This is a genomic window from Sinorhizobium meliloti (genome assembly GCF_017876815.1).
Classification (GTDB): Bacteria; Pseudomonadota; Alphaproteobacteria; order Rhizobiales; family Rhizobiaceae; genus Sinorhizobium; species Sinorhizobium meliloti.
Genome location: NZ_JAGIOS010000003.1, coordinates 800,277 through 857,947 on the forward strand (window position 1 = coordinate 800,277; position 57,671 = coordinate 857,947).

A 57,671-nucleotide genomic window follows, 5' to 3' on the forward strand; every position below is an offset into this window, starting at 1 on the left:
CCGGAACTGCCAGGTTGTTGATGATGTGCAGGATCGCCACGACCACGATGAAGGCCATGTAGTACCAGTTGGCGACGTAGATGTGCGGCTCCCTGCGGCGCGCCAGCGTTCGGATGTAGAGGACGAAATAGGTGACCCAGACGATGACGAGCCAGAAGTCGGCATACCATTCCGCCTCGGCATATTCCTTCGATTGCGTCACACCCATGAAATAGCCGGTCACTGCCAGGATGCAGAAGAGGTTGTAGCCGAACAGCACGAACCACGGACTGAGTTGATCTGCCAGCCGGGCGCGCGAGGTCCTCTGAACAACATGGAACGACGTTGCAATCAGGGCGTTGCCGCCGAACCCGAAAATGACCCCGGTTGTATGAGCGGGTCTGATCCGTCCGAAGCTCGCCCAGGCCGTGTCGAAATTGAGGCTCGGCCAAGCAAGCTGCGCCGCCGCCCAGACGCCGATGAACATGCCGAAGATCGCCCAGAACAGTGTGAACCAGACGCCGACCTTGATGGGATCGTCGTAGTAGCGCGAGATGCGCGACGGGTCCGGGGGAGGCCCAAACGAGCTGGACATGATGAGGTACAGCAATGCAAGGCTATAAAGGAGGACAACCGCTCCGTGTACTCCGAGCGGGTCGAACCGGCCGGCCGCCGCCATGGCAATACCGACAATAGCCAGGACGAGCAGTATTGCCGCGGCCAGGTCCCGTTCACGCCTCGTCAACTGTCCCATGAAGTTGCTCCCTCGTCATGAACGGCCCCTGACAACGATCATCTATTTCCCGAGGGAACAAATCAAGGCTTCAGCCGATCTTTTGCCGATACGCACCTAGACTTGTGGTTCGGTGCTCCGGGGCACGGCACATGGTTCCCCCCATCCGCGCGTGACGTGGTTAGGAGATCAGCCAACCGCAGTCTTCTGGGACGGGACTCACCGAAAGATGTGACTCCGTGGCGAAGCGCCGAAGAGGCGCGTGAGAGGGCTTCCGGGGCGAGGCCAAGTTTCGCCCGCAATTGGCTGAACCGTGCCGGCATGTCTCTAAGAGACCCGTTTCACGCCGGGTGGCTGCCATGTTCCTTTGCCCGCAGGAAGGATCGAGGGTGGCGTAGTCTTCGGCCAATATAGCCGCATCACCAGATAGATTGGGCCATCCGGGGCCGGAAGCCAATTTGCTTCCTTGCCCGCACCGGGGTTGTCTTTTTGAATGTACAGCGTCACCGAGCCGTCCGGCTCCGTCTTCATCCCCGGCAACATCGGAGAATTGATGAGGTAGCGATTGATCGGGTTCTTGACCAGGAACTGGCTCTTGCCGTCATACATCGTAACGGACCAGAACGCATTCACAGGCGGCAACTGGCCGGGTGGAAAGGTGAGTGTGTACTTGTGCTTGCTGCCGTCGAGCGGTTCCCCGGTCGCATCCGTTCTGGTGAAGGGGTACATGGCCTCTACTGCATCGTTGCCATAGAGGCCAGCCTTTGCAGCTCCGGCCCGCCTCAACCAATCGCCGTTGAAGAAGACCTCGTCGCCGAGAAGCGAGCTGACGTTCCAGCCGTTGATGGGTTTGTTTCCGCTGGCCAGCCATTTGTTGATTTTATCGTCACCCTGCTTCACGCCTATCAGCATCTCGGCTTTGTGTTCGAGCGATAGTTCCTTGAACTCGAAGGTCTTGCCCGGGCCGATGCCAATCTTCGCAAGTTTCGCGCGAATAGCATTGTCCCTTAAGGTCTCGGGAACGAATTGCAGGGCCGCGTCGAGATATTGGAAGAAGTTGTCCTTGATCCCGGCGGTGGTGGCTGGAACGAACGCGATCTCCGGCGCGGCGGTCGGGGCGGGTTGCTTCAGGAATGCGGAAAGCGGCTGCGCCTTGTAGCCGGCCTGCACCTTTTCCACGTTCGGCATGTCTTCTACGTTGATAAGCTGGGTCCGAAAGTTGGCGAATACGAACGGGGTGGTCGATCGGAAGACCTGCTTGATGCCCTTGGGCTTCTCGCCTTTCCAGTCGGGTCCGACAACGAGATAGGAGCCTGGCTCGGTCCCGGTGGCGCGAGAGCCGATATATCCGAAATTGTAGGTGTTGCCGTCAATGAGCTGAACCGAGTAATAGCGCTCCTTGTCGACCGCCGGCACCGAGACCACCACCGGTTCAACGCGCAAGTCCAAGCCAGCACCCCCGGTTCACCCTGTTCGTATCCCGTGACGACCGGGCTCTTGCCTTCTCGCGCAGGGTCTGGGGCGACATTCCCCGGCTCGGTTCGATCGACCCCGAGGCCGACCCCTACAAGCAGGAATTGGCGAACAACGAGATCACCGTCATCGATCTTACCAAGATCAAGGCAGGCGACGGCATGCATCACGGCAAGTTCGCCGAGTCCCCGGAAGTCGTCCGGCTCATTGGGGCTCGCATCTCCGAAGGTCAGCCACTGACCGACAGCCGGATCGGTCTCGGAGACCATCTCATTGCGGGCACGACGGGAGCCGCCGCAGCAGCTGGCAGCGCTGCCGGCCTGATCCTCGCTGCTCCGGTCGCCGCCATCGATCCGCATACCAGGGGCAACTACGCCAACCACGTCGGCGCGGCGATGGGACGGTCGGATGGCAAGCAGAAGATCGCCGTGACAGACTGCGTTTCGAGACAGTCGGCTGAGCGCGATCCGGCGTGCGCGCCGCAAAACTGACTGGTTTCGTCGCGGGAAGTCGATTTGGATCCTGCGAATTCGGGGCCGACAGTTCCTGTCGACATGGCCTTTATCAACCAAAAACAGCATAACCTCGATAGCCGAGGAATCTGATCGTATGGGGAAGTCAACCTTCGCGGAGCTTGAAGAGCTTAAAACCGTTCACAGCAAGAGCGATATCAGCGCCCTCAAGGTCCGGCTTCGCGAACTCAATATCGAAATCGTTGATCTGGAAAATCAGGCCGATCCGGCAACAAGATAATCTTGACAACGACAGCATATTTACTGTGCTGGCGAACTGCATTCGCTAGGCCAGGAAGAGGGGGCAAGTGATTTTGGACACGCACAATCCTAACCTGGCGGTTGGGGCGGTTGCCGAGCAGGTACTTTACGTGACTTTGGACAAAGCGGCTGGCTACAAGTTTACTTATGAATCCGGGTCTATCGAAAATCCGCGTATCAATGACGCTATCGTGAAGATTCTTGAGGGTTCAAAGCCGGCGTTTGTGCAACGCCGCCTTGCGTACCAGATTAAATAGCTCTCCGCTTGAATCATGCTGTCGTGGCCGAGTCCGCAGATTGCGGTCTTTGCGCCATCCCAAGCGGTTTGCGGTCACCGCTAGCGGCGCGGACGACGTTCTTTGCTGATGGGGCTATTCAACAAGCGTTGCACTTCCGCCTCGACGCGGTTGAGCGAAAGCCCTGCCACGCCAAACCTCTCATAGAGCGACGTCAACAACGGGAGCATGCATTCGGCCAATCGGCTCTCGATATCGTTGGCAGAAAAGTTTGCCTCCAGCACGGCTTCATCGCTTCGTGCCGCATGACCTTCGACAAGCAGATCACTCAGCGGGTTAGCCCAGGAGCGCAACACGCGACCGCGCAGGCCCGTGAACATGACGCGGAAATGAACCGTCACGGCTGTATCGGCATCTTTGCGAAGGAGCGACGCAAGCTTTTCCGCGTGCAACAGAACCTCACCCATCCGCCATAGGGGAAGCGTCGTGTCGAGGATCGTTCCGGCGGGGAACGTCTCCGCACCATCTTCCTGATAACCGCGGATCAGGAACATGCGCCCCGAAGGGGCCGCACGCCAGAAATCGCAATGCGCAGGATCATTGAACCCGCGCTCGACTTCCTCGCCTTGCGGAGCAAGCCAACATTCAATCAGTCCATCAACTTCACGCGGCTGAATAGCCTCGCGTGTCGGAAGCCAGAACGGCGGCCAGCCCGTTTTCCGAACTACGGCCTTTTCAAGAATGCGTTCAAAGGCGGTCAGCTCCGACATCTTGAGATCGCCCTCAAGCCAGTAGTCGAACCGATACCAGCCATTTGGAAACCGCGCAGGCGAATCCTGGGGGAGCGGAGCAACCAGATTACGCCAACGCTCAAATGCATCGCGCACGAACCGGGCTTGCGTGTCCCCCTCGGTAGGCTCATCCACCAAACCAACGACGCGCAGGATGTCGAGGGCTTTCGCCAGTGTCAGGGTCGTTTCACCACGCTCGAACGCAGCCATTGTCGGATGGCTGACACCCGCCAAAGCCGAATGATGTTTTTGTGTAAGACCTTCCGCCTTGCGACGGCGCAAGGTTTCTTCCACGTACCGTTGCCACGCAAGCGGAGCTATGTTTCCAGTATTCTCAGGCATGAGTTGTCCACGATCTCCTTGAATCTATGCACGAAGCCATCCGCCGGCTCCGCGTCGGGCGGACGGATAATGGATGCAGCCTTCTCCACCTGCCGCTTTAGCTGTTTGAATGTCTGGTCGATGGCCCTGTCCGGCAGGCCGATCTCCTTGCCGAAGGCGCGGAAAATTGCCTGGTTGGCCGCTTCCAGATGGATTTTCTCACCGCCGATTGACAGCGCCAATGTTTGGTCGAACCCGTCATAAAATGCGGTGTTCACCACATCGTAGGCGGGGGATAGCCGTAAGCCCGTCGGCGTTTCCAGAAGGGAGAAGTTTTTCAGGTGGGCATCGCAATTCCCGATCAGGGTGAAGACAATCAGGCGATTGAAAAACCGCAACAGGTCGATTGGCGCGCGCGATGAGTGCTGACGAATGATCGCGGCAATATCCTCGTAGGCCGCATCATACTTGCCTGCGTAGTCCTGTCCCTTGGGCTTGCTGAGGATCTGCGCACAGTCTTCGAGGCGCAGTTTCTCGCCGTTCGGTCTCCGGTCGAAGCGGGTAACAATGAGCGCCGTTTCGTCAACAACCGCGGTGAGCGAGGCCGTGAACCCGGTCACTTCCCTTTCGCCAAGGACGGCGGCGGTCCACCGCAGGCTCAGGAGTTCATTTCGAACGAGGTTGTCTATTCGGTCGGAATTGAATTTAGCGATATAGAGCGCTGATCCCGTCGCACTCGCGGGAACAAACCTGTTTTCATCGTCCTTGGTGACAAGCAGTTTCTTCTGCACACCTGAAACCGTGCGTCCGGGACTGACGGTGGCTTCGGTGATTTCCGGGAGCTGTGCGGCATCGTCCGGCGGCCGGATGCTGACGGCCCCGATACAGTCTGCACCGTAACGAAGGAGCAGCCCAAGGTCGTCTTCTTCGACGATATGTGCCGAACGTGCCTGTTGTTCGCGTAACCATCCTTCCGGGCCGAGGTGCTGGAAAAACGGATGCAGGCCGACCTTCCATTCATGTTCGCGTTGCGTGGAGGGGAAGCAGCACGCGATATTGCCTTTATTCCAGTCTGAATGATAGGCGAAGCGCGTTCCGCCGTTGGCCGTTTCGACCAACGTGCCCGCGGTTTCATCCTTGAACAAAATATTTGCGCTTCTCAGTGCCATTAAGTTATGCCTTCGCTCTCTACCTCGTACGCGCCCGCTGGGGGGCGCTTACGAAGCCATACATCCATCATGGTGTGCTGATTTGTAAGAAAATCAAGGTATAACTCGATTTCATGCATTTCGCGCCAAACTAACAATCTTTAGCTTTATATCCGTCCGATCCGCGCCAGCCACAGCTCGCCTGCGAAACTATAACTCGAATCTAGCGTAAAAATCCATTCGCGGAAGGCCGTTTTGTCCGAGGACATCGATGAACTTCGTCTTCGGCGGGCTGGCTTCCTGTGCCAGCATCGTCAGGTTGGCCTGAGACGGGCGAAGAGGGCGAGATTGTAGGCGACCACCGAGGACGAGACGTAGGTCTCGAAGTGGTGGAGCCCGCGCCAGGTGCAGTGGGCCAGGCCATAGGTCCGCTTCAGGCCGGAAATGCCGGCTTCGATGCCGGCCCGGAAGTTTCTGAGCTTGCGATACACCCAGCGGCTCCTGACCATATCTTTGATCCGGAGGCGGCCGCTCTTCTTATGGAAGGCCATATCGCGCATACCCCAGGCCTTGGCCTGGGGTATGTTTTCACGGCTCGCATAGCCGCCGTCGGCGCCCGCCTGCCGCGGCGCCTCGCCATAGAAGGATGTGGCGCTCCAGTAAGGGCAAAAGCCGCTCGCTGTCGGCCGGAGAATCAGTCCGCTCCTGCCGGTGGTCAGATTGATCTTGCGCTTGAGTTTGACTTGCTAGAATCCGGGGGTTGGGGGTCGGTGCGTGATGTCCGGAACCTCCCCGTCCGTCGTCGGTTCCTCCTTCCCTAGCAGGAGAAACAACATGGCGAACGACGAACTGAGCGCCGGCTTCACCGGGAAGCCGACCGAACCGCCCACGGGTGTCCGAAAGATAGCTAAGGTAGCCAGCGGCGCAGTTGGCCGCGAAGCGAACGCTGTCGTGGTAGGGGCCGCAGATCACCCATGCACTGCAACAGGATTGGCGCTCACAGTCGGCGCCATTGCCTTCGCGGTCGGTTATACTATGGGTCGATCGTCAAGCGAAAAGGGCCGAAGTTACTGGCGATAGAGGCCGCGCAATGCACAAAATCGCGCGCCGGTGGCGCGCTGCTGGTGTAGACGCAAGTTGTGGCGGCGCTTGCCACGCATCCGCCGAAGGCGACTGGATGCGCAACTCACCCCGCCATGAGCGGGGTTTTTTCACAGTTTCAGATCAGTACGCCTTTTAGCTATGCGTTCCGCTCGACCAACTGACCTTCGGGCCCCTCGTCTTTCCCGCGTCACCTTGGATCTCGTCGTGGTTGGAACGGGTCACTCTTCCGCGCAGTCGGCAACGAGGCAAACAGCATTCACGGGATACACCGACATCAGCATGTTTTCCCAGGCAATGGCCGCCCTGGCGGCTTGACAGGCTCGCTCAACGACATTTCAACGGCACCGCCGCTTTTCTACGCCGGATGACGACTTAACCTGCGCTGCAGCGCACAACATTTCATCGTGATTTGCTAATGTTGCTTTTTTGAGCAGGCGCCTGAACCACCCATTACTTATTAGATTCAAAGGGATATCGTGACCGCCCAAAACTGGCATGGGCCTTGCTTTTTATCATTGCTTTGATCAACGGCGATTGAAGCGAGCTCAGGCGCCGATAGCGCCTGCCAAAGACACCGACGTCGCAAGGTCCTTGCCTCCATGGGTTTCCTTCCCAACCCAGGAGCGCAATGCCCAAGCGGCGTTTTTTTGTCGGCTTTCGACCGGCCACCACATTGAGGGAACGTGCGCATGACCAAGACTTTGTTCGGCGGCCTGACCCGCCGCAGCGTGCTGAAGACCACCGCGACGGCCGCCATGGTCGGCGCAGCGAGAACGCTTTTGCCCTCCGGGGCCTTCGCCCAGGGCGCCGGTCCCGAGACCGCGAAGGCCACCCTCGGCTTCATCGCGCTGACCGATTCAGCCCCGCTGATCATCGCCAAAGAGAAGGGTTTGTTCGACAAGTACGGCATGACCGAGGTCGAGGTGGTGAAGCAGGCCTCCTGGGGCACGACCCGCGACAATCTGGTGCTCGGCTCGGCCGGCGCCGGTATCGACGGCGCCCATATCCTGACTCCGATGCCCTATCTCATCTCGACTGGCAAGGTGACGCAGAACAACCAGCCACTGCCGATGGCGATCCTCGCCCGCCTCAATCTCGACGCGCAGGCGATCTCGGTCGGTGCAGCCTATGCCGATCTGAAGGTCGGCATCGACGCCTCGGTGCTGAAAGATGCCTTCGCCAAGAAGAAGGCCGGTGGCGAGGCCGCCAAGGTCGCCATGACCTTCCCGGGCGGTACACACGACCTTTGGATCCGCTATTGGCTCGCCGCCGCCGGCATCGACCCGGACAAGGATGTCGAGACCATCGTCGTCCCGCCGCCGCAGATGGTCGCCAACATGAAGGTCGGCACCATGGACTGTTTCTGCGTCGGCGAACCCTGGAACGAGCAACTCGTCAACCAGAAGATCGGCTACACCGCTGTCAACACCGCCGAGATCTGGGCCGAGCATCCGGAGAAGTCCTTCGCCATGCGCGCCGACTGGGTCGAGAAGAACCCGCGCGCCGTCAAGGCGCTGGTCATGGCCATCGAGGAAGCCGCGCAGTGGTGCGACGATATGGCGAACAAGGACGAACTCGCCAAGATCGTCGGCAAGCGCAGCTGGTTCAACGTGCCGCCAAAGGACATCGTCGATCGGCTGAAAGGTGAATACGACTACGGCAACGGCAAGATCGTGGAGAACAGCCCCCACTTCATGAAATTCTGGCGCGAACACGCGTCCTACCCGTTCCAGAGCCATGACGCCTGGTTCCTCACCGAGAATATCCGCTGGGGCAAGCTTGCATCGGATACGGACATCAAGGGGCTGATCGCCAAGGTCAACCGTGAGGACATCTGGCGCGAAGCGGCAAAGGACCTCGGCATCTCCGACATCCCCGCCTCCACTTCGCGCGGGCCGGAGACCTTCTTCGACGGCAAGGTCTTCGATCCCGCAAATCCCGAAACGTACCTGAAGAGCCTGGCAATCAGCCGCATCGCCTGATGCCGCATCGGCAGCCGGGTCCCTTCCCGGCCGCCTTCGATTAACCCCCTAGGAGAACGGCATGTCCGTCACCAATCTCAAGCTCAAACCCCAGGCGACTCCGCAGACCTCCGCTCAGGTCATCGCTCTCGGGCAGACGGCGAGCCGCGGCATCGATGGCCGTCTGTCGCGCTTTGTCACCCAGACGGTCACCAACCTCTTGCCGCTGCTCGTCACACTGACGTTCTTCACCCTTGCCTGGCAGCTCATCTGCTCGTCGCCTGAATCGAGCCTTCCGGCCCCGTCGCGTGTCCTCGAGGAAAGCTGGGAACTGATCGCACATCCCTTCTACATCGGTCAGGGTGTCGATCAGGGTCTGTTCTGGCACGTGTTCGCCAGCCTGCAGCGCGTCGCGCTGGGCTACGCGATGGCTGCGGCGGTCGGCGTCGCGCTTGGGACGCTCGTCGGCCAGAGCGTGCTCGCGATGCGCGGCCTCGATCCGATCTTCCAGGTGCTTCGCACCGTGCCGCCGCTCGCCTGGCTGCCGCTTTCACTCGCCGCCTTCCAGGATGGCACCCCTTCGGCAATCTTCGTCATCTTCATCACGGCGATCTGGCCGATCATCATCAACACCGCGGTCGGCATCCGCAACATTCCGCAGGATTACCAAAACGTCGCCAAGGTGCTGCGACTGAACGGCTTCGAATATTTCGGCAAGATCATGCTGCCGGCCGCTGCCCCCTACATCTTCACCGGTCTTAGGATCGGCATCGGTCTCTCCTGGCTGGCGATCGTGGCGGCCGAGATGCTGATCGGCGGCGTCGGCATCGGCTTCTTCATCTGGGATGCGTGGAACTCGTCGCTGATCAGCGACATCATCGTGGCCCTCATCTATGTCGGCGTTGTCGGCTTTCTTCTCGACCGCCTCATCGCACTCATCGGCCGCGCCGTCACCCGCGGCACTGCAAACGCTTAGAGAGGGAAGCCCGATGACCAAGAGCTATCTTTCACTTGAACTCCTGGACAAGAGCTTCGAACGCGGCGGAACGCGCACCGAGGTTCTCAAACAGGTCTCACTTACTGTCGACAAGGGTGAATTCATCTCGATCATAGGCCATTCTGGCTGCGGCAAGTCGACCCTGCTTAACATCGTCGGTGGGCTGACACAGGCGACGACCGGCGTCGTCCTCCTCGACGGCAAGGTCGTCGACGAACCTGGACCGGACCGCGCCGTCGTCTTCCAGAACCACTCGCTGCTGCCGTGGCTCACGGTCTACGAAAACGTCCGGCTGGCCGTCGACAAGGTGTTTTCGAGAACCCGCAACAAGCAGGAACGCCATGAATGGACGATGCGCAACCTCGAGCTAGTGCAGATGGCGCATGCCGCCGAGAAGCACCCCTCAGAGGTCTCCGGCGGCATGAAGCAGCGCGTCGGCATCGCCCGGGCGCTTGCCATGGAACCGAAGGTGCTGCTTCTCGACGAGCCCTTCGGGGCGCTCGACGCCCTGACCCGCGCGCATCTGCAGGACCAGGTCATGCAGATTCACGCGACGCTCGGCAATACGGTGCTGATGATCACGCATGACGTCGACGAAGCGGTCCTGCTTTCGGACCGCATCGTCATGATGACCAATGGACCCTCTGCACGAGTCGGTGAAATCCTCCACGTGCCGCTCGCGCGTCCGCGTCGTCGCATTGAGCTCGCCTCCGAGCGAACTTACCTGACATGTCGCGAGTCGGTGCTGAAGTTCCTCTACGAACGCCACCGCTTCGTCGAAGCTGCAGAGTGATTATTCCGAACGGAACTCGATCTCGGTAAAGGCTCTCACCAGCGGCCATCTTCTACAGCTTGCGGTATCTTAGTTGTGTCGTCCCCTGCCCTGCAACGATCAACAGCGCGCGGCGGTTTGGGTCAGTTTTGGGTGGCGAAGGCTTCCTTCCGGGCCCGATCGGACTGTTCCAGCCGCACCGCGTGCTTCGATGGAGCCATCAAAGGTGCGCTTGTCGGCGCAACCAAACCTGAGCCGCGCAGCCGCCAGACGTCGGCTCTTCCAGCTCGCCGACGGCTTCGTTCGCGGTTAGGGCCGAGCTTATCCCTCGCCTTGACCGGGTCCGAACCATGGGCCACTTACATCTTCCGCACCAGCGCCGGTGGAGGTACCTTTGGTCCTGCGAACAAGCACGCGATTAGCGAGAATCTGGTTCGTTCTGCGCTGGCAATTCTGTCTAACGACAAAGTCGGTCGAGTGTTTCGCGAAGGGCGGTCACGGCCACCTCGCGCTCACCGGTCGACATGAGTTCCGGCTCCGCCTCGATCCTCAGATGGGGCAGCTCGGTTCGAATGGAACTGCAGCCCGTGGTCAGATTCGCCTTGAAGTCGACGACGCGATAAGTCGCGACTGGATAGGCTATTCCCCTGATGCGGACACGGCCGGTCTCCTCGCAATGGATCAGGTCCTTCACCTGCGCGAAGGTCTCGTAGGAGATGAGCACTGAGCCGGGCGCGGCCTCCTCTTCAAGTCGGGCGGCGAGGTTCACGGCGCCGCCGATGATCGTATAGTCCATCCGGTCCTCGCTGCCGAAATTGCCGACCGTGCAGTAGTCAGTATGAATGCCGATCCGGCAGCGCAGTGGCATCTCTATACCGACGCTGCGCCAGGTTTCGCCGAGTTCACCCATCCGCTCCTGCATGGCGAGTGCCATCGAGACACAGGCGATCGCGTCCTCCCTAATGCCGCGTGTTTCGGGGTCGCCGAAGAACATTAATATGGCGTCGCCTACGTACTTATCGATCGTAGCCCCGAAGGACAGAGCAATCTTCGACATTTCCGTCAGATACTGATTGAGGAGCTGGGTCAGTTCCTCGGACTCCATCTTGTCGGTTGTTTCCGTGAATGCCGCAATGTCGGAGAAACAGATCGTCAGCTTCTTCCTCCGGCTTTCGATCCTAACGTCCTGTTTGCCGCTGAAGATCGAGTTATACACCTGCGGCGCGAGGTATTTGGCAAGCTTGGCGGAGAGCGCCTCGAGCGCAACTGATTTTTCGGAGAGGTCCTGCTCACGGCGCTTGAGCTCCGTGATGTCGGAATAGACCGCGACGGTGCCGCCGCCCGAAATCCGGCGTTCGCTGATCTGGATCCAGCGATCTGGACCGCGCTGCTGAAGGAGTGTTCCGGTCGGATTGCGATGTGCTTCGAGGCGCTCGGCGAGCCATTCTTGCTCCCGCCCGATCGCATCCTCTATCAAGCCACGCTCCGCTGCCGCGCGGATGATCGCCTCGAAATGGGTTCCGGAAACGACTGCGTCATCCATCCCCGGGTAAAGAATGTCGCGATATCGACTGTTGCAGACGAGAAGCCGATCTTCGCTGTCATAAAAGGCGAAGCCCTCCGATATGCTTTCAATCGCGTCGATAAGGCGCTGGCGGGCTTCAGCCACAGTGCGCAGGTTCTTCTCCTCGACCTCGATCGCCGTATCGCGGAATACGCGAAGAGCCTTGGCCATACGGCCGATCTCGTCGCCACGGGTCTGCGGTAACGGCACCCGAAGGTCGCCAGCGGCGATGGCAAGCATGCTATGGCTTAGGCCAGTAAGGCGTGCAAGAAGATTGCGGTCGACATAGAGCCAGACGATCAGGACCGAACTCAAGAGGCTCAGAAGGGCGGAGCCAAGCACGACCCCAGTACCATAGCGCCGAACCGTTGCGGCTTCCGAGCCCGCCTCGGCGATGTCGCCTTTGGCCGCCGCCACCAGGCGGTCCACGGCCAGAGTGAGCTTCCGCGACAGCTTATCGTTCTCCACCACTAACTTCTCGCCCTCTGCCACAACCGCGAGCTCTTCGTTACGCGCGTTCGGGATGCTTCTCTGGCCGTCGATCAGCGCCTCGAACTGGTCTACGAGCTGCTGAAAACGCTTGCGCAATTGCTCATCGAATTCGGGGGTCACCGACTCGAGCGTCTCGATCGAGCGCCGCAGGGGGAATGAAATCAGCGACAGGTCGCCTGGCGTCGGCGCGACAGCGGCCTGCAGAAGCGTGTCGTTGATTGCCGCGATCTCCCGCTGCGCGGTCTGCTGTGGGATGTAGGCGGCGATCGCTCGCGCCAGGTCTCTTGTGGCCGCGGCCTCTGCCTCTGGCGTCGTCACTGCATCGGCTGTGGCTGCCCGCCATCGCGGCACTTTGGAATTCATAACGAGAATACCGGGCGCGACGAGGCGCTGGCTAGCATTTGTCGTTGCCGACAGGCGACGCAGAAGTTCCTCCTTGCGTGCGACGGCAGCAAGGCGGACGGTGACGAGGTCGTCGAGAGCATGCAAGTTGCGCCTGAGCCCGACCACCGCGTCTTCGATCTCGCTGACCACCCCCGAGCTCAGTGTCGCTCCCTTTAGAGCCGCTAGTAGCTCTTCGAGTCGCGCCATCTCGCTGCCTATCGCGGCCGAGACCTCGCTGTGCCGGGCCCTACTGGTCGAAGCTAGGAAAGCCGGCGCGGTGGCGGCGACACGTTCAGCATGGCGGGAGAGTTCGAGGGACGCGAGCGCGGACGGGGCCCGGCGCTCCGTTACTCGTTCGAGCACCTGACTGAGCTCAAGAAAGGCATACAAGGCGCCTACGGTCGCAAGCACCGCAAAGGCGCTGATGCCGAAGAAAGCGAACAACAATCTGCCACGAACGCCGAGACGGTCAAACATCGCGGCACCCCCTAGCTTCCGGCTGAAGGCGGCCAACATGGTCCGCAAGGAACTCTTCTCATAAGGCGAGCTGCTGCGATCAGCGCCTACAGCGCCGTCGTGTCTTCGGACGCACCGATCTCGCCGTAGCTTCTTCAGTTGCTACATGTTTTTTACCCTTTGATCGGCTCCAATTAGGCAAACCTGCGGGTTACTCAACAGGCACGTACTCGCCACTTTTCCAAACATACCATACCCAGCTTTGGACTGTGAGATCGCCCTTCTTATCAAAGTCGATCCGGCCCAGCACCGTATCGAATTGGTCTTCGCGCAGCGCCGCTATCACCGCCTGAAGGTCAAGCGAGTTCGCCTTCGTGACCGCTTGAGCCCAGATCTCGGCAGCGCCGTAGCTGTGGAGCGTCCAGGAATCCGGCTCGAAGTTTTCAGCCCTAAAGCGCTCGACGACCTCCGCGGCCTCAGCATTTCGACGCGGGTCGGCGACAAAGGTGAAGAGCGTCCCCTCGGCGGCAGGGCCGGCAATAAGGCCAAATGCCTCGGTCGCGGTGTCGTCGCCCGAGATAAGCTGGACCGGGTAGGCGCGGTCGCGCGCGGCGCGGACCATAAGGGCTGCCTCCGTATGATAACCCCCAAGATAAAGCACCGCGATATGTGCCGTCTGCAACGCGGCGACCTCAACCGAGTAATCGTCCTTTCCGGGCGTGTAGCTTTGATAAACCGCTTCGGTCACGCCCCGCTTGTTGAGTTGCTTCTTCGTCTCGTCGGCAAGTCCCTTCCCATAGGTCGTGTTGTCGTGAAGGATCGCAATCTTGCTGTCGCCCCAGTGGTCCGCCAGATAGTTGCCGGCCTTGTGGCCCTGGGCATCGTCGCGACTGCAGACGCGGAAGACATTGGCGTGCCCTTGCTCAGTCAACATCGGATTGGTCGAGGACGGCGAAATCTGCAGAACGCCAGCGGCCGCATAGATCTTCGATGCAGGGATGGAGGCTCCGGAGCAGTAATGCCCGATGACGAAGACTGCACCGTCTGCGACCAGCTTCTCGGCGGCCGCAAGCGCCTGCCGAGGATCGCAGAAGTCGTCGGCCACGATCAGCCGAACCTGCTGGCCGAGCACACCGCCTGCGGCATTGATATTGGCAACGGCCATCTCCGCACCGCGCCTAAGCTGGGTGCCGGTCCAGGCGAGCTTACCGCTCATCGGGCCAGCGACGCCGATCAGGACTTCCGCCTCACTCTGGGATGCAAGCGCGAATGCAAGTGCAGCAGCGGCGAAAAGATGGCGCATGGAGGCCCCTCCCCGTTTGCATTTTACTCTTTACGGATGGGGACCGCCACCGTGCATGACGGCAGTGGTCAAGCGAAGTGGGTCGCAGGATCCGGCTCTTGGCCGATAAGCGTGCTCCAACGGCTTAAGGGCGGCGGCTCGGGTATGTGCGTTGTCGGCGCTTTCGGCACCGGCGCCGACAACGCGCCGGAGCTCCACGAGCAAACCGCTGTTCCAGGCGATACATTATGCGATCCTTCTGTAACGGGCGGTACATTCTATTTCCAAGTGCGACATGCCAATAAAAACAAAGGCTTCGCCTTGGAGATTTTTGGATGTCGCTTTGCTATTCGCAACTCACCCTTTCCGATCGACGACGTTTGCATCAGCTCGTGGAACGCAAAGTTCCTGTCGGTGAGATCGCCCGCCAACTCGGTCGGCATCGATCGACGATCTATCGTGAACTGAAGCGCAATACCTTTCATGATGCCGAGTTTCCGGAATACAGCGGCTATTACAGCGGTATCGCCAACGACATCTCGAAGGAGCGTCGGCGACGGCTGCGCAAGCTCAGCCGCCACCCGCAATTGCGCGAACTGGTCATCGAGCAGCTGAAGGCACTTTGGTCGCCGGAGCAGATCGCCGGCCGTCTGCTTGCCGATGGTGTGAGCGCCGTCCGCGTCTGCACCGAGACGATCTATCGCTTCATCTATAGCAAGGAAGATTATGCGCTGGAGCTCTATCAGCATCTGCCGGAAGGCCGTCGTAAGCGCCGCCCACGCCGCTCCCGCAAACCCCGTGACGGCTCGATCCCGTTGGACTGCAGGATCAGCCAACGCCCTGATTTCATTGCCGATCGCTCTCAGTTCGGCCACTGGGAGGGTGATCTCCTGATCTTCCGGCGCGACCTTGGTGAAGCCAATGTCACCTCGCTGGTCGAGCGCAAGAGCCGCTACACGGTGATGATCAAGAATGGCAGCCGTCACTCTCGTCCGCTCATCGACAAGATCATCGATGCCTTCTCACCGCTACCCGCCTTTGCCCGGCAGAGCTTCACCTTCGACCGTGGTACCGAGTTTCGCGGTTTCAAGGCTTTGGAAGATGGACTCGGCGCCAGGAGCTGGTTTTGCGATCCGAATTCACCGTGGCAGAAAGGCGCGGTCGAGAACACCAACAAGCGCATCCGTCGCTTTGTGCCGAGCGATACGGACCTGTCCGCCGTCAACCAGCCGCAACTGGTCGCCCTCGCCCACCATCTCAATTCACTGCCCAGGAAATGCCTTGGTTACCGCACGCCCGCCGAGGTCTTCATGGCCCATTTGCGCGATTGCGGGTAATCCCCTACCCTCCACCCGTCATTGTTGCACTTGGATTAGATTCTCCAGGCGTTGCGTCAATCCGAAGTGCGGCCCCACCGCGCGGGATGAGCGGAAGCGCTCCGGCGCATCGACGGCCGCCACAAACGTCAGCGCCACCAGGACGCCAACGCTGGGCGTCGTCATCAGCCGCTGTGCGTTCTCATCCTGGCGGGCGATGGCGCGCAGCTTGCGCTCAAAGCCTGCAAATTCATTCACAAGCGCGTGGCGCACCTTCAATAGTGCCGTCCCGATCGCCTCCAGGGTCGAATGGCCGGCAATCAGTTCGCGGATGCGCCCCGCGTAAGTGCGTCGCGTCGTCGCCCTGCCTTCAGGCCGAAGCCGCGCAGGATGCCCCGGAGGCTCATCTCGATATCGTGAAGCTTAGTATTCCAGTGATACGTCGATGCCGGCATAACTGCTTCATGGTCGTCTCTCCGTGCTGCTATGGAGCAGGCCACTCCTAACTCCGCGACAACCATCATTGTGAGGGACGACCACCGCGCCTTCAAACCTGGCGGGCCGGGTTCCGCCCGTTACACCATCTTTTCAGCGAGAAGCGTGACAATCCTCGCAACAATTCCTGCACACGCCTCGTGAAGAACTGAAGAACGGCTGCCTTCGACCCAAGGAGATCTCGCCGCCAGCATCTGCAATTTCCGGTGAATGGCGCAAGCCGGACATGTCACGTGACCAAATTTCCCGCGGCCAGTCTCCATTCGCCCCCGCTTTTGACTTCCCTGCATACCTCTGTGAGGCTTGCGGGCTCACGTGTATGAGCAACGGACACGCGCATGGAATCGACCATGGTCGCGTCAGCCCATTAGAGGGTGCCGGAAAGTGAGCAAACCGAGTTATCGCGACATCGCCCGCCATGCGGGCGTAGGGACCGCAACGGTCGAGCGTGTCCTGAACGGGCGCGGAGGTGTTCGCCCGGAACTGGTCGAGAAGGTGGTCGTTGCCGCGCGCGCACTGAACTACCCGCGCACGCTTCCCGACGCCCATCGAGGATTGCTGCGCATCGAAGTGCTGCTGGTCCGCCCCGAGACGACCTTCTATCGGCGGCTTTCCAAGGCGTTCGAAAGAATTGCCGACACCCTCGATCCTTTGGTGGTCGTACACCGCAGCTTCGCCGAAGAGATGAAGCCGGAAGAGATCGCAAGGCGGATCCTGTCCGCGGAGCTCACGCGCGCCGGTCTGATCCTTGCCGTACCCAGCAGTCCGGTGATCAGCGCGGCCGTGGAGGCGGTCGTCGAGAGAGGCCTGCCAGTCGTCCATGTCGTGACCCGAGCCTCCGTAGACAAGGGGGAGTTCGTCGGCATCGACAACTACGCGGCCGGGCGGACTGCGGCTCACTTCATCGCCCGCATGGCGCGGGCAGAGGGGCCGGCCGTTGGCCTATGCCATCCTATCTATCAGGTACACCGCGATCGCATCCGGGGGTTCTCCGACTACTTTCGCGACAACCCCGGTCCCATTGCCTTCAAATGGCTCGGCTTCACTCGCGACGAAGAACACTACAGCGCCGAAACCCTGTCCACTGCACTTGAAATCTATCCGAACCTGGTCGGTCTCTATAATGCGGGCGGCGCGAACTCCGCTCTGATCGATGTACTTCGGCGTCATCGGCGCGGCCGGGATGTACTGTTCGTCGGGCACGAAATGACCGAATATACGCGCGCCGCCCTGCGCGAGGGCATTATGGATGTCGTCTTGGATCAAGCGCCCGAGGCCCAGGCCCAGCGTGCGCTCGATCTGATCCTGCGTCGCATCGGCTTGACGGCGATCGAACCGGATTACGCCCCCATTCGCTTCATCACCATCACGCCCGAAGGCCTTTGATCTAATTAGATCAAAGAAGGTCTCGAAGCTTGGAAGGCCTCCTGCTAACTTCGCGGCAAGGAGGAGAGCCTGAGCTGCAAGAGCAGCGCACCGGATCACGGCGCGACTGCATCGCTCCTTCCACCGTAAAAATTCGAACGGGCGCGGGACCTTCAATCCACCGCCCGAAGGAGAGCGCTATGGACGATCTCAAATATGGAACGCGCAACAAGCGCGGTGACTGGGCGCCGAACCAGCCGGTCGAAACCGCCCCCCTATTCGCCTTTCCGCCGCGCCTCAAGGCAGTCCTAAAGTGGCTGCCGCACTACTTCTTTCCCTGGAACATGATCTTTGCGGCCTCGGCAGTGGCCTACTGGGCCTGGGTGATCCCGCCGGTGGAAAGGCTGCAGACACTCGGCATCGAGTGGATCGCGTGGCTTTACGTGGTGAACGCGATCTCGGTGTTTCTATTCTACGGCGCTTTCGAGCTGCATCTCTATGTCTTGAAACGGCAGGAAAACCGCTTCAAGTACAACGGCAGGTTCCCGGCCGATCAGAAAAGCAAGGCATTCTGGTTCGAAAGCCAGAACTTCGACAACATCCTGCGTACATTCCTCTCGGGCGTGACCATCTGGACCGCAGTCGAGGTCGCCATGCTGTGGGCCTATGCCAAGGGTTATGCGCCCTGGCTCGACTTTGCGGAAAATCCCTGGACGCTCGCGTTGGTCGCGCTGGTGGTTCCGATCATCCACGAGTTCCATTTCTTCTGCATTCACCGGTTCATCCACACCCCTTTGCTCTACAAGTGGGTGCATTCGGTCCATCACAATTCAGTCAACCCTTCGCCCTGGTCCTCGCTATCGATGCATCCGGTCGAGCATCTGCTCTATTTCGGAACGGCCTTCTATCACCTGATCCTGCCCTCCAATCCGGTGCTGATGCTCTATCAGCTTCATTACGCGGGCTTCGGGGCCATTCCCGGCCATGTCGGCTTCGACAAGGTGGAGATCGGCGAGGATAAACTGGTCGATAGCCACGCCTATGCTCACTACCTGCACCACAAGTATTTTGAGGTGAACTACGGCGATACCTTGATCCCGCTCGATAAGTGGTTCGGCACCTGGCACGACGGCTCCGCGGAGGGCGAGGCGCGGATGCAGGAACGCTACCGCAGGAGGAAGGAAAAACTCGCGGTCCGCAAGGCGCGCGTCGGAATCGGGGAGGCTGCCGAATGACCTGGGTTTCAGCCTGCAAGCTTGACGATATCGAACAGGAAGGGGCCATCCGCTTCGACCACGGCGGACGCACCTACGCGATCTATCGCGGGCCGGACGACAGCGTTTACTGCACCGCAGGGCTCTGCACGCACGAGGCGATCCATCTCGCGGACGGACTGGTCATGGATTTCGAGGTGGAATGTCCCAAGCATTCCGGCGCCTTCGATTATCGCACGGGCGAGGCCATCCGGCTTCCCGCCTGTGAGAACCTGAAAACCTATCCGGCGGAAGTGGTCGACGGAGAGGTGCGCGTGGCTCTGGCCTAGGCCACCAACATCAAGCTGGCCAGGTGGGCCTCCGGGATCGAAGTGGGTGGCCCGGCACCCGATGGGAGGATGAGATGAAAACGAGTTTTGTGGCGGCTGTCCTGGCCACCGCCCTGATGGCGGGTACCGCATCGGCCGAGACGATCGGCGTGTCGATGCAGAGCTTCGATAACAACTTTCAAACGCTGCTGCGCGAGGGGCTCGATGCAAGAGCTTCCAAGGTGAGCGGGGTCAACCTTCAGATCGAGGATGCTCAGACAGACATTTCCAAACAGCGCAGCCAGGTGGACAACTTCATCGCCTCGGGGGTGGACGCAATTATCATGACCTTGGCGGATACGTCAGCCGCCGCGGGCATAAGCGAGGATGCGAGCAAAGCAGGGATTCCACTCGTCTACCTCAATCTCGAGCCGGAAAATCTCGATCGGCTGCCTGAGAAGCAGGTCTATGTCGGTTCGAAGGAGACCGACTCGGGAAGGCTCGGTGCCGAGGCCGCCTGTGAGCTGTTGAAGAAAATTGGCAAGGTGAGCGATGCGCAGGCCTACATCTTGATGGGCGATTTGGCTCACCAGGCGTCGCGCGATCGCACCTCGTCGGTCAAGGAAACGCTGGTGCAAGGCGATTGCAAGGGCGTGACCATCGCCGACGAGCAGTCCGCCGCCTGGACGCGCACCAATGCGATGGACCTGACCACGAACTGGGTCACCGCCGGTCGCCCGATCGACGTGATCTTCGCCAACAATGACGAGATGGCGATCGGCGCGATCCAGGCGCTCAAGGCCGCAGGGATGTCGATGGACGATGTGATCGTCGTCGGCATCGATGCGACCCAGGATGCGCTTGCGGCAATGGCGGCGGGCGATCTGGACGTGACGGTATTCCAGAACGCCAAAGGACAGTCGGCAAGTGCCGTGGATGCTGCCGTCGCGCTCGCTCGGGGGAAAAGCGTCGACAGGGAGGTTTGGGTGCCCTTCGAACTCGTGACGCCCGAGAACATGGACCAGTACAGCCAGAAGAACTGATCCCCCTGACCGGCGCACCTGCCCTGTATGCGCCGGTTCATCTTCACTTGGAGAATGCGATGGACGGTATCTTCATCATTGGTGCCGGGGAATGCGGCACCCGAGCAGCATTCGCGCTGCGCGAAGCAGGCTATTCCGGATCGGTCACGCTGATCGGAGCCGAGCCCCATCTGCCCTATGAACGGCCGCCGCTTTCGAAGCCCATGAGCGGTGCGGTGCAGATGAAATTGATCTGCGCGAAGGAATCGCTGGAGGCGGCCGGCATCGACTATCTTCAGGGTGTGTCGGCCTCGAAGCTGGATGCCGGCGCCGGAATCCTTACCTTAAGCGACGGGCGGGTGTCGAGGTACGAGAAGCTGCTCCTCGCCACGGGCGCACGTCCGAGACGGCTCGCATGCCCAGGCGCGGAACTCGCGCTCGACTTCCGCACCCATGCCGACGCCGAGGCGATTTTCGCCAATATTGCGCCAGGGCGGAGCGTTGCGATCATCGGCGGCGGTTTGATCGGAATGGAGCTTGCGGCGGTGCTTCGCGGAAAAGAGGTCCCGGTCAGCGTGATCGAAGCCGCGCCGAAACCTCTGGGACGAGCCGTCCCTCCGCGCTTTGCCGAAAAGCTGCACGCCAGGCATGCGGCCGAAGGCGTGCGGTTCCATCTGGGCCGGGGTGTCATGGCACTCAGCGACGATGGGGTTGCTCTGACCGATGGGAGCATGGTGCCCGCCGATCTCGTCGTTAGCGCCATCGGCGTTTTGCCTGAAACCGCGCTGGCGGACACCGCAGGACTGGCCACGGGTAACGGAATCCTAACCGACGGGCGTCTCCGCACCAGTGCACCAAACGTTTTCGCCGCAGGTGATTGTGCGGCGGTGGCGCAACCAGGTGGCGGACACACTCGATTTGAAAGCTGGCGGAATGCGAGGACGCAGGCCGAGACCGTCGCCCGGAACATGGCCGGTGCCACCGAGACTTTTACCGCCATCCCGTGGTTCTGGTCCGATCAGTACGACCTTGGACTCCAAGTCGCAGGGCTCCCGCAGCCTGCGCAAAAGTGCGTCGTCCGTTCAGTCGCGACCGGCGAGCTTCAGTTCTACCTGGACGATGGGCGCCTTGTGGCTGCGGCGGGGCTTGGCATCGGCAATGGCTTGGCCAAGGACATCAAGCTGGCCGAGATGTTGATTGCCTCTGGAACGAAGCCGGAGCCCGCAGCATTGGCCGACCCAGGCTTGAACCTCAAGGCGCTGTTGAAGAGCGCACGGGCGGCAAAAGCTGCTGATTTTCCAGTCGCTCTGGGCCATGGAACGCCGGCACACGGACGGACACGAACGCAGTCTCGATGAAAACATCGCAGCGATTTCGGGGGCTGGGTTCGATGGGATCAGCGCTCATTATACCAATCGACACGATGTCGTGCGCCTCAACGAGGCCATCCGCGGCAGCGGCCTGAAGATCGAAGGCGTCTGCTTCCCGCATTCCGTCGAGGATCTGCGCCTACCGCTGGAGCTTGCCGCGGAATTCCCGGTAAGCCACATCAATCTTCAACCCGGCATCCGCTTCCGCCTGGTCGAGGACTGCCTGCCGCTGCTCGACGGGTGGATGCGGCTCGCCGAAGATGCGGGCATTCCGGTGTTCATCGAAACGCATCGCGACAGGATGACCACGGACCTGTTCTTCACGCTGGATCTGCTGGACCACAGGCCCGATCTGCCGCTTCTGGCCGATCTCTCGCATTTCCTGGTCGGCCGCGAATTTGCCGTGCCGGTCGATGCGGAAAATCACGCAATGATCCGGCGCATCCTGCGGAATGCTCAGGCTTTCCATGGTCGCGTCGCCTCGCGCGAGCAGGTGCAGATCGAGATCTCCTTTCCGCATCACCGTCCCTGGGTCGATCTCTTCTTGGAGTGGTGGAGCCACGGTTTTCGCAACTGGCGGTCCCGTGCGGCCGATGACGCCGAGCTCGTCTTCATCATCGGCATGATCGAGGCGTCGAAGGACATCACGCTGAACGAGATGGTTTTGCGTCTGGAAGAGGACCGATCCGTCTCTATCGGCCGCAGCACCCTCGACGTCTGGCTGCGCAAGCGCGGCTTCATATTCAAAAAAAGACCGCACATGCATTGGAGCAGGAGCGGCCAGACCTCCTGAAGCGGCGTCAGGACCGGTTCGATGCACAGCTTGATCTCGCGGATGGAGCGCCGACATCATCAATCGCATCGCCGAAAATCCCGCAAATGGGATCGACGAACTCCTTCCTTGGAACTGGTCCACCCAATCATAGTGTCCACTTAAATCCACAGTGGACACTATCCGGCTCCAGACCGAATGCTTCCCGCAGTCGATACTTTATGCGATCTTCGTGGCCGTCGAGGAGGCGCCTTGCAGCTCCACGCCACCAACGGGCCCGCTGCCGTGACCTCCGTTTGTCACCGTCGAGCAATCGACCAGCGTGCTGTCGGGAATGTCGGCCGCACTGCGCCCGTTTGGCCCAGGTGGCGTTGGGCGGGACGAAGTCATCGGTCTCGTGTCGCTGGTACTCTGGACGCTGACCGCCATCGTGACCATCAAATATGTGCTCGTTCTGCTTCGGGCCGACAACGAGGGTGAGGGTGGCACTTTGTCCCTGCTCGCCCTGTTGCTGAAGAAGGGCACCAAATATCCGGTCCTCATGTTTTTTGCCGGCGTTCTAGGCGCCGCCCTGTTCATCGGTGACGCGATGATCACCCCGGCGCTGTCGGTACTGTCGGCCGTTGAGGGTTTGAAGCTCGTCGCGCCGGCGCTTCACGACTACGTTCTGCCGATCTCCGTCGTGATAATCCTGCTGCTTTTTGCCGTCCAGTCACGCGGGACCGGTGCCGTTTCCGTCTTCTTCGGCCCGATCACGCTCGTTTGGTTTCTCGTGATGGCAGCTGCCGGCGTTGCGCATATAGGCGACGATCTGGCGATCCTTTCGGCTTTTAACCCGCTCAATGCGATCGGTTTTTTATGGAATGCCGGCCTCATCGGCTTTATCGTACTCGGCGCCATCTTCCTCACCGTGACCGGAGCTGAAGCGCTTTATGCCGATCTGGGCCATTTCGGTCGCCATTCCATCCAGGCAGCCTGGTTTGCGGTCGTCTTTCCCGCCCTCGCGTTGAACTATCTCGGGCAGGGCGCGCTGGTTTTGTCCCATCCCGATGCCATCTCCAATCCGTTTTTCCTGATGTTTCCAAGCTGGGCCTTGTTGCCGATGGTGATCCTTGCCACGGCCGCAACGATCATCGCCAGCCAGTCGGTGATCACCGGAGCCTTTTCGCTTATACGGCAAGCGATCCATCTCGGCTTCCTGCCCCGCTTCGAAATCTGCTACACCTCGGAAACGCAAACGGGTCAGATTTACCTGCCCTTGGTCAACACCATCCTTTTGACCGGTGTTCTCGCCCTCATGCTGATGTTCGGTAGCTCCGAAGCCCTTGCCCCCGCATACGGCGTATCCATTACGGGCGCGATGGTGATCGATACCATTCTCGCCTTCGAATTCGTTCGGCGCCAATGGGGCTGGCCCGCTTTGACAGCCATAGCTGTCCTGCTTCCCCTGTTCAGTCTCGAACTGGTCTTCCTCGGCGCCAATCTGTTGAAGGTTCACCACGGGGGCTACGTGCCCATCCTCATCGCCGGCACCTTGATCACGATGATGTGGACCTGGCGGAAGGGTGTCAGCGTGCTGCGCGAGAAGACCGCCCGTCAGGACATCCCGCTGAGCCAGTTCATGGCCATAGTCGAACGAAAGTCCGAGCATGCTCCTGTCCAAGTCCCCGGAACAGCGATCTTCCTGACCGCCACGCCCGACACGACGCCGGCAGTTCTGTTGCACAACATCAAGCACAATCACGTCCTTCATCAGCACAACGTCATCATGACCATCAAGACCGCCCGGGTCCCTTACGTGCCCGAGAAGGACCGCTACACAATTACAAAGCTGTCTGATCGGTTCAGCCTGCTGGAGCTGAGGTTCGGCTTCATGGACGATCAGAATGTCTCACGGGCGCTGGCGCGCTGTCGAAAGGAGGGTTTCAAGTTCGAGATCATGTCGACGTCCTTTTATCTCGGCCGGCGCAAGCTGATAGCCGACCCCCAGTCAGGGCTGCCCCAATGGCAAGACAAGCTCTTCATCGCCATGGCGGACTCGGCGATTGATCCAACCGAGTACTTTCATCTGCCAGCTAATCGAGTCGTCGAGCTGGGAGAGCAAGTCATTATCTAAGTGCGCACTCCGCGCTAGCAGCGGCATCACCGGGCATCAGCCGCGCGTAGCTAGATCTGGACCCAGTTTAAGGAACATTTCAACAAGCAAGCGGTTAAAAGAGAGTTCCTATTCAGACGGAAGTTCTCCGCTGAAACGTTGGCTTAGCGGACAATCGCACAAGTCGACCAACTGCAGCGCTCCTTTTCAATCCGGGAGCGCTGCCCTTCTTGGCGCCTCTTAGCTTTCGACAGATTCATGCGGAACATACCGTCGCCTGCGCGATAGACGGAGGGAAACCCGAATGGACCCGGTCAACGTCGCTGGCATCATGATTCTCCTTGGTATCGTTGCGATATTTGCCATGACCTGGCTCGCGGCCTTAGGAGTAAATCGGGACTGAGATGCAGTTAGATCAGCTGTTGAAATCCCAAGAAAGCCGTAGATCGCGATCACGAGCAGGACGAGGACCAGCAGTAGAATGATTATCCTCGATCCTCTCTTGGCCATTCCGAGGTGCAATAAGAGTCTACAACTAGGTTTGAATAGGACTGAAGTCTAACGCCAAAGAGCTTCTGCAATCTCGGCCGGTCTGACAACCTCCCTCGTCCACCCCTTTTAATTATCCGACAGTTTCGCGCCGCGGAGCCCGGCTGGGACTGGCGGCCGCCGCTGCCGGTCCAGCGTGGGTTGATCAACATTCCGCCCCTATCGATCCCTAACATTTCAGCGAATCACGTGAACCGCTTGCTTGCCTTATAGAGACGGCTCTCGGCCGTTACGAAGATGGAGCCGCTGCTCTTATGCTGTTTCGTAGGATGCACGGTGAGGCGGGTTAGCACTGTGCGACCCGCAGGCTTTAGCGGCTCGCCGTCCTTCTGCTCTGTTTAGAACTCGAAATCATACCTGGACGCCCTAACTTCCATTCTCGTCTTCAATGTTGAACATCATCGAGAGGTGAACGTGGCAGAGCGCAAGAAGCAGACAGTGGTGAGCTCTGGTATCTCTGGGCTAGACGAAATCCTCCGCGGCGGCTTGCCAGCATCAAATCTCTACATCGTCCAGGGCGCACCGGGGTCGGGCAAGACGACCGCGGCGCTGCAATTCCTCCGCGCTGGTGTCGCGCTGGGCGAGCCCTGCATTTATGTCAGCCTGTCTCAGACCAGAGCCGAGTTGGAGGCGATCGCGCGGTCGCACGGCTGGACCCTCGATGGAATCCGCGTGGAGGAACTTTCCGCTTCAGATTCGATAAACCGGGCCGCCGACCAGACCATCTTCCAGACGACTGAACTCCGTCTGGACGAGACGAGAAAAGCGATCGAAAGCGCAATCGAAGAGCATAAGCCGAGCCGATTGGTTTATGATTCCCTGTTGGAAATCCGGCTGATTACCGCCGATTCACCCCGATTCCGACGCGAGCTGATCGCCTTCAAAGCGTTCCTCGCCCAGCGCAACATCGTGGCACTGTTGCTCGACACGCAAACCTCCGAGACGGATCGAACGGGCGAAGAGGTCGACGGCATCGCCCACGGGGTCATTCGCCTGGACAAATCACTCGAAGAATATGGGGGCGTTCGCCGCCGCATTGAGGTGAGTAAGATGCGTGGCGTTCCCGTCGCCGATGGCTATCACGACATGGCGATCCGCGAGGGCGAAGGCGTCGTCGTGTTCCCGCGAATCGTACCGGGTGCGGCGGCGAGAACCGTCAAGCCGCAGCTGATCAAGTCGGGTGTCGATACTCTGGACGAAATGTTCGGCGGCGGGCAGGAATCGGGAACGACAACGCTCGTCATAGGCCAGGCGGGCACCGGTAAATCGACGATGGCGTCGCTCTATGCGACTGCAGCCCTCAAGCGCGGTGAAAGTGTTGGGCTCTTCCTGTTCGAGGAACGAATCGAGACATTCTTCCGGCGCTCCGAGGGGCTGGGAATGGCTCTGCGTCAGTTCCATGAGGATGGCCAGCTGATCCTCCGCGACTTCAATCCCAACGAGATCTCGCCGGGAGAGTTCGGCCAGATCGTCCAGCAATCGGTGAACAGTGAAAAGGTGAAGGTCGTCGTAATCGACAGCTTCACTGGATATTTGAATTCGCTGCCACATCGTGAGAAAGCGGTTCGCGACATACAGTCGCTCCTCAAATATCTCGCCCGGGCCGGCGTCCTCACGATTCTCATCGTCGCGCAACACGGTCTGCTCGGCCAGGGCGTAGGCATTGACGTCGATGTGAGCTTTCTGGGTGACACCGTGCTTCTGCTGCGAATTGCGGAACACGAGGGCAGGCTCCGGCGCAGCATCACGGTCGTGAAGAAGCGGCATGGCCCGCACGATCTCGATGTACGCGAATTGTTCATTCAAAGCTCGGGCGTCTCGGTGATCGCGTATAACCCGCTCCCGGAGGTGTGATCGCTCGTGGACGCGACCGACAGCCCTCTCGACTGGGTGTTGACGATGGCTCCTTATCGGCGCGACGCCGAGCATTTGGAAGCGCTCTTGGCCCAAAATGGCTTGCCCGTCCGGCGCGCGGAGGGCGTGGAAGAGCTGACGGCGCTGTTGGAACAGGGTCCAGGAGTTCTTGTCGCGACCCACGAGGCGCTTAATCCGGAGGTCCTGGAGGTGATCCGCCGGTATTTGATCGACCAGCCTGAGTGGTCTGAGATGCCCCTCGTCATCCTGCTGGATCGCGCAGTGCCTCAGGCCCGCGTCCGCGCCGAGCTGTCGGCAGCCTGGCCCCGCTCACGCCAGCTCTATTACCAGCGTCCTGTCACCACGCTGGAATTGCTAAGCGGTATCCAGTCGATTCTGCTGGCGCGTCTGCGTCAACGCGACATACGCGATCGCATCGAGCGCGAGATCGAACTGCGACGCGAGCTCAACCATCGAGTAAAGAACATCTTGGCCAGCATTTCCTCCATCTTCCAGATGACCCGGCGACGCGCTGTTTCACTCGATGAGTTCGCCGAAGATTTCGCGGGCCGGCTCGCGGCGCTTGCCAACGTACATTCGGCGGTCTTTCAGGCGGACGGTGAAGCGGTCGAATTCTCCAGCGTTGTTGAACTGACCTTCAGTCCATACCGAGTAAGAGGCACGGATCGCCTCGTCTTCACAGGTCCAACGGTCCTGCTGCGTCCGGATGCAGCGACCACGCTTGCGCTTTGCCTCCACGAGCTGGCGACCAACGCGCTCAAGTATGGTGCGCTCTCGACACCAGAAGGCCGGGTCAGCTTGCAATGGTCCGTTTCGCAAGAGGCCGATCTGCTGAGCCTTGAATGGGTCGAGAGTGGAGGTCCGTCAGTGTCGGAGCCGTCGAGGAGTGGATATGGAACGCGGTACATCCGCTCGGCGTTGTCTAGTCAGTTTGGCACGCCGCCGGTCATCCTGTTTCATCCGCAGGGATTGCGTTGCATCGTATCGGGCCCGCTTTCGCGCGTATCACCGAGGCAGCCGGAGGTATAGGAGATTAAGGTATGGCTCCTTCCGTGTCGCCGTTGCGGATATTCTATCTCGAAGACAACCCGCTGATCGTCTTTCACATTGAGGCGATGATCGAGGATCTGGGGTATGTCTTTACAGGCTCCGCCAGCAGCTTCGCCGACCTGGTTGGCAGGATAGAGACGATCGAGGTCGACGGGGTGCTGGTAGATATCGATCTGGCCGATGGGCGCACCGGCCCGGCTGCCGCAAAGTGGCTTCGCCAGCGCGGCATTCCAAGCATCTTTGTCACCGGACAGGAAGCGATCGCCGCTGAGTATCCGGAGACAGCGCTCGCAACGATAGGCAAACCGGTGTCGGAAAGCGAACTCGCCGAGAAACTAGAACTGTTTCGGCTCACCAGCTCCACCAGCAAGACGATCTAACAATTCATTGCCCTTTGGCTTGGGCGCCGCATCTCGCGATCAGTCGGCGGCGCCGCGGCATTCTGCTTCAGCCACTGCACCAAAATGGCCATCCGCAATCTGCTTGGGTCTGCACAGAAATTCCAACCGATCATCCCGGTCTTGCTTAAACTCCCTGGATGATCACCAGGAGGTACGACTCGAGGCGGGAAACTAGGCGCGACCTGGACGGTCTTCGACGTCTTTAGCGGGTTGTCGGCCATCCACCCCCACGATGAAAGGATGCTGGGAACTATCCGCATCGGAGGCGCACGAGCTGCTAGATCTGCTAAATTTGCAGACTGCCTTAAGTCCACGGCTTGAAATCGACGTCATGAACGCTCCTCCCAGGCTACTCGCCACAAAACAGCTTCCACTTCGTGGGGCGGAGCGCGATACAGGTGCGGTCGGCCGAGGACGCCAGCTCGGGCGGCAACTCAACCTCGATCGACGACTGTGTCTTGCCGAGATCCAATTCGAGGTGGCGCGTGCCCGCTACACGCCGACTCGCCGTGACACGCCCGGCGAGACAGCCACTGCCACCCTCAATGAGCTCGACGTCGTGCGGGCGGAAGAAGAGGGTTGCCTGCCCGTCCTGCTCGTTCGCGGCGCGAAGGCCGATTGGGCGACCCTCGAACCAGATCTCACCATTGGCAAGCGTGACGTTGAGACAATTGGACTGACCGATGAAGCCGTAGACGAAAGGCGAGACGGGGTGATCGTAGATCTCGTCGGGGGTGCCGACTTGCTCGATCGCGCCCTTGCTCATCACTACGACGCGGTCGGCAAGCTCGAGTGCCTCTTCCTGGTCATGGGTGACGAAGAGGGTCGTGTACCCGGTGCGGTCGTGGATTTCGCGGAGCCACCGGCGAAGTTCCTTGCGAACCTGCGCGTCGAGCGCGCCGAAGGGCTCGTCGAGCAGCAGCACGCTCGGTTCGACCGCCATAGCGCGGGCGAGCGCCACCCGCTGCCGCTGGCCCCCAGAAAGCTGGGCCGGATAGCGTTTTTCGAGCCCAGAGAGCTGCACCAAGTCGATGAGGTCGAGCGCACGACGGCGGATCTCTGCGGCGGGCGGCCGCCGGTTGGCGGGCCGTACCTTGAGCCCGAATGTGACATTGTCGAGCACCGTCATGTGGCGGAACAGGGCGTAGTGCTGGAAGACGAAGCCGATATTGCGCTCCTGGACGGTCCTCTTCGATGCGTCCTCGTCGCCGAAGAAGATCATGCCCTCGGTCGGGCTTTCGAGGCCAGCAATTAGCCTGAGCAGCGTCGTCTTTCCTGAACCCGACGGGCCGAGGAGCGCAATCAGCTCGCCGGAGAGGATGTCGAGTGTGACGTCGACGAGCGCCGGGAAGCGGCCGAATTCTTTGCGGAGGCTCTCGACCCGGACTTCCATCTCTGTGCGCCTTTCAATGTCTTCGACCAGCCGCAAATCGTCACTGTCGCAAAGGCCAAATACGGCGCCGCCGAGCGCTGACTATCGTCCGGGACTATAGATACGATCGAAGATACCGCCAGCGCCGAAGAACTTCGGCTGAGCTTCCTTCCATCCGCCGAACTCGTCAATGGTGACCAGTGTGAGATCGGCGAAGCGGTCGATGTCCTTCTGATCCGCTGCCTCGGGCTTGAACGGCCGATAGTAGTGTTTGGCGACGATCTTCTGCCCCACATCACTGTAGAGATAATTGAGGTAGGCTTCCGCCATCTTGCGCGTGCCCTTACGGTCGACATTGCCGTCGACAAGCGCCACCGGCGGCTCGGCTCTGATCGAAATCGAGGGCGTAACGATATCGAAGTTGTCGGGGCCGAGTTCTTCGAGCGCGAGGTAGGCTTCGTTTTCCCAGGCGAGCAGCACGTCGCCGAGACCGCGCTGGACGAAGGTGGTCATCGCTCCCCACGCGCCAGTGTCGAGAGCGAGAACATGCTTGAAGAGTTGCGCCACATATTCCTCCGCCTTGGCATCGTCGCCGTTGTTCGTCGCCCGCGCCCACGCCCAGGCCGCCAGGAAATTCCAGCGGGCGCCGCCCGAGGTCTTCGGGTTAGGCGTGATCACCTGGATGCCTTCCTTGGTCAGATCGCTCCAATCCCTGATGCCTTTCGGGTTACCCTTGCGGACGAGAAAGACGACCGTCGAGGTGTAGGGAGCGCTGTCGTTCTCAAGACGGGTTTTCCAATCAACAGGGATCTTGCCGGTGGCCTGCGCAATCGCGACGATGTCCGCTTCAAGCGCGAGCGTCACCACATCGGCGTTCAGGCCGTCGATCACCAAGCGCGCCTGCTTTCCGGAGCCGCCATGCGATGTCTGGATCGTCACCGTCTCGCCCGTATCCGCCTGCCATTTTTCGGCAAAGGCGGCGTTGAATTCCTTGTAGAGTTTCCGTGTCGAGTCATAGGACACGTTCAGGATCGTCGTGTCCGCCTGAGCGAGACCGATATAACCGAGCTGCAGCATTCCGACCAGAAGAGCTCGTTTCACGACTTCGGCAAGTCTATCGGTTCGCATATCAACCTCCTTGCTTAGCTGGATGAAACTACCCCCCGAACGCCAGACGGGAAAGCCGAGATGGAGGCGATTGTGCGGCGCCCGTGCGCAATGTGCCATACGTGATCGGCGCGCTCAAACTCGCTTTTCCTGCGCATGGAATTTGGCAAGCCGATTGAGCGACGAAGCGACCGATCCGGAAGGTGGAACCACCGGCATCCATCGTGCGATTATCGGATGGTGGCGCCTAGAGAACATGGTGCTGGAGCCGCTCTTCAAGCCGACTGATTGATTGAAAGGGTGCGATTGTCTTATCTGCAGCGACGCCTCAGGCCCATGGGGTAAGCCCCCGGGGTCTGTATCGAACTTGATTGCAGGGATAATCGGTTGAGGCGCGGCTATGTCCGGATGGTCGGAGAGCTTCACGATCGTCGGCTGGCTTGAGGCCATGATGGCGCGCCGTCTCTGCACGTCAGCTCCGGCCAGAAAGATTGCCGGAGCGGCCGGGGACCCTCATTCTTCACCCGAAGCGGCCCGGCAGGCGCGGGAACAGGTTGCCACCAACCGCAGCTTCACTGCTTTAAGTCTTGTCGACAGCGCCTTTAACTGCGTCCTTTAACTTTCCCTTGGCTTGCTGGGCACCGCCCTTTGCCTCTTGCGCTGCGCCTTTGGCGCGGAGCGAGTTGTTGTCGGTTGCATCGCCCGCGGCCTTCTTGGCCTTACCAGCGAGCTCATTGGCCTTGCCGGCCACTTTGTCCTTTGCACTGCCCATGGGGGTCTCCCGGTTTGGAGGACGCGACTTGCGCCGCCACAGACGCTCGAACGAGCGGCTCGGCGCTTTTGTTCCCACTTGATCTGGATCAGCCAGCACGCATCAGCACAGGCTGCGGTCCTCCAACCGTTTGCCGAGATCCTCGCACTTGGAATCCGAAGTGGTCAGCTCCACGATCCAACTTTCGCCTCCGGCACGGGAAGCTTAGCCCAACCGGCAATGATTGGAGAGGATCAGGAATTCCGCTCGCGTGGTGGCCAAAGACCCAACGGCGGCGTCGGTTGCCGCGCCATTGTGAGGCTTGGTATTACCGCTATTACCGCATGCGACTCGCTCCCGGTTGCCGTTGCACTCGATACATATGCGATCTTCGAAGCACGAAATTGGAACGTTGGGCGAATGAAGGACGTATGCGCCACTGGCGATTGTGTTGTTCACAGCCCTGACCCCTGCCAGACCGCTATGCTTGGGACGTTTCGAGACGGTTAGGCAGCGAAAGCCAGATGGCGCTTGTGCCTCTGGGAGGAGGCGCGGCAGATGGCCTTCGCCCGTACGTGCTCAACCAACACGAAGCTATCCGCCTGAACGTCGCGGACCTCTCCGTCTCTTTTTCGAGGACGGGGTTTCACTATCTCGAACATCACGAAGCATTAGCGTTCACCATGGGAGAGCGTGCGGCCCCCTGTCTTGAGAGGGTGATGCTTGCGGGGCCCCCTCAAAACACCTTCCCTTCCCTCAGATGCGTGGTCGTGCCGTTCAGCAGATAGTCGCCCAGCACACGCGATTTGTGCAGCAACGGGTTGTGGTTGAGTATCGTGCGGATATTGCGCCAGTGCCGATCGAAGTTGTTGTTGCGGGAGGTCGCCGACCCGCCTCCGAGCTCGAACATGCGCCCGGCGCTTCGCAATCCGAGCTGACCAAGAACGAGTTGCGTTCGCGCCGTCGAAAGCGCACTGGCGATCAAGGCATCCTCGATCTCGACATCCGTTCCCACTCCGAGTGCGGCAGCCGAGCGGTCCAGCGCCTCCGCAGCTGTTGCGACCGCCGCATCGATAGCAAAGGAATTCGCAGCGATTTCGCCGATAACCTGCTGGACGAAAGAATCTTCACTTGCCGTTTCGGCGCTGCTGTGGGCGGCGGAGCGCGCCTGTTTCCGGACATAGGCGAGCCCGTCCGACAGAACGTTGCGCACGGCGCCGGCGGCGCTCGCCGCCAGATGCAACTGGCGCAGTGTCGAACAATGCCGGCCAACGAGACTGTCGAGGGTGCGGCGGGACAACTCGTGCGGAAATACCTCGACATTGTCGAGGATCACACTGCCGCTTGCCGTTAGTCGCTGCCCCATGCCATCCCAATCGTCGAGAATTGTGATGCCTTGCCTGTCGACTGGCAGCAGAACACCGACTGCCTGCCCTTCCTCATCCAGCGCACTGAACGAAGCAAAATCGGCGAAGGCCGTTCCGGTGGCGTACCATTTTCGGCCGTTGAGCCTATAGGTTTCACCCTGCCTGACAATCTTCGTCGTCACCTGTCCAGGACGGGCCGTGCCCTGCTCGGTGTGGGCACCGCCGAAGAGCTTTCCAGCGAGGATCAATTCAATCGCACCGCCGTCGCGCTCGCGAGGTTCGCTCAAGATGACGTTTTCAACATAGTTGAAATGCGCTCTCAGCGCATGTGCGACGTTCGAATCGGCAGCGCCAATCGCGGCTATCATCTCGATATAGTCGGCAACCGAACCGCCCGGCCCCCCGAGTGAAACCGGGACACGGAGGGTCCCAAGTTCCAGTTCACGGAAAAGCTCAAAGGCTTCGAAGGGGAGCTTACGCGAAAGATCTCGCTCGGCCGCACCCTTTGCGACTTCGGACACGAAGGCAGGAATGCGCGCAAGAAGTTCCGCGCGTGTTGGGCGGGACTCGGTCAGCGCCTTGGTTATCGTCACACGTCAACTCCGAAAATGAAGAAAAGGAGAGTGCAGTCGGTCGACCCGCCGGCTGCACTGGCGCCTCCGACGATTACGCCGGGATCATTACGATTGCCCGTCGAGATAAATGTCCGCCCCGTTGCTCCAGAGATGCTCGACACCCAGTTTCAGGTTCTTCACCCGCTTGTCGTAGACGGTGATCACCGCCGGCGTGACGATATCGAGCGTCGGTAAGTCCTCGACCACCAGCTTCTGGAACTCGTTGAAGAGTTCCAACCGCTTCTTCGGGTCGATCTCGACGGCGGCCGTTTCGAGCAGCCGGTCGACTTCCGGATTCGAATATTTGGAACCGTTGGTGAAGGGGACGCCCGGTTTGAAGTTTTTCGACCAGTAGAGGCGCTGGACGCCGACGGTCGGGTCGTAGAGATTGCTCATGCCCTCGATGGCGATGTCGAAGTCTCGATCAGTGAAGACGCGCTTGACGAAAGTCGCGAAGTCCTGCGTTCGCAGTTCCACCTTGATGCCAACCTTGGCAAGCGCCTGTGCGATGTATTCCGCGGTCTGCTTGGGAGGACCGGACGGCTGGGTCGGATCGATGAACAGCTTGAAGCGAAAACCATCGGCGCCGCGCGCGTAACCTGCCTCATCCAAAAGCTTCTCGGACTTCGCCGGGTCGAACTCGTACTTGGGAAGGTCCGGCGAGTAGAACTGCGCAAGGTCCGGGCTAACCGGTCCGTCGAGGCGGGTGGCGTAGCCGAGGTAGACGGTGTTGACGATGAAATCCTTGTCGACCGCATGCGCGATCGCATGTCGCACCTTGATGTCGGCCAGATACTTGTTCTCAAGGTTGAACTCCGCGCGGGCAATGCTCGGTGAATACGGCGCCGGGTCGGTATCGACGACGAGGTTCGGTTTGGCCTTCAGCCGGTCGATATCGGTCAGCGGCAGGTTGGCCGTCGAGACCTGCACCTCGCCGGTCTCGATCGCGGCCACAGCTGCGGCGGGGTCGACGATGAACCGGAAGATGATCTGGTCGAGGTACGGCTTTGGCGACCCCCAATAGTCTTCGTTGCGCACGAAAAGCGCGTGACTTCCGCGAACCCATTCGACGAACTTGTAAGGGCCGGTGCCAACCGGCGCGACGTTGTGCGGGTTTTCAGCAATCTTCGTTCCCTCGTAGAGATGTTTGGGAACGATCGGCGCTTCGAAGCTGGCGAAGGCGGTCAGCAGGTACGGAGCCGGTTTCGCAAGGGTCAGTTCCACCTCATGCGAATTGAGGACATTCGCCTCTTTCACATGCGCGAAGGTCGCCCGGCCGCGCGGATGGTTCTCCTTCAGCGCCAGGATTGAAAAAGCGACGTCTTCAGCAGTGAAATCCCTGCCGTCGTGCCAGCGCACGTCCTGACGCAGCTTGAACCAGTAGCGCAGGCCATCTTCGCTCACCGTCCACTCCGTGGCGAGCAGAGGTTGAGGATTGAAATCCTTGTCGTAGCTCAGCAGGCTCTCGGTCGCCTTGCCGCTGATGTAATAGGCAGCGCCGGCACTGTGGGCAATGAGCACGAGAACCGGCGGCTCCGTGCCGATGTTGATCGAGACGCTGCCGCCGCGCGTCGGCTCCTCGGCAGCGAACGAGGGCACCGGCAGCACTGGCATGGCAGTCGCGGTTGCAAGTGCAACGGAGGAAAGGAGGAACGCGCGTCGCGTAAGCTTCAAAATCGCAGTCTTTCTTGATGTCATCTTAGTATCCCTAAGGGCGCGCCCACGGCAGCGCCGATTTCTCCCGCACCCTCAAGGGCGATAGTCAGACCATATAAAATACACTAAAATATCGAGATAGAAGATTCCCAAGATCTCTCGCATTTCTGAAAAAACCTACTCAGTCCACGGCGTTTGCCGCATCCCTCTCGATGGGTGCCGTGTGGGCAGTGGGGAAAAGTTCGGCGTCGCATTCCTGTCGGTCATCCAGTCGCCCATTTCGCGACGAACTGCCGGACCTGCACCTGGTCTTTGCGACCCTCGGTCTTGGCGCACTCGTTCACGCGGCGCGGCGGCGTATACGGCCGCGCCGAGCGGGCGATAGGACGGCGGCCCGACGTCTACTTCGATACGATGGGGCATGATCCGGACATCATTCGCACGCTCACGGACTGTTTCGGCCCAGAACGCGTGCTCACCGGCACTGATTGGCCAATCCTTGCAGCTCTCAACCGGGACGAATTTCGAGGTAGTCTGTTACGAGCCGGGCTGAATGAGCAGGAGGCACGCCTCGTTACCGGCAGCAATGTCCGGCGCCTTCTCGGCTTGCAGCATGAGCGGCGGCGGCTGAGTAAAGGCCGACAAAACATAGAGCCCCGGATCAGTGATCCGGGGCTCTTTGCAACTCGGCTGCCATTGGACTGACGGCGCCTGGCCGCAAAACCCGTCAGGCGACGCGCTGCGAACGGGCAAGCGGAATGATCTCGGCTTCCGTCGCGCCGGACCTCGGCTCGCGTCCCTCGAGAGGATGACCCGGATCGGTGAAGCCCGGGGTCGAAGGATGGCCGGGCGCGACCAGGCGATCGACCAGGGCCTCGTCTTCCGCATCAAGCTTGACGTCGAGTGCGCGAATGTAGCCATCCCAGTGCTCTTCGGTGCGCGGGCCCGCAATGGTCGATGTGATCAGCCGGTTATTGAGCACCCAGGCGAGCGCAAAATCGGCGGCTGCGATGCCCTTGGCTTGTGCGTGGACGGCAATCTGCTTGGCGATCGAGATCGATTCTTCGCGGAACTCCACGTCGTGCATCCGCTTGTCGCCGCGCCCGGCGCGGGTATCGGCGGCCGGCGCTTCGCCGGGATTGTATTTGCCCGTCAGGACGCCACGCGCCAGCGGGCTATAGGACACGGCACCCAGTCCATAAGCGGCAGCCGCCGGCAATTGCTCGGCCTCTGCCGTGCGGTTGACAATGTTATAGAGCGGCTGGCTGGCGATCGGCCGGTCGATGCCGAGCTGGTCGGCGAGATGGGCGACTTCTGCAATGCGCCACCCCCTGAAATTCGAAACCCCGAAATAGCGCAGCTTGCCGGCCTTGATCAGGTCGGCGATCGCCCGCACCGGCTCTTCGAGCGGCGCATCGAAGACGGCGCGGTGGAAATAGAGGATGTCAATATAGTCCGTGCCGAGATTGCGCAGCGAGCTCTCGACGGTCTGGTAGACCCACTTGCGCGAATAGCCGCCGAGGTTCGGCCCCTTCTGGCGCGAATTAACGAACTTCGTCGCCACCACCCAGTGATCGCGATGCGCCTTGATGCCGCGCCCGACCACCTCTTCCGACTTGCCGTCGTGGTAGACGTCCGCCGTGTCGATGAAGTTGATGCCCTGTTCGCGCGCCTTGTCGATGATGCGGAAGGCGACGTCATCAGGCGTCTGGTTGCCGAACATCATGGATCCGAGTGTCAGCGGCGACACTTTGAGGGCGCTGCGCCCAAGATAGCGATACTCAACCATTCAAGTTCTCCATTTCAGTTGATGTGGTCCGCAACATGGCAGGCCACGTGATGGCCGGGCTTGATGGCGCGGAATTCAGGTTCGGCAACACGGCAAAGCTCGGTCGCCAACGGGCATCGGGTGTGGAACCGACAGCCAGGGGGAATGTTGTTCGGGCTCGGCAACTCGCCGCCAAGCGGAGCCGCCTGTCTCGGCCGCGAGGGATCGGGAACGGCGGCCATCAGCGCTCGCGTATATGGATGGCGCGGGTCCGACCAAAGCGTCTCGTTGTCGGCGCTTTCCACGATCCGACCGAGATACATGACCAGAACCCGATCGCAGAAATAGCGCACCACCGACAGGTCATGGCTGATGAAGAGGTAGGAGAGACCAAACTCCTTCTTCATCTCCACCAGGAGGTTCAGGATCTGTGCCTGGATCGACAGGTCTAGCGCCGAAACGGGCTCGTCGCAGACGATCAGTTCAGGATTGAGCAGTAGCGCGCGGGCAATGCCGATCCTTTGCCGCTGGCCCCCTGAGAATTCGTGCGGGTAGCGGTTGATGGCGTCGGCAGGCAGCCCGACCTTGGCGACGATGCTGGCGACAGTGCGACGGCGTTCTGGCGGGCTGCCGGCCTTGTGCACGATCAGCGGCGCTTCCAGGATTTCACCGATCGTGTGTCGCGGATTGAGCGATGCGAATGGGTCCTGAAAGATCATCTGGATCGACTTGCGGACGTTTCTCAGCCGCCCCTGGTCGAGTGCCGTGATGTCCTGGCCCTTGAACTCGATCCGCCCCGCGGTCGGATCGACAAGGCGCAGAAGTGTCTTGCCAAGCGTCGACTTGCCGCAACCACTTTCACCGACAAGCCCGACGGTCTCGCCACGCTCGACCACGAGATCGACGCCATCGACCGAGCGCAACAGTCCGTCGCGGGTCTTGTAATGGGTCTTGAGATTAGAGGCTGAGATGAGCGGCATCGGGGACGGCCTTGAGGGACGAGGTGAACGGGCAGGCGACGAGTCGGTCCGGCGTTTGAGCAATCAAAGGCGGCACCTGATGGGCGCAGCTTGCGCGCGCTTGGCGACAGCGCGGTCTGAAGGGACAACCCGCCTCGCCTGCCGCAGAAACGATCGTTCCGGGGATCTCGGTGAGCGGACCGTTCAGATAGTGAAAGTCGTTCTTCAAGCGCGGCGAAGCCGAAAGCAGCCCGCGCGTATAGGGATGCAGAGGATCGTTGAAGAGATCGCCGGGCAGTGCCTGCTCGACCTTGCGGCCGGCATACATCACGACGACCTTATCGGCCCATTGCGCGACGACGCCGAGGTCGTGGGTGATCAAAACGACAGCCATCTGCAGCTCGCGCCTGAGGGTGTCGAGGAGATCCAGAACCTGCGCCTGGATCGTCACATCGAGCGCCGTCGTCGGCTCGTCGGCAATCAGCAGTTTCGGCCGGCAGGCGACCGCCATGGCGATCATGACCCGCTGGCGCATGCCGCCCGAGAGTTGGTGCGGATAGTCGTCGATCCGCTTTTCGGCGGCAGGGATGCGCACGAGCTTCAGAAGCTCGATCGCGCGTTCTCGCGCCGCCCTGGCCGAGACGTTTTCATGCACCTTCAGCACTTCGCCGATCTGCCGGCCGATCGACATGACAGGATTGAGGCTCGTCATCGGCTCCTGAAAGATCATGGCGATCTCGCGCCCGCGCAGGCGTCGCATTTCTCGCGCATCCAGATCCAGGAGGTCGCGGTCGTCAAAGATGATGCGGCCGCTGGTCACTTGTGCTGCGCGCGGCAGCAATTGCATCAGGGCGAGCGCCGTCAGCGATTTGCCCGAACCGGATTCTCCGACGATCGCCAGTGTCTCGCCCGCCCCAACCTCAAACGACAGGTTGCGGACCGGTTCCGCGCGCGGAAAGCCGATGGTGAGGTTTTCGACCTGAAGCAGCGGCGCCATCGTCAACGATCCTGCGTGAAGCGCGGATTGAGAGCGTCGTTCAGTCCGTCACCGATGAGGTTGAGCGCAAGCACCGTAAAGACGATCGCGAGGCCCGGAAGCGCTGTCAGGTACCAGGCGGTTCGGACCAGTTCGCGGCCGGTGCCGATCATCGAGCCCCAGCTCACCACATTCGGATCGCCGAGACCCATGAAGGAGAGCGCCGACTCCATCAGGATCGCGGTTGCGACCATGACCGAAGAAGTGACGATGATCGGCGGCAGTGCATTCGGTAAGATCTCGCAAAAGATGATCCGACCATCGCCAAAGCCGAGACTGCGGGCGGCCATGACAAAATCCTTTTCACGGATTGCACGGAATTCGGCCCTGGTCAGCCGCGCGACCGTCGGCCAGGAGATGACGGCAATCGCAAGGGTGACGGTGGTTGCCGAAGGTTGGACAATCGCGACCAGAACGACGAGGAGCACGAAGCTCGGCAGAGTCTGGAAGATCTCGATGAGCCTGACGAGTAGGTCGTCGATCCAGCCACCGAAGTAACCGGCAATCGCACCGACGAAAACACCGAAGGTGAGACCGAGCGCCGTCGCCATAAGCCCCACGAACAAGGAGATCCGCGACCCGTGCAGAATGCCTGCCAGGACGTCACGACCAAGCGAATCCGTGCCGAGCGGAAAACCTGGATGCTGGCCTGGCCAGAGGAACGGTTTTCCAACCATGGACAGGGGGTCGCCGGGATAGAGCACCGGCGCCAGCAGTGCGACGGCGATCACGAGCGCGAGGAATGCAGTGCCGAACAGCGCATTGGGGTTGGCGAGAAAGACCTTCAGTGCCCTCCGCCCGTTGGTAATGGCGACCGCTGCGGTCTGCTGAGAGCGCGCGTCGGGAGCCTTCATATTGCTCCAGGCCGGACGTTCCGGCGCGGTTGCCTGCTCGTTCGTGGCCGGAGCAGCATAGGCGCCGCCCGTGACAGCTGGAAAGGCCCCGAAGTCGGTGGTGGACATCAGCGAGCTCCTATTCGGGGATCGAGCCAGGCGTGGACGAGGTCCACTGCCGCGTTGGCGATGATGACGAGAAGAGAGGACAGGAGCAGGATGCCGAGCAGCACGGTGAAATCCCGGCCCATGACCGCCTCGAAGGCGAGGCGACCTAGACCCGGCCAGCTATAGACGGTTTCCACCACCACCGCGCCGCCGAGCATGCCGCCGATGTGCATTCCAGCCATGGTCGTGATCGGGATCAGCGCGTTTCGCAGAATGTGCCTCGCTGTCACGCCAAACGGCGTCAGACCCTTGGCATAGGCGGTGCGCACGAAATCATGGTTCTTGACTTCGAGCATGGCAGCGCGTGTCAGCCGCGCATAGATCGCGACGTAGAAGAGCGCGAGCGAGGTCGCTGGCAGCACCATGTAGCGCGCCTTATCGAGCAGTGCCGGGAACCCTTTCAACTGCGAGCCGATCGTCGCCGCGCCGCCGCTCGGCAGCCAACCGAGTTTGACCGAGAAGAGCACGATCAGCATCAGGCCGATCCAGAAGCTCGGGATCGAGTAAAAGAGCAGCGAGAAGATTGACAGCAGGCGGTCCGGGATCCGTCCTGCAAAGCTTGCCATTAGCGATCCCAACACGACCCCGAGAAGGATGGCAATGAAGAGCGCAACCGCCATCAGCGTCAGTGTTCCCGGCAGGCGCTGGACAATCAGGTCGGCAACCGGCATGCCGTAGCGCGGTGAAAATCCAAGACTGAACTGAGCGAGGTTGCCGAGGTAGGTCGCCAATTGCTCGAGCACCGGACTATCCAGCCCGAAGCGGGCTCTCAGCGCCGCAACACTCTCTTCCGTCGCCGAACCCGCCTCGCCGGCCAGAACATCCGCCGCGTCACCAGGTGCCAACTGCAAAAGGAAGAAGTTCAGGATCACGATTCCGAGGATCGTCGGAACCGCCTGCAGAAGTGTTCGTCGAAGCGTTCGCGCAATTCTGATCAGCACCGGCATCGATGTCGCCTCTCCATTTGGCTGTCCGCCAACGGCGAACCTGCACCTCGGCCTGATCTTTCGCCGCCGAATGATTTTATAGTTGACTAAATACATAGGCTTTGTCAAATGTGTTTTAGCAATTTCACCCTGCGGCTGGCTGATTACCGGAACACCATTCCAGTGTTTACGGCCAACCCCGAGATTTGAAGAATTTCAATCCTGCATGAGCACAGTTCTCGCAATGGCCGACTAGGAAGACGCGCTCGAACGAAAAACGCTTCCCGGCACAGCCCATCAGAGACAGCGGAGGATCCCGTGACACGCAAGAATGCCATCTCACACATCTGGTACACGCGCTGCCCCGTGCCGACACCTATGGGGCTTGCCACCCAGCTTGGCCTCCTCGACACGGCATTTGCCGCCGAGGGCATCAAGCTGAACTCGATCATCGACAGCAAGGATCGCTCCATCCGGTCTAGCCATTTCGATCACCATCTCGACTATTCGTTTCGCCATGGCGGCAATGTCCCGCCGATTCGCGCCCGCTCGGAAGGCAATCCGACGCGGCTGGTCGGCATCACCTGGACAGACGAGTTCCAGGCGATCATCACGCTGTCCGAAACCGGGATCAAAACGACACGCGACCTCGTCGGCCGGCGCTTCGGCATTGCGCGTCGCCCACCTGGGATCGTCGACTTCATGGCCGCTACCGCTCTGAAGGGCCTCGTTTCCGCTCTCTCGCTCGACGGGCTCGCACCCTCCGACGTCGAGATCGTCGACATCCCGCTTTCCGAAAGCGTGCTCGACGGCAGAGAGGGGCCGCAGCTCTACGGCCTCAGAAACCGTCAGGCCTATGGCCCCGAAATTGCGGCGCTGCTGCGCGGAGAGGTGGATGCCATCTATGTCAAAGGCACGCCCGGCATTGCCGTTGCCAACCTGTTCGCGGCCCACACGGTCGCAGAATTCGGCTTCCACCCCGACCCAAAAATCCGCATCAATTCCGGCTCCCCACGGGTACTGACCGTGGACGAGCGACTGGCGGAACATCGTCCTGATCTCGTCGCCAAGCTGATCGCGACTTTGAATCAGGCCGGCGCCTGGGCCGAGGAGCATCCCGACGAGGTGCGCCGCTTCGTTGCCCGCGAAGTCGGCGCTTCAGAAGAGGTCGTTGCCGCGGCCAACGGCCCCGATCTGCACAAACATCTCGGCATCGGCCTCGAACCGGAACTCGTCGCTGCGATCGGGCACTACAAGGACTTCCTGCATGAATGGGGGTTCCTCGAATGCAACTTCGACATCAACGCATGGGTCGACCACCGCCCCTGGGCGGAGCTCGACGTCCGCACTGTCGCCTGAACGAGAGCAACCGATGACCGATCCCAAACGTTTTGCACCGGTGCTTGCCAAGGCCGAAGAGCTTGGAAAGCGCTTCGCCCTGACAGCACGCCACTACGATGAAACAGGCGAATTCCCATTTGCCAACTTCGACGCGTTGCATGAGGCGGGACTGCTTGGCCTGGTGACTGCGACGGAGCATGGCGGTCTCGGTGGCGGACTGACGGACGCGCTCGCCGTCGTTTCGGCAATTGCCCGTGGCGAGCCCTCGACCGCTCTCGTCCTTTCGATGCACTACAACCAGCACTATTCGGTGCGCACCTCAGGCAAATGGCCGCCGCACCTTGTCGAGCGTGTCACCAGAGCCAATCGGGAGGGTGTGGCGTTGATCAATGCTGCCCAGGTGGAGCCGCGCGTCGGCTCTCCATCGCATGGGTCGTTGCCGGAAACCATTGCTCGGCGCGTTGGCGACCAGTGGCGCATCACCGGCCACAAGACCTACGCGACCGGCATTCCGCTTCTGCGCTGGGTGGCTGTCCTTGCTGTTACCGACGAGCCGGAGCCGCGACTGGGCTCGTTCCTCGTGCCGACGTCGGCCGACGGCATCCGCGTCGAAAAGACCTGGAACGCAACGGGTATGCGGGCAACCAACAGCGACGACCTGATCCTTGATGACGTGGCGATCCCGCTCGAGGATGTTCTCGAAATCGCGCCGGCGAGCGAGGGCCTGAAACGCGACGAACGCATGGGCGCCTGGTATTTCAGTCTCGTCCCCGCGATCTACGACGGCGCGGCACGCGGCGCACGCGACTGGTTGATCGACTTTACCACCTCGCGAGCGCCGGCAAGCCTCGGCGCTCCCCTCTCAACCGTTCCCCGCATCCAGGATGGGCTTGGCGAGATCGAGGTCCTCCTGACGGTCAATCGCCGGCTTCTGCGCTCGATCGCCGAGGATTTTGACAGCGGACGCGCCTTCGGGGCTGACGCCGCCGCGGTCAAACACACGGTGATCGCCAATGCGATCACGGTGACGACGCTTGCCCTTGAGCTTGGCGGCAATCCCGGCATCAGCCGCGACAATCCGCTGGAACGTCACCATCGTGACGCGCTCTCTGGCAAGGCGCACGCGCCGCAGAACAACCTCATCCGGATGATGCTCGCCAAAGCCGCATTCAGCCGCCACGCCGCAACGCACGCTGTCGCGCTCGATCCGGTGCCCGTCCGCTCTCACCAGCAACCCCGTCTTGCCGTCGTCGGCCGCAGCTAGGAGTTTTGGATGTCCTCCCTCTCTTCCGTCTGGTACACGCGCTGCCCCGCCCCCAGCCCGCTGTCGATTGCCCATCAGCTCGGCTGGGTCGACAAACAGTTTCAGAGCGCCGGCGTTGCCGTCCGCTCGATCCGCGACAGCAAGGATCCGTCGGTCCGCCAAAGCCATTTTACTCATGCGCTGGATTACTCGTTTCGGCAGGGTGGCAACATTCCACCGATCTGGGCGCGGTCTGGCGGGCGCGAGACACGCGTCGTAGGCATCACCACCACAGACGAGTTCCAGGCGATCGTAGCACTTCCAGGTTCCGGCATTCTCGCCGCGAGTGACCTGAAAGGCCGCCGCATCGGGGTACCGCGCAAACCCAATTCCGAGGTCGTCGATTTCCAGCGCGCCACCGCGTTGAAGGGCATCGTTTCAGCCCTTTCACTCGGCGGCCGCGATCACGGCGATGTCGAACTCGTCCCTCTCGATACCGACGAGGGCAACCTGATCGAACGCGGCAATGCCGCCTTCCTCGGCTTGAAGCGCCGATATCCCTATGGCGATGAACTGCTGGCTCTGGCCTCAGGCAAGATCGACGCCTTCTTCGTCAAGGGCGCGGAAGGCATCGTGCTCGCCAACCAGATCGGCGCAGTGGTGGTATCGGAGTTCGGCTTCCATCCGGATGCGAAGATCCGCATCAACAACGGCACGCCCCGGCCACTGACGGTCGACGCACGCTTCCTCGACGAACATTTCGACCTTGTCGTCGATCTCGTGGCGACTGTCGCGCGCGTCGGCGAATGGGCGGTTTCCAACCCGGATACAGCAGTCCGGTTCATCGCGAACGAGATCGGCGTCGGCGAGGATGCGGTCTGGGCAGCCAATGGACCGAACGTCCATCGCCACCTCGCTCTCACATTGGACGACGAACAGATCGCCGCGTTCGATCACTTCAAACGCTTCCTTCTCGATTGGGGCTTCATTCCCAAAGATTTCGACGTCTTCGGCTGGATCGACGAGAAGCCGTTACAGGCTGCGTTGCGGCGGACAGCCGCATGAGCGAGAGGCCGATCCTCGTTACCGGCGCCACGGGCAAGCTCGGCCGACTCGTCGTCGAACGGCTCGTGGCGTTCGGACAACCGGTTCGCGTCTTTACCCGGCGCCCCGAGGCTGCAGGTGCCCTGTTCGGCAAGACCGTGCAGATCGCCGCCGGCGATTTCGGCGACCGCACTTCGCTCGAAACGGCCGTTCGGGGCGTAGCGCGGCTTCTTCTTCTGTCGCCGATCAGCGCCAGGCTCGTCACGGATCAGGTCGCTGCTGCCGATGCAGCCGTCGCTGCAAACGTTGCTCGCATCGTCAAGATTTCGGGCTCCGACTGGACGATCGAACCGGCGGGCAATTCGATATCCGGTGATGCCCATGCTGCCGTCGAACGGCACTTGGGAAGCCTGCCGATCGAGGCGGTTTCGCTTCGGCCCAATGCCTGGATGCAGGTCTCGCTCGCCAACATCATCAGGCAGGTAGTCACGAGTGATCAGGTCGTCGCAGCAAACCTCGACGCTGGTATCGGCTACATCGACGCGCGCGACATCGCCGATGTCGCCGTGCAACAGCTCCTTGCTGATCGTCTCGATGGCCGCACGCTCAACCTTACCGGTCCGGACATCGTCTCGTTCCGGCAGATCGCCTCTCTCATGGCCGCCGCGTTGAAACGGTCGGTGGCAGCACTCGAGGAGCCGCCACAGATTGTTCCCCAAGATGGTGACTTCGAGCATCGCGCCGTTGCGCAATTCGTAAGGTTGATCGCTGCCGGCCGCGCCGCGACGACGACCGACGTCGTGCGGACGCTGCTTGGCCGCTCGCCCCGTACCGTCGCCGCCTTCATCTTAGAACAGGTCGCTCCGGCGGCTGCAGTCCCCGAGTATCAGCCATGACCATACCCCTCGTCGACGTCGCCATCATCGGTGGAGGACCGGGCGGTCTCGCCCTGGCACAGGGCTTGAAGAAGAATGGCATTGACACCGCCGTTTTCGAGCGTGACCCGGTTCGTGCAGACTATGTGCAGGGTTTTCGCATGCGGATCCGGCAACGGGGTATCGACGCGCTCGAGGCGAACCTGCCGGCTCATCTCTTTCAAGCCTTCCTTGATACGCTCGGAATTGCGCCAACGGAAAACCTCGCCCTCGACGAAACATTCCACCGGCAGGAAAACGCAAGTCAGGGATCAGGCGATCTCGAGGATACGCATATAGAAAAGTCGGTCAGCCGCATCACGCTGCGCCAGATCCTTCTGTTCGGTCTCGAGGACATTTTCCATACCGGCAAGCGGTTCGAGCGCTACGAGCGGCTGGCCGACGGAACCGTGCTTGCGCATTTCGCCGACGGCTCGGCCATACGCGCCAACCTTTTGGTCGGCGCTGACGGTGCCGGTTCGGCGGTCCGCCGCCAGCTGTTGCCTCACCTCAAGAGCATCGACACGGGCGTCCGCCGGCTGGCCGGCAAGATCACCCTCGCCGCGGCGGCCCGACACGGCATCTCGCCGCTTCTTACCGAGTTCAACACCAACATTCGCCCGCGCGACGGCCGGGGCCTGATGATCACCAGCCACCGGGTCGATCCTTCCGCCTATGCCCGTCACGATCTCATTGGCAGCGAGGATCCCGACCATGCCGACATCCCCGGCTTCCACTTCAACAACTCCACTAGCTACACTTGGTGGAACACTGCCTACGACACGGACGAGCTCGGGCCGGATGCGGTACTCGAAACGCTCGACGGAGCGGCCCTGCTCGAAACGCTCCTTCGGCATATTGGTCACTGGGACGAGCGCATCCTGAAGCTCATTCGCCACAGCGACCCGTCAACGGTCGCCTTCCTCAAGGTCAAGAGCTCCACGCCCGGCGCGGTGTGGCAAAGCGGTCCGGTGACGCTGCTCGGCGACGCGATTCACGCGATGACCTATTTCCGCGCGCTTGGCGGCAACACCGCCCTTTACGATACCGGCTTGCTCGTTCGCGAGCTCGTGGCTGCGCGGCGCAATGGCAAGCCGCCGCTCGCCGCAGTGAACGACTACGAAAACGCCATGCGCGAGCACGGCTACGAAGCCGTGCGGTCCTCACTTTCAGCCATGCAGCGTAATGTCGGTGCCAATCGGCCGCTGAAGGCCATACCTCACCTCTAGCATCAGGAAAGCTTGATCATGCCCATCGTCGTCTTCGGTGCTTCCGGAAACATCGGTAGCGACATCCGCAAAGAGGCCTTGTCGCGCGGGCACCGCGTGACAGCCGTGACGCATTCCGCAGACCTGGAGCCTGCCGAACGCCTCACGGCGCTGAAGGCGGATATCGCTGATCCGGAGGAAGTGGCAAGGATCGTCGTCGGTCACGATGCGGTCATCAGCGCCTACAGCCCCGGTCTGCGCCGCCATTCGGCGGAGGATGCCGCTGTTCTCATCGAGAAAGCGCATGCTTCCCTTTTCGAAGGCGTCAAGTGCGCCGGCGTCCGCCGCATCCTCATCGTTGGCGGGGTTGGAAGCCTTCAGGCAAGTCCCGGCGTCGACGTCGTCGACAGCGATTTCTACCCCGCGGACCACAGGGCCCACACGCTGCGCAACCGCGAGATCCTGCGCAGCCTCAGGCGCGGCGAGCACGACCTTGACTGGACTTATGTCTCCCCGCCTCTTTCCATCAAGGCGGGCGAGCGAACCGGCCGTTTCAGGCTCGGCGAAGATGCGCTCCTGCGTGACGAAGCAGGAGAGAGCCGCATCTCCGACGCCGATTTCGCCATAGCCATCGTCGATGAACTCGACAAGGGACAATTCATCCGCCGCCGCTTCACCGCGGCCTATTGAAGGACCTTCAATCGCATGCCCCGCAAGCTCAATCTGAATGTCGGCATCAACACCACCGGTTATCTGCCGGCAGCGTGGAAGTACCGCAGCGGCAACCGCCACGACATCTACGACCCCGGCTACTACAAGCGCTTGACCGAACTCGCCCATCGGGGTCTGTTCGACGCGGTGTTTTTTTCCGATCATCCCGCATTGATGACCGATCCGAATAGCCGTCCATTCCATACCATTGACCCGCTGATCCTCTGTACGGCGCTCGCAGCGCAGGTGCCCGATATCGGCTTCGTCGCAACGATGTCCTCCACCTACAACTCGCCGTACAACCTGGCCCGCCGGACCCAGTCGACGGACATCGTTTCGGGCGGGAGGCTGATCATCAATATCGTCTCGTCCTTCAACCCGAACGTGGCGGCCAACTTCGGCTCCGCACCGCTGCCTCCGCGCAGCGAGCGCTACGCGAAGGCTTCCGAATTTCTCGACGTCGCCAAGAAGCTTTGGGCAAGCTGGGATCCTGCCCGAGAAGGCCATGTGCCCGACGAACGTTTCTGGGATGCAGGTAGTGCGCATGCGATCGACCACGAGGGCGATCATTTCACGGTTAAGGGACCGTTGAATGTTCCCCGCGGCCCGCAAGGCCATCCGGTCATTGCGCAAGCAGGCGCCTCCGAGGGCGGCATCGAACTCGCCGCCCGCCATGGCGAGATCATCTATTGCAACATCCTCTCCCGCCCAGCCGGCCAGGCCTTCGGCAAGAGGGTCAGGGATCGCGCTGCAGGCCTCGGCCGCGATCCCAAGGGCATCCGGATCGTGCCCGGGGTAGTGGTCATCCTCGGCGAGACGAAAGAAGAAGCACTGCGTAAACACGAGCTCTTCAGCGGCGCAGGTTCGGAAGACGGCCTGATCGCGCGGTTCATAAAGGAGAACGGCATCGATCCGGATGGTTTCAATCCGGATGCAGTGCTGGACGCCGAACGCTTCATCCCGGATCCCAACCGCCTGCAGGCGGTCGGCATGGGGTTGGGGCTTTCCGATCTTCTGACGCATGAGAAATTGACGGCAAGGCAAGTGGTACGCCGCTCCGAGGGCCATCATCGGCTACTGCTCGGGACCGCAGAAGAGGTAGCTGATGCGCTCATTGATTTATGGGACGACGGCACCGTCGACGGCTACACGCTTCAGCCGCCAAGAGCACCAGACGATATCGAGGAATTCGTGGACAAAGTAGTCCCGATCCTCCAGGACCGCGGAGTTTATCGCAGCCGTTACGAGGAGCGCACCGTCCGCGAACGCTACGGTTTGCCGTTTCCAGCAGATTGAGGATAGGCCTTGTCGACCCGGCGTCAGAGGGCAAGCGGCTTGTCTTCCCGATTGCGAAAACTGGCTCTCACCACCTTTTCACCGCACATGAAGCAACGCCGCTTTGAAACGCGTGCTTTCCGCCTTCAGATTACCCGCGCTGCAACAGAGTGGATCGAGTTGTTGCCGTAGCCCAGACGGTTCCACTCAGCGTGCTCGGGTTGGGTCCGGCCCGTCATGTCGGTGGCGCGCACCCGTACGGTGAGTGGCCCCGTCTCCTCAAGTCGCGTGATCAACTCCCACCGTTGCCAGGCAGAGCGTCGTCGTTCGCCAACGAGCCGAGCCTCGCGCCACGGGCTGCCGTTCAGGCTTACATCGACCCTGGAGATGTTCCCGGCACCCGACCACGCGACCCCACGGATCGCGGTGTCGCCGCGCGGCAGGTTCTCCCCCTCTTCAGGCGAAGATATCAACGCTCGCACGTTCATCAGCTTCACCTGCGCGCGCTCATCGTGCCCGTTTCGCACCCAATGGTACCAGTATTTCTCCGCCTGATAGTATGCCTCGCAGGGTTGGTCGGTAACGACAATCTCGGTCAGCCACTTGACCGACGCTACCGCATACCAACCGGGCACGATCAGCCGCAATGGATAGCCATGAGGTGGTGACAGCGTTTCGCCGTTCATCTCATAGGCAAGAAGCGCATCCGTTTCACGAATCTGGTCGAGGCTGAGGCCGCGTTCGAAACGAACCGGCGCGTCGTGCCCGTCGACGACCCCGCTGTCGGCACCGCGGAAGGTGAGTTCGGTCGCGCCGGCTCGCAGTCCCGCTCGCTCAAGCACTTCCATCAGGCGAACGCCGGTCCACTCGGCAGTGCTGACGGCGCCCAGTCCCCAGGCTTCGCCGGGCACGGCCGGATCGAACAGGCTACGGCCGTTGCCAGCGCATTCCAGCGTCACAACCTGGCTTTCGGCATGAAGATTGTGAAGCTCCCTCATGCTCAGTTTCAGTGGTCTTTCGACCAGCCCGCCGATCGAAAGCCGGTAGTTGTCACCGCCAAGGTTCGGGATATCGAAGTGGTTCCGCAGGTAAAACCGACCGTTTGGCATCACGGCACCGCCTGCAAGGTCCGGCACCGAGGTCTCGCCATTCAACGGATTGACGCTGTGAATGAGAAGGCCAGCCTCGACGGCATCCTGGCAGGCGTCTGCGGGGTCGAGCACCTCTGCCGAGACGTCCACTGGACGTTCTTCGCAGCCGCCCCTCGAAACCATCGCGGCGCAAGTCATCGCTGCCGTCACTTCGACGTCGCCGGCTTGACGGAGAGGCGCCAAAAAAGCCTGAAGGATGGCCTCATCCGCTGCTTCGGCAATGAAGAACAGCGAATGTGAGCCCTGTGCGACGGCTTCCCCCTTGATCAGCACACCGTGGCGAGCAGCGCTCGGCCGGCTCAAATGGTTCAACAGCATCGTGCCCTTGGCTGGATCGCGCGCGGGACAGGTTTCGGGCGAGTGCTGATGGTGCACAATGAACAAAGGCAATGGGACCTCCATACTCGGGCAGCAGCGAACCGTCATCAGTGGTGGTCCTTCGGCCACTTCAGCACCCCCGCATGATCAGATAGAACCGCGCGGCCTCCCGGCCAGGATTAGACGCCGGAATTTTGGGTGAACATGTCTTGTCAGCCGCGCTAGGAATAGGTCGGCGGTTGATGTTGTGAGGCCGAAGGTCCGCTTTGGACCGGAATCCGAGAGAAATCCCCCGACTTGAACCGAATCGGCACGTAGACACGCAAATAGTGATGGCCGAGATAACCCTGGTCTCGAAGCGGTCGAATAGAAGCTGTGATGAGCGACCGAATTAAATAAGCGATCTCACTAATTAACGAAAACGGGATTTCATTTATTAACTGGACATGCTAATTAAAGGCGACAAACTTAGCCAAACTGGAAAGTGCATGAGGAACGAGACCGGTGGCCGCCTTGGTCGTTTTGTGGAGACCGCTGTTGGCGGCGAGCGTGTGAAGGCGTTTGTACCCCCACCTCTTCCTCCCAATCCCCCTCTTGAAATCACCGGCCTCTTAACGCGACTCAGCGCCGCCGAGCGCGCTCTGGGACGACTTGATGGCGTTTCCATCCTGCTGCCGAACAAGGAGCTGTTCCTGTACATGTATGTACGCAAGGAGGCTGTCCTTTCCTCCCAAATCGAGGGCACTCAGTCGACGCTGTCCGATCTCCTTCGCTTCGAGACAGAGGCGATCAGCGGCGAACCTGTCGACGACATCCGCGAAGTCTCGAACTATGTTGACGCCATGATGTTCGGTCTAGAGCGAATGCGGCAGTTGCCCCTGTCACTGCGCCTCATCCGGGAAATGCACCAGCGGTTGCTGGATAGCGGTCGCGGCGGCAGAAGGAGCCCTGGCGAATTCCGCACCTCACAGAATTGGATCGGCGGCACGCGGCCCGGAAACGCCATGTTCGTGCCTCCTCCAGCGAATGAGGTCATGACTTGCCTCGGTGACTGGGAAAGGTTCATTCATGAGGAGACGCCGAGCATTCCGCCGCTGATTAAGGCGGGCCTCATCCATGTCCAGTTTGAAACCATCCATCCTTTCCTAGATGGAAATGGCCGCCTCGGTCGACTTCTGATCACACTGTTCCTTTGCGCGACCGGCGTGCTTCAACAACCTCTGCTCTATCTCAGCCTTTATTTCAAATCGCGGCGGCCCGACTACTACCGGCTTCTACAGGAAGTCCGAGAATATGGAACGTGGGAAGCCTGGCTGGAGTTTTTCCTGGACGGTGTGGCCGAAACAGCAGATCAAGCTTTCGAGACAGCCAACCGTATTGCACGACTATTTCACGACGACAGGGAACGGATCGTGAGAGAATCCGAACGTACAGGATCGGTCCTTCAGATCCACGAAATCATGCGCACGAGCCCCTATCTGACCGCAGCGTCCGCGGCGAAGCGAAGCGGTCTCACAGTGCCGACCGTGAACGCTGCACTGGACCAGCTACAGAGACTCGGCGTCGTCGAAGAAGCCACCGGACGGCGCCGTGGCCGAGTGTTCGTGTATCGAGCTTATATGGATATCCTCAGTGACGGCGCGGGCACTAACGCTACTCGTTCATAAGGGGCGGTTCCTGTTGATCCTTTATGCGATTTTCGATGGAGAGGACGAGCGCGATAACGACGCGCCCGAAAATCTGGCTCATCTCCGATGCCCCTGAGGGGCAAAAAGAGGCAGGCTGGGCATACGTATCAAAGGTCATCGAGTCTGAGCCGCATGGCTAGGAGGTCAACGAACGCGCGCACCTTCGCGGGCGGACGTGTACTTTCTTGCCAGAGGGCATGAATCGGCACTGGCTTGGGCTCAAACTCCTGCAATACGATTTCTACCTGCCCGGCATCCACAAGATGCCTGATCTGCCACAGAGGAGAATATCCCAACCCTAGGCCACTTCTTACAGCAGAATAAATCGCTGCCATTGCATTGGAGCGAAACGAACCCCGGACTCCAACCATCCGCCTCTTTCCATCAATTTGGAAGGCCCACTGCCCCGGTCTGTTGCCGATTGTTCTGACGATGCAGGCGTGCTGGCGCAATTCCGCAGGATGTTCTGGCCGGCCATTCCGAGCAAAGTAGGAGGGTGCTCCGAACACCACCCGCCGTAGCGCACCCAATCTTTTACTCTGCAGGTTGGAATCAGGCAGGTCGGCAATGCGGACCACTACATCTATCCCTTCGCTTGCAAGGTCGACGAACGCATCTGTCAAACTTAGATCGACCTCGGCCTGCGGATAGCTTTCAATGTATTCCGCGACGATCGGAACTAGAAAGTCTGGCCCGAACAGCATTGGTGCACCCACGCGCAGAATTCCGGATGGTCCAGTCCTGCGACCAGCCGCCTCAAGTTGGGCCTCTCTGATTTCCAACACCGCTGGCTTCACCCGCCGATAAAAGGCCTGACCAGCCTCGCTGAGCGCAGAATGTCGTGTGGTGCGGTGAACAAGCTGAAGTCCAACGTCAACTTCAAGTGATGTAAGGGAGCGGCTCACCGCTTGCAGCGAGCGATTGAGACGAGTCGCAGCCCGGGTAAGGCTACCACTTTCCGCGATATGGATGAATGCTTCAAGGTCTTCGAGGCGACTCATATTATCTCGCATATTGCGATTCTATCTCCATCGCGACGTCAATTGTTACGTCTTCCACAGGAAATTAAAGTGCTCCCGCGTCATGAAATTTGCAAAGGACACGCTTATGGTATTGAACCAACCAAAGATCCTCGTTGTTGGAGCCACCGGCAAATTCGCGCGCTGGGTTATTCCCGAACTGATGCGCCGCGACGCTGTCGTCCATGCGCTCGTGCGCAACGATGCACGGGCAGCCGTCGCCCGCTCGCTGGGTGTGGCCGAGGTTTTCATTGGAGACCTCCGCAATACGGACAGTCTTGCCGAGGCAACGCGAGGCATGGACGGTGTCTTCTATATTGGCCCCGCGTTCACGCCTGACGAAGCAGCAATGGGGATTGCCATCGTCGAGGCCGCAGAGCGAAACGGTGTGAAGAAGTTCGCCTTCTCGTCGGTGATCCAGCCTACGAACACGCGCCTGAAGAACCATGCGAGCAAAATCCCGGTCGAGGAGGCGCTTTACTCGTCACGGCTCGAATATACAATCCTGCAGCCGGCGAACTTCATGCAGAACATCGGGATCGCGTGGCCATCGATCATTCTGCATGGTCGCTTCGGAGAGCCATTCCCGAAAGACATCAAGATCGCTCGCGTTGATTACCGCGACGTCGCCGAGGTCGCAGCCATTGCACTTACGGAGGACAAGCTGGCATTTGCCACGCTTGAGCTGGCGGCAGGTATGTTCAGCCGTAATGACGTTGTTGCGGCTATCTCGGCAGAGCTCGGACGCCCGATAGAAGCGTTTGAGCCCAGCTTCAGCGAGTGGGTGCAGAGCGCCCGTCTACCTTACAGTGAGCAGCAGATGCACATGCTCTCAAAGATCCACGAGCACTACAGAAACTACGGACTTGGGGGAAATAGCCTTTCGTTGACCGCTGCGTTGGGCCGCGAACCTCGTTCGCTGCGTGATTATATTCGGGAGTTGGCACGACAGAACGATCCGTTAACGCCCCATCTCGCTAAGGATTCGTAGTCATGCAAATCGACCGTGAGCAATTGATGCGAAGAAAGCTCCCGCCGGGCTATGCGAGAGTTGTGATGCCACTTGTTCTGTCCATCTTGATGTCGGGGGTCGTATCGGCAGTGGCTACCGCTAGTAACATAGGGCCAGGAGCCAGCTTTACTGCGGCCTGGCCGAATGCGTGGGTCGCCTCATGGATGGTCGCATTTCCCACGCTGCTCGTCGTGTTACCACTCGTGCGTCGGCTCGTGGCAATAATCGTGGAGCAGCCACGTTAAAGCCATTTACCTTCGGCTCACGCCTCCGATATAGCTAGACTTTCCTCCCCCACGGCGGCGTGGACTCCGATCCCGTTTCACAGGCAGGCGTGAGAGGGAGTCCCGAGGGCTGCGCCCAAACATGGGCGACGATCCGGTGAAAATCATTGCTGGCGGTGCGGCCAGCAATGACGACCGAAAACTGGAGAGACTCTGTGGCCCCCAATTCCGCAAAGACGTCGGAAATGAAGAAGCAAGGACGGCAAAAAACTGACGATAAATAGCGCCCTTCCCTACCCCCCCGCCCTTCGACCGAAACCTGCACCTGGATCGATTACAGTTGGTGATATGCTGCCCATGCGCTATCGGATTCTCTCCAGCACCGGCGGGTTAATTCCGCCGCCCGCGCTCGGCGCGATTCTCCCCTCACTCCAGATACTCAAATATTCAAATTAAAGTACTTTCACTTCATACTTACATTTGCAGAACATCCAGTGAGAATTGGGAGTTATATTATCCCCTTCGGATATCATAATTTCTTCTTCACGCTGAGGAGCCCTATTATGACAAGGATTGTTGGAACGAGTGCCGACGATACTCTGGATGGCATGGCGGAAGGCGACCGGATCTGGAGTCTCGACGGCAATGATGTCGTGGATGGCGGCGCAGGCGACGACTTCGTCGATGGCGGGGCCGGCGACGATGCGCTGACAAGTTCAAGCGGCTTTGACGAGTTCACCGGCGGCGAAGGCAATGATCGGCTGTCGTTCATCGGTGTCGGCGGCGCGGCACGGGGCGGCACGGGGGTCGACACGCTTGTGGGCGATTACGCCGCGATATCCGATGCCTTCCTGTTCGATGGAATGCATGGCCACGCAGCCTTCGGCGATCTGTCGGTTAAGGGAAACCACCTTTATTTCCTCGATATCGAGCGGCTCTCTTTGACGACCGGGATCGGCGATGACAGGATCATTGCCACGGGCTTCAGCTTCGTCAACGTCCATACCGGTGCGGGTGACGACCGTGTCGAAACCGGCATCGGCGATGACCAGATCTATGCTGGCGACGGCCGGGATCTGCTGTTTGGCGGCGGCGGCGACGATTTTATTCACGGCGGTCAGGGCGACGACTACGTTGACGGCGGCAACGACGACGACAGACTCGAGGGGGAGGATGGCAATGACAGTCTTGTGGGCGGTCGTGGCAACGACCGGCTCGACGGGGGCGGCGGCGATGACGACGTCAATGGTGGCGACGGCAACGACTCTCTGACCGGAGGCCTCGGATCGGATACGGTGACGGGCGGTGCCGGGGATGATTACCTGAGCAATAGTTTTGCCGCCGGAGACATACTGCTCGGCGGCGACGGCAATGACACTCTCTCGGCGGGTGGGGAAGACACCGCCTATGGCGGATGGAGTGATCTCTACGGCGGCGCCGGCGATGACAGACTTCACATCTATACGGATGGTTCCTTGGGCGCATTGGACGGCGGCGAGGGTTTCGACCGAGCGAGCATCGCCCTCGATGATGTGCCCGCCGGCTTCGTTCTCGATGCATCGCGTTTTGGCTCGATCGAGGAGTTCAACATTACCGTTAAATCCGCCTATCGAGGCGTTCACCTCTCCGGCGGGAATGGCAACGACAGGCTCTTCTGTTTTGATACATACAGGGAAGGTCCCAGCGGAAACGATGTTTTGAACGGGCGCAACGGCGATGACATACTCGTCGGCGGCAGTGGAGCGGATAGTCTGCTGGGCGGGGATGGCAACGACTCGCTGAGTGGCGAATATCACTCGGACAGGCTGCTCGGCGGCGCCGGCGCAGATCTTTTGACAGGTGGATCCGATGCCGACACGTTCATTTGGGACGAAGCCTCTGTCCGCAATGACAGGAGCGTCGATCGGATCACCGACTTCCGCGGCGGGGACGGTGATGTGCTTCTATTCCGCGGCTTTGGCGGTACCGAGTTTCGCGACTTCGAAAGCTTCCTCGCCGCCTCCCGTGACACGCCCGAGGGCGTTTACGTCAGTTTCGATGGCGACGCCCACGGGATATTGATCCAGAATACCCTGCTCGCTGATCTTTCGGCGGCGGACGTCTTGTTCGCCTGAGCACAGGCGTCGCCCTTCCCGAAAGCCCGGCGCCTTCCTACAATGACTACCTCAGAAATGAAGGCGAGGAGCGCCTTGGAATCGATTATCGCCAGTGCGCCTGATTCGTTCCGTCTGCGTATCGTTGCACCTCTTGGGAGCGCTTGACCGCCCTAAACCGAGAACGCGCTAGCCGTGCCCGACGATACATTATGCGATCATCGACGCACAAATCGGAAACAAACACAGCACAGTGCTCGGCAAATCCTATCCACCTTGTCGAAGACGATCGATGTTAGCGATCATCTGCTCGGCATGCACTCGGGCCTCTTCGCATGAGCCGTCGTGCCAGGCCGGCAGGGTAAGCGGCGCGATAGGACGTTGCAACGGCATGTAGCCGCACGCCTACGTCCCTCCCGTAGAGGTGAAACGTAGGTCGTCATGGGATGAGCTCCGACCCGCGTTTGATCGAGCAGTTTCCTGTCCTTAGAGACATACTGGGCTAGAGCCGTCGGCTCATAAACGAATGCCGGGCCTACCACACCTCGCCGAGGACCTTCGGCACAGATGACAGCGTTAATGTGCCTTACCCCCTCCGCTATCATCGAATTTGCAGACAATCACATGCTTGCACTTGCACCTAACGACGAGACAGGCGCCCTCATCCAGTTGCTCAAGCGGATGACGTAGCCGCGACCGAGCTATGTGTGTCGAAGCTGAAATTCGAAATGCCGCGTGAGCCTACCCGCCGCCGTTAAAGTTGTGGTTGGGATGCGTGGGAGAAACAAGCCGAGGGCGCTCAACCCGTCATGGGGAGCGCCCTCGTTCACCCACGACAAGCGAAAGCGCGACGATCATCGTCACTGCAGACAGTCGTTGAATTGGGTGATCAGCCTCAGATGAGAATCGTCACCCCACTTTTCAAGATCATCTGGTATAGTGGCGGCCGCAGCCGCCACTCTTCTACCCGTTACGCGGCACCCGGTCGGTTTATCGTCATGAAGTGACGGACGACAGGCTTGTCGGGACCGACATGGTAGGCGAGAACCTTGCCCTGCAGATCGGCGTCGGCATTGGACACCCGCTTGTGCTGGCGAAGATGTTCAGCCCAGGATTCCACCATGAACCATTCGACGATCTTCTCGGGGTCGGCCGAATCCTCGGTCACGCCCCATCCGTAGGCACCATCGCGGCGGCGCTCCCTGGAAAGATGATCGATCGCGTGCAGGAAGGCTGTGCGGTGCTGCTTCTCGACCTTGTACTCGATCAGGATCAGAACCGGGCCGCGGTCATGGGCGATCGGTTCCGCAACAAGCGGCTCGGGCCAGTGGTTCGACGGCACCAGGTCGGCATCGCCGGCCGGAAGCTTCACGCGGTGCATTATGAGTCCGGCGATGAGCAGGCCGATGGCTCCAATGATCAAGGTGGACTGGATGCCGACAGCCTCGCCGACCGCGCCCCAACCAAGGCTTCCGGCAGTCATCGCACCGTTGAAGACCGTCAGGTAGACGGCGAGCCCACGACCCCGTACCCAGTTGGGAAGAACTGACTGCGCAGTGCCATTGAGCGTTGTCA

The 57,671-nt window shown here is 60.5% G+C and carries 45 protein-coding genes and 7 pseudogenes (2 of these 52 cut by a window edge); 31 read left to right on the forward strand and 21 right to left on the reverse strand.

Annotated features, from left to right (window positions below; all coding sequences use genetic code 11):
- Positions 1-733, reverse strand: the 5' portion of a protein-coding gene (gene ccoN / locus JOH52_RS30305; protein ID WP_017266936.1) for a cytochrome-c oxidase, cbb3-type subunit I. Its footprint begins 923 nt before the window's first position; 733 of the gene's 1,656 nt are visible here — the first part of the coding sequence; it begins with the start codon at positions 731-733; its stop codon lies beyond the left edge, outside the window.
- 306 nt (positions 734-1,039) lie between these two features.
- Positions 1,040-2,161: pseudogene (locus tag JOH52_RS30310) on the reverse strand (DUF1254 domain-containing protein); the annotation flags it as partial.
- Between JOH52_RS30310 and JOH52_RS30315 the strand changes: the two are divergent.
- The 3 genes and pseudogenes from JOH52_RS30315 to JOH52_RS30325 form a co-directional block, all read left to right on the forward strand.
- Positions 2,161-2,676, forward strand: a pseudogene (locus JOH52_RS30315) (alpha/beta hydrolase); the annotation flags it as partial. The pseudogenes JOH52_RS30310 and JOH52_RS30315 sit on opposite strands and share 1 nt — an antisense overlap.
- A gap of 118 nt (positions 2,677-2,794) precedes the next feature.
- Entirely contained in the window at positions 2,795-2,938 is a 144-nt protein-coding gene (locus JOH52_RS30320) for a hypothetical protein (RefSeq protein ID WP_017266937.1), read from the forward strand.
- Positions 2,931-3,215 (forward strand): annotated as a pseudogene (locus tag JOH52_RS30325) (hypothetical protein); the annotation flags it as partial. The gene JOH52_RS30320 and the pseudogene JOH52_RS30325, both read left to right, overlap by 8 nt.
- Positions 3,216-3,295: 80 nt before the next feature.
- Here JOH52_RS30325 and JOH52_RS30330 read toward each other — a convergent pair.
- From JOH52_RS30330 to JOH52_RS30340, 3 genes and pseudogenes are all read right to left on the reverse strand, one after another.
- Positions 3,296-4,279, reverse strand: coding sequence for a helix-turn-helix domain-containing protein (locus JOH52_RS30330; RefSeq protein WP_017266938.1), 984 nt, complete (start codon positions 4,277-4,279; stop codon positions 3,296-3,298).
- A gap of 23 nt (positions 4,280-4,302) precedes the next feature.
- Positions 4,303-5,475 (reverse strand): type II toxin-antitoxin system HipA family toxin, encoded by a 1,173-nt coding sequence (locus JOH52_RS30335; protein WP_014531887.1) that lies wholly within the window; start codon positions 5,473-5,475, stop codon positions 4,303-4,305.
- Positions 5,476-5,768: 293 nt separating this feature from the next.
- Positions 5,769-6,182, reverse strand: a pseudogene (locus JOH52_RS30340) (transposase); the annotation flags it as partial.
- Positions 6,183-6,288: 106 nt separating this feature from the next.
- On the opposite strand from JOH52_RS30340, the gene JOH52_RS35530 reads away from it, so the two are divergent.
- From JOH52_RS35530 to JOH52_RS30355, 4 genes are all read left to right on the forward strand, one after another.
- The gene (locus JOH52_RS35530) at positions 6,289-6,534 is read left to right on the forward strand and encodes a hypothetical protein (protein ID WP_080567590.1); all 246 of its coding nucleotides are present in this window, start codon (positions 6,289-6,291) and stop codon (positions 6,532-6,534) included.
- Between the two features lie 713 nt (positions 6,535-7,247).
- The gene (locus JOH52_RS30345; RefSeq protein WP_010967301.1) at positions 7,248-8,540 is read left to right on the forward strand and encodes a CmpA/NrtA family ABC transporter substrate-binding protein; all 1,293 of its coding nucleotides are present in this window, start codon (positions 7,248-7,250) and stop codon (positions 8,538-8,540) included.
- Between the two features lie 61 nt (positions 8,541-8,601).
- A complete protein-coding gene (gene ntrB / locus JOH52_RS30350) occupies positions 8,602-9,495 on the forward strand; it encodes a nitrate ABC transporter permease (RefSeq protein WP_014531891.1) in 894 nt (297 codons plus the stop codon).
- A gap of 13 nt (positions 9,496-9,508) precedes the next feature.
- On the forward strand, positions 9,509-10,309 hold the full coding sequence (locus JOH52_RS30355) for an ABC transporter ATP-binding protein (RefSeq protein WP_014531892.1): 801 nt from the start codon (positions 9,509-9,511) through the stop codon (positions 10,307-10,309).
- 436 nt (positions 10,310-10,745) lie between these two features.
- Here JOH52_RS30355 and JOH52_RS30360 read toward each other — a convergent pair whose 3' ends face one another.
- The gene (locus JOH52_RS30360; protein WP_014531893.1) at positions 10,746-13,205 is read right to left on the reverse strand and encodes an adenylate/guanylate cyclase domain-containing protein; all 2,460 of its coding nucleotides are present in this window, start codon (positions 13,203-13,205) and stop codon (positions 10,746-10,748) included.
- Positions 13,206-13,395: 190 nt separating this feature from the next.
- Positions 13,396-14,487, reverse strand: a complete 1,092-nt coding sequence (locus tag JOH52_RS30365) for a branched-chain amino acid ABC transporter substrate-binding protein (protein WP_014531894.1) — start codon at positions 14,485-14,487, stop codon at positions 13,396-13,398.
- Positions 14,488-14,801: 314 nt separating this feature from the next.
- Between JOH52_RS30365 and JOH52_RS30370 the strand changes: the two genes are divergently transcribed.
- Positions 14,802-15,803, forward strand: coding sequence for an IS30 family transposase (locus JOH52_RS30370; protein WP_014531093.1), 1,002 nt, complete (start codon positions 14,802-14,804; stop codon positions 15,801-15,803).
- Between the two features lie 18 nt (positions 15,804-15,821).
- Here the strand turns inward: JOH52_RS30370 and JOH52_RS35535 are convergent, their stop codons facing one another.
- Positions 15,822-16,055, reverse strand: coding sequence for a transposase (locus JOH52_RS35535; RefSeq protein ID WP_234705664.1), 234 nt, complete (start codon positions 16,053-16,055; stop codon positions 15,822-15,824).
- Positions 16,056-16,661: 606 nt separating this feature from the next.
- On the opposite strand from JOH52_RS35535, the gene JOH52_RS30380 reads away from it, so the two are divergent.
- From JOH52_RS30380 to JOH52_RS30425, 11 genes and pseudogenes are all read left to right on the forward strand, one after another.
- A complete protein-coding gene (locus JOH52_RS30380) occupies positions 16,662-17,663 on the forward strand; it encodes a LacI family DNA-binding transcriptional regulator (RefSeq protein WP_014531896.1) in 1,002 nt (333 codons plus the stop codon).
- Between the two features lie 179 nt (positions 17,664-17,842).
- Complete coding sequence (locus JOH52_RS30385; RefSeq protein ID WP_014531897.1) at positions 17,843-18,877, forward strand: sterol desaturase family protein; 1,035 nt, start codon at positions 17,843-17,845, stop codon at positions 18,875-18,877.
- Positions 18,874-19,185, forward strand: coding sequence for a Rieske (2Fe-2S) protein (locus tag JOH52_RS30390; protein ID WP_010968075.1), 312 nt, complete (start codon positions 18,874-18,876; stop codon positions 19,183-19,185). The genes JOH52_RS30385 and JOH52_RS30390 overlap by 4 nt, the downstream gene beginning before the upstream one ends.
- A 74-nt stretch (positions 19,186-19,259) precedes the next feature.
- Entirely contained in the window at positions 19,260-20,207 is a 948-nt protein-coding gene (locus JOH52_RS30395; protein WP_014531898.1) for a substrate-binding domain-containing protein, read from the forward strand.
- Between the two features lie 59 nt (positions 20,208-20,266).
- Entirely contained in the window at positions 20,267-21,544 is a 1,278-nt protein-coding gene (locus JOH52_RS30400; RefSeq protein ID WP_014531899.1) for an NAD(P)/FAD-dependent oxidoreductase, read from the forward strand.
- A pseudogene (locus JOH52_RS30405) lies at positions 21,501-22,169 on the forward strand (sugar phosphate isomerase/epimerase family protein); the annotation flags it as partial. The gene JOH52_RS30400 and the pseudogene JOH52_RS30405, both read left to right, overlap by 44 nt.
- Positions 22,149-22,387: pseudogene (locus JOH52_RS35540) on the forward strand (IS630 family transposase); the annotation flags it as partial. The pseudogenes JOH52_RS30405 and JOH52_RS35540, both read left to right, overlap by 21 nt.
- Before the next feature lie 281 nt (positions 22,388-22,668).
- Positions 22,669-24,444, forward strand: a pseudogene (locus tag JOH52_RS30410) (potassium transporter Kup); the annotation flags it as partial.
- Between the two features lie 942 nt (positions 24,445-25,386).
- On the forward strand, positions 25,387-26,826 hold the full coding sequence (locus tag JOH52_RS30415; RefSeq protein ID WP_017266154.1) for a DUF7125 family protein: 1,440 nt from the start codon (positions 25,387-25,389) through the stop codon (positions 26,824-26,826).
- 6 nt (positions 26,827-26,832) lie between these two features.
- Positions 26,833-27,876 carry a sensor histidine kinase gene (locus JOH52_RS30420; protein WP_014528317.1) on the forward strand — a complete coding sequence of 348 codons (1,044 nt, stop codon included), beginning with the start codon at positions 26,833-26,835 and terminating at the stop codon, positions 27,874-27,876.
- 11 nt (positions 27,877-27,887) lie between these two features.
- Positions 27,888-28,277, forward strand: coding sequence for a response regulator (locus tag JOH52_RS30425; RefSeq protein ID WP_014531905.1), 390 nt, complete (start codon positions 27,888-27,890; stop codon positions 28,275-28,277).
- Positions 28,278-28,647: 370 nt separating this feature from the next.
- Here JOH52_RS30425 and JOH52_RS30430 read toward each other — a convergent pair whose 3' ends face one another.
- From JOH52_RS30430 to JOH52_RS30450, 5 genes are all read right to left on the reverse strand, one after another.
- Positions 28,648-29,691 (reverse strand): sulfate/molybdate ABC transporter ATP-binding protein, encoded by a 1,044-nt coding sequence (locus JOH52_RS30430; protein WP_017272654.1) that lies wholly within the window; start codon positions 29,689-29,691, stop codon positions 28,648-28,650.
- 81 nt (positions 29,692-29,772) lie between these two features.
- Positions 29,773-30,798 carry a sulfate ABC transporter substrate-binding protein gene (locus tag JOH52_RS30435; protein ID WP_010968083.1) on the reverse strand — a complete coding sequence of 342 codons (1,026 nt, stop codon included), beginning with the start codon at positions 30,796-30,798 and terminating at the stop codon, positions 29,773-29,775.
- Between the two features lie 559 nt (positions 30,799-31,357).
- Entirely contained in the window at positions 31,358-31,549 is a 192-nt protein-coding gene (locus tag JOH52_RS30440; protein ID WP_010968084.1) for a CsbD family protein, read from the reverse strand.
- Positions 31,550-32,264: 715 nt separating this feature from the next.
- The gene (locus tag JOH52_RS30445; protein ID WP_014531909.1) at positions 32,265-33,488 is read right to left on the reverse strand and encodes an acyl-CoA dehydrogenase family protein; all 1,224 of its coding nucleotides are present in this window, start codon (positions 33,486-33,488) and stop codon (positions 32,265-32,267) included.
- Positions 33,489-33,575: 87 nt separating this feature from the next.
- Positions 33,576-35,207: an ABC transporter substrate-binding protein gene (locus JOH52_RS30450; protein ID WP_014531910.1), complete on the reverse strand. Its 1,632-nt coding sequence runs from the start codon at positions 35,205-35,207 to the stop codon at positions 33,576-33,578.
- A gap of 174 nt (positions 35,208-35,381) precedes the next feature.
- Here JOH52_RS30450 and JOH52_RS36655 point away from each other — a divergent pair, with 174 nt between their 5' ends.
- Positions 35,382-35,870: an amidohydrolase family protein gene (locus JOH52_RS36655; RefSeq protein WP_373865772.1), complete on the forward strand. Its 489-nt coding sequence runs from the start codon at positions 35,382-35,384 to the stop codon at positions 35,868-35,870.
- A 22-nt stretch (positions 35,871-35,892) separates the two neighbouring features.
- Here JOH52_RS36655 and JOH52_RS30460 read toward each other — a convergent pair whose 3' ends face one another.
- From JOH52_RS30460 to JOH52_RS30480, 5 genes are read right to left on the reverse strand one after another with little or no spacing between them, the layout of a single operon-like run.
- The gene (locus JOH52_RS30460; protein ID WP_014531911.1) at positions 35,893-36,954 is read right to left on the reverse strand and encodes an aldo/keto reductase; all 1,062 of its coding nucleotides are present in this window, start codon (positions 36,952-36,954) and stop codon (positions 35,893-35,895) included.
- A 14-nt stretch (positions 36,955-36,968) separates the two neighbouring features.
- The gene (locus JOH52_RS30465; protein WP_014989658.1) at positions 36,969-37,913 is read right to left on the reverse strand and encodes an ABC transporter ATP-binding protein; all 945 of its coding nucleotides are present in this window, start codon (positions 37,911-37,913) and stop codon (positions 36,969-36,971) included.
- Complete coding sequence (locus tag JOH52_RS30470) at positions 37,891-38,889, reverse strand: ABC transporter ATP-binding protein (protein WP_014531913.1); 999 nt, start codon at positions 38,887-38,889, stop codon at positions 37,891-37,893. Before JOH52_RS30470 ends, JOH52_RS30465 begins: the two co-directional genes overlap by 23 nt.
- Before the next feature lie 2 nt (positions 38,890-38,891).
- Positions 38,892-39,890 carry an ABC transporter permease gene (locus JOH52_RS30475; RefSeq protein ID WP_014531914.1) on the reverse strand — a complete coding sequence of 333 codons (999 nt, stop codon included), beginning with the start codon at positions 39,888-39,890 and terminating at the stop codon, positions 38,892-38,894.
- Complete coding sequence (locus tag JOH52_RS30480) at positions 39,890-40,876, reverse strand: ABC transporter permease (protein ID WP_014531915.1); 987 nt, start codon at positions 40,874-40,876, stop codon at positions 39,890-39,892. Before JOH52_RS30480 ends, JOH52_RS30475 begins: the two co-directional genes overlap by 1 nt.
- A 297-nt stretch (positions 40,877-41,173) precedes the next feature.
- Here JOH52_RS30480 and JOH52_RS30485 point away from each other — a divergent pair, with 297 nt between their 5' ends.
- From JOH52_RS30485 to JOH52_RS30515, 7 genes are read left to right on the forward strand one after another with little or no spacing between them, the layout of a single operon-like run.
- Entirely contained in the window at positions 41,174-42,214 is a 1,041-nt protein-coding gene (locus JOH52_RS30485; RefSeq protein WP_017266158.1) for an ABC transporter substrate-binding protein, read from the forward strand.
- Between the two features lie 13 nt (positions 42,215-42,227).
- Positions 42,228-43,460 carry an acyl-CoA dehydrogenase family protein gene (locus JOH52_RS30490; protein WP_017266159.1) on the forward strand — a complete coding sequence of 411 codons (1,233 nt, stop codon included), beginning with the start codon at positions 42,228-42,230 and terminating at the stop codon, positions 43,458-43,460.
- Between the two features lie 9 nt (positions 43,461-43,469).
- Positions 43,470-44,504 (forward strand): ABC transporter substrate-binding protein, encoded by a 1,035-nt coding sequence (locus JOH52_RS30495; protein ID WP_013851115.1) that lies wholly within the window; start codon positions 43,470-43,472, stop codon positions 44,502-44,504.
- A complete protein-coding gene (locus JOH52_RS30500) occupies positions 44,501-45,379 on the forward strand; it encodes an NmrA family NAD(P)-binding protein (protein ID WP_013851116.1) in 879 nt (292 codons plus the stop codon). Before JOH52_RS30495 ends, JOH52_RS30500 begins: the two co-directional genes overlap by 4 nt.
- Positions 45,376-46,626 carry an FAD-dependent oxidoreductase gene (locus JOH52_RS30505; RefSeq protein WP_014528306.1) on the forward strand — a complete coding sequence of 417 codons (1,251 nt, stop codon included), beginning with the start codon at positions 45,376-45,378 and terminating at the stop codon, positions 46,624-46,626. The genes JOH52_RS30500 and JOH52_RS30505 overlap by 4 nt, the downstream gene beginning before the upstream one ends.
- A gap of 18 nt (positions 46,627-46,644) precedes the next feature.
- The gene (locus JOH52_RS30510) at positions 46,645-47,295 is read left to right on the forward strand and encodes an NAD(P)-dependent oxidoreductase (RefSeq protein WP_014531918.1); all 651 of its coding nucleotides are present in this window, start codon (positions 46,645-46,647) and stop codon (positions 47,293-47,295) included.
- A 15-nt stretch (positions 47,296-47,310) separates the two neighbouring features.
- Entirely contained in the window at positions 47,311-48,612 is a 1,302-nt protein-coding gene (locus tag JOH52_RS30515) for an NtaA/DmoA family FMN-dependent monooxygenase (RefSeq protein WP_013851119.1), read from the forward strand.
- Positions 48,613-48,737: 125 nt separating this feature from the next.
- On the opposite strand, the gene JOH52_RS30520 is transcribed toward JOH52_RS30515, so the two are convergent.
- A complete protein-coding gene (locus JOH52_RS30520) occupies positions 48,738-50,132 on the reverse strand; it encodes a sulfite oxidase (RefSeq protein ID WP_017266161.1) in 1,395 nt (464 codons plus the stop codon).
- A gap of 416 nt (positions 50,133-50,548) precedes the next feature.
- Between JOH52_RS30520 and JOH52_RS30525 the strand changes: the two genes are divergently transcribed.
- Positions 50,549-51,727: a Fic family protein gene (locus JOH52_RS30525; RefSeq protein WP_017266162.1), complete on the forward strand. Its 1,179-nt coding sequence runs from the start codon at positions 50,549-50,551 to the stop codon at positions 51,725-51,727.
- A gap of 128 nt (positions 51,728-51,855) precedes the next feature.
- Here JOH52_RS30525 and JOH52_RS30530 read toward each other — a convergent pair whose 3' ends face one another.
- A complete protein-coding gene (locus JOH52_RS30530) occupies positions 51,856-52,749 on the reverse strand; it encodes a LysR family transcriptional regulator (RefSeq protein ID WP_013851123.1) in 894 nt (297 codons plus the stop codon).
- A gap of 82 nt (positions 52,750-52,831) precedes the next feature.
- Between JOH52_RS30530 and JOH52_RS30535 the strand changes: the two genes are divergently transcribed.
- From JOH52_RS30535 to JOH52_RS30545, 3 genes are all read left to right on the forward strand, one after another.
- Entirely contained in the window at positions 52,832-53,758 is a 927-nt protein-coding gene (locus JOH52_RS30535) for an NmrA/HSCARG family protein (protein WP_017266164.1), read from the forward strand.
- A gap of 2 nt (positions 53,759-53,760) precedes the next feature.
- Positions 53,761-54,024, forward strand: coding sequence for a DUF2798 domain-containing protein (locus JOH52_RS30540; RefSeq protein ID WP_013851125.1), 264 nt, complete (start codon positions 53,761-53,763; stop codon positions 54,022-54,024).
- 542 nt (positions 54,025-54,566) lie between these two features.
- Complete coding sequence (locus tag JOH52_RS30545; protein WP_014531925.1) at positions 54,567-56,117, forward strand: calcium-binding protein; 1,551 nt, start codon at positions 54,567-54,569, stop codon at positions 56,115-56,117.
- Between the two features lie 949 nt (positions 56,118-57,066).
- Here the strand turns inward: JOH52_RS30545 and JOH52_RS30550 are convergent.
- Positions 57,067-57,671, reverse strand: the end of a protein-coding gene (locus tag JOH52_RS30550) for an MFS transporter (RefSeq protein WP_014531926.1). It continues 994 nt past the right edge of the window; only the last 605 of its 1,599 coding nucleotides appear in the window; the start codon falls outside the window, past its right edge; it ends in the stop codon at positions 57,067-57,069.

Coding starts and splice junctions, on each gene's coding strand:
- JOH52_RS30320 (WP_017266937.1), top strand. CDS start 2,795: ATGGGGAAGTCAACCTTCGCGGAGCTTGAAGAGCTTAAAACCGTTCAC.
- JOH52_RS30335 (WP_014531887.1), bottom strand. CDS start 5,475: ATGGCACTGAGAAGCGCAAATATTTTGTTCAAGGATGAAACCGCGGGC.
- JOH52_RS35530 (WP_080567590.1), top strand. CDS start 6,289: ATGGCGAACGACGAACTGAGCGCCGGCTTCACCGGGAAGCCGACCGAA.
- JOH52_RS30345 (WP_010967301.1), top strand. CDS start 7,248: ATGACCAAGACTTTGTTCGGCGGCCTGACCCGCCGCAGCGTGCTGAAG.
- ntrB (WP_014531891.1), top strand. CDS start 8,602: ATGTCCGTCACCAATCTCAAGCTCAAACCCCAGGCGACTCCGCAGACC.
- JOH52_RS30355 (WP_014531892.1), top strand. CDS start 9,509: ATGACCAAGAGCTATCTTTCACTTGAACTCCTGGACAAGAGCTTCGAA.
- JOH52_RS30360 (WP_014531893.1), bottom strand. CDS start 13,205: ATGTTTGACCGTCTCGGCGTTCGTGGCAGATTGTTGTTCGCTTTCTTC.
- JOH52_RS30365 (WP_014531894.1), bottom strand. CDS start 14,487: ATGCGCCATCTTTTCGCCGCTGCTGCACTTGCATTCGCGCTTGCATCC.
- JOH52_RS30370 (WP_014531093.1), top strand. CDS start 14,802: ATGTCGCTTTGCTATTCGCAACTCACCCTTTCCGATCGACGACGTTTG.
- JOH52_RS30385 (WP_014531897.1), top strand. CDS start 17,843: ATGGACGATCTCAAATATGGAACGCGCAACAAGCGCGGTGACTGGGCG.
- JOH52_RS30390 (WP_010968075.1), top strand. CDS start 18,874: ATGACCTGGGTTTCAGCCTGCAAGCTTGACGATATCGAACAGGAAGGG.
- JOH52_RS30395 (WP_014531898.1), top strand. CDS start 19,260: ATGAAAACGAGTTTTGTGGCGGCTGTCCTGGCCACCGCCCTGATGGCG.
- JOH52_RS30400 (WP_014531899.1), top strand. CDS start 20,267: ATGGACGGTATCTTCATCATTGGTGCCGGGGAATGCGGCACCCGAGCA.
- JOH52_RS30425 (WP_014531905.1), top strand. CDS start 27,888: ATGGCTCCTTCCGTGTCGCCGTTGCGGATATTCTATCTCGAAGACAAC.
- JOH52_RS30430 (WP_017272654.1), bottom strand. CDS start 29,691: ATGGAAGTCCGGGTCGAGAGCCTCCGCAAAGAATTCGGCCGCTTCCCG.
- JOH52_RS30435 (WP_010968083.1), bottom strand. CDS start 30,798: ATGCGAACCGATAGACTTGCCGAAGTCGTGAAACGAGCTCTTCTGGTC.
- JOH52_RS30440 (WP_010968084.1), bottom strand. CDS start 31,549: ATGGGCAGTGCAAAGGACAAAGTGGCCGGCAAGGCCAATGAGCTCGCT.
- JOH52_RS30450 (WP_014531910.1), bottom strand. CDS start 35,207: ATGACATCAAGAAAGACTGCGATTTTGAAGCTTACGCGACGCGCGTTC.
- JOH52_RS30460 (WP_014531911.1), bottom strand. CDS start 36,954: ATGGTTGAGTATCGCTATCTTGGGCGCAGCGCCCTCAAAGTGTCGCCG.
- JOH52_RS30465 (WP_014989658.1), bottom strand. CDS start 37,913: ATGCCGCTCATCTCAGCCTCTAATCTCAAGACCCATTACAAGACCCGC.
- JOH52_RS30470 (WP_014531913.1), bottom strand. CDS start 38,889: ATGGCGCCGCTGCTTCAGGTCGAAAACCTCACCATCGGCTTTCCGCGC.
- JOH52_RS30475 (WP_014531914.1), bottom strand. CDS start 39,890: ATGTCCACCACCGACTTCGGGGCCTTTCCAGCTGTCACGGGCGGCGCC.
- JOH52_RS30480 (WP_014531915.1), bottom strand. CDS start 40,876: ATGCCGGTGCTGATCAGAATTGCGCGAACGCTTCGACGAACACTTCTG.
- JOH52_RS30490 (WP_017266159.1), top strand. CDS start 42,228: ATGACCGATCCCAAACGTTTTGCACCGGTGCTTGCCAAGGCCGAAGAG.
- JOH52_RS30495 (WP_013851115.1), top strand. CDS start 43,470: ATGTCCTCCCTCTCTTCCGTCTGGTACACGCGCTGCCCCGCCCCCAGC.
- JOH52_RS30500 (WP_013851116.1), top strand. CDS start 44,501: ATGAGCGAGAGGCCGATCCTCGTTACCGGCGCCACGGGCAAGCTCGGC.
- JOH52_RS30505 (WP_014528306.1), top strand. CDS start 45,376: ATGACCATACCCCTCGTCGACGTCGCCATCATCGGTGGAGGACCGGGC.
- JOH52_RS30510 (WP_014531918.1), top strand. CDS start 46,645: ATGCCCATCGTCGTCTTCGGTGCTTCCGGAAACATCGGTAGCGACATC.
- JOH52_RS30515 (WP_013851119.1), top strand. CDS start 47,311: ATGCCCCGCAAGCTCAATCTGAATGTCGGCATCAACACCACCGGTTAT.
- JOH52_RS30525 (WP_017266162.1), top strand. CDS start 50,549: ATGAGGAACGAGACCGGTGGCCGCCTTGGTCGTTTTGTGGAGACCGCT.
- JOH52_RS30530 (WP_013851123.1), bottom strand. CDS start 52,749: ATGAGTCGCCTCGAAGACCTTGAAGCATTCATCCATATCGCGGAAAGT.
- JOH52_RS30535 (WP_017266164.1), top strand. CDS start 52,832: ATGAAATTTGCAAAGGACACGCTTATGGTATTGAACCAACCAAAGATC.
- JOH52_RS30540 (WP_013851125.1), top strand. CDS start 53,761: ATGCAAATCGACCGTGAGCAATTGATGCGAAGAAAGCTCCCGCCGGGC.
- JOH52_RS30545 (WP_014531925.1), top strand. CDS start 54,567: ATGACAAGGATTGTTGGAACGAGTGCCGACGATACTCTGGATGGCATG.